Origin of the sequence: Pseudomonas lini (assembly GCF_001042905.1) — a bacterium.
Taxonomy (GTDB): domain Bacteria; phylum Pseudomonadota; class Gammaproteobacteria; order Pseudomonadales; family Pseudomonadaceae; genus Aquipseudomonas; species Aquipseudomonas lini.
In genome coordinates, this window is sequence record NZ_JYLB01000003.1 from 1 (window position 1) to 57,671 (window position 57,671).

At 60.0% G+C, this 57,671-nt stretch carries 50 protein-coding genes and 1 pseudogene (1 of these 51 running past the window's edge); 23 read left to right on the top strand and 28 right to left on the bottom strand.

Features of this window, described 5'->3' with window-relative positions; translation table 11 throughout:
• The 7 genes and pseudogenes from TU81_RS08695 to TU81_RS08725 form a co-directional block, all read left to right on the top strand.
• Positions 1–2,057, top strand: a pseudogene (locus TU81_RS08695) (toxin VasX); the annotation flags it as partial.
• Positions 2,041–3,171, top strand: coding sequence for a hypothetical protein (locus TU81_RS08700; RefSeq protein WP_053078282.1), 1,131 nt, complete (start codon positions 2,041–2,043; stop codon positions 3,169–3,171). The pseudogene TU81_RS08695 and the gene TU81_RS08700, both read left to right, overlap by 17 nt.
• Entirely contained in the window at positions 3,168–3,635 is a 468-nt protein-coding gene (locus TU81_RS08705; protein WP_048394505.1) for a hypothetical protein, read from the top strand. The genes TU81_RS08700 and TU81_RS08705 overlap by 4 nt, the downstream gene beginning before the upstream one ends.
• Positions 3,636–3,981: 346 nt before the next feature.
• Entirely contained in the window at positions 3,982–4,749 is a 768-nt protein-coding gene (locus TU81_RS08710; RefSeq protein WP_231983796.1) for a hypothetical protein, read from the top strand.
• Positions 4,750–4,939: 190 nt separating this feature from the next.
• Complete coding sequence (locus tag TU81_RS08715) at positions 4,940–6,184, top strand: exonuclease SbcCD subunit D C-terminal domain-containing protein (RefSeq protein WP_048394506.1); 1,245 nt, start codon at positions 4,940–4,942, stop codon at positions 6,182–6,184.
• A complete protein-coding gene (locus TU81_RS08720) occupies positions 6,181–9,822 on the top strand; it encodes an AAA family ATPase (protein WP_048394508.1) in 3,642 nt (1,213 codons plus the stop codon). The genes TU81_RS08715 and TU81_RS08720 overlap by 4 nt, the downstream gene beginning before the upstream one ends.
• Complete coding sequence (locus TU81_RS08725; protein ID WP_048394509.1) at positions 9,819–10,415, top strand: glutathione S-transferase; 597 nt, start codon at positions 9,819–9,821, stop codon at positions 10,413–10,415. Before TU81_RS08720 ends, TU81_RS08725 begins: the two co-directional genes overlap by 4 nt.
• A 99-nt stretch (positions 10,416–10,514) precedes the next feature.
• Here the strand turns inward: TU81_RS08725 and TU81_RS08730 are convergent, their stop codons facing one another.
• The 9 genes from TU81_RS08730 to TU81_RS08765 form a co-directional block, all read right to left on the bottom strand.
• On the bottom strand, positions 10,515–10,772 hold the full coding sequence (locus tag TU81_RS08730; RefSeq protein ID WP_048394511.1) for a hypothetical protein: 258 nt from the start codon (positions 10,770–10,772) through the stop codon (positions 10,515–10,517).
• Positions 10,769–10,981 (bottom strand): hypothetical protein, encoded by a 213-nt coding sequence (locus TU81_RS08735; protein ID WP_048394513.1) that lies wholly within the window; start codon positions 10,979–10,981, stop codon positions 10,769–10,771. Before TU81_RS08735 ends, TU81_RS08730 begins: the two co-directional genes overlap by 4 nt.
• A gap of 115 nt (positions 10,982–11,096) precedes the next feature.
• Positions 11,097–11,222, bottom strand: a complete 126-nt coding sequence (locus tag TU81_RS30930) for a hypothetical protein (protein WP_264082243.1) — start codon at positions 11,220–11,222, stop codon at positions 11,097–11,099.
• A gap of 206 nt (positions 11,223–11,428) precedes the next feature.
• The gene (locus tag TU81_RS08740; RefSeq protein ID WP_007901164.1) at positions 11,429–11,608 is read right to left on the bottom strand and encodes a hypothetical protein; all 180 of its coding nucleotides are present in this window, start codon (positions 11,606–11,608) and stop codon (positions 11,429–11,431) included.
• A 155-nt stretch (positions 11,609–11,763) separates the two neighbouring features.
• Entirely contained in the window at positions 11,764–12,933 is a 1,170-nt protein-coding gene (locus TU81_RS08745) for a lactonase family protein (protein ID WP_048394515.1), read from the bottom strand.
• Complete coding sequence (locus TU81_RS08750; RefSeq protein WP_038984082.1) at positions 12,926–13,222, bottom strand: DUF5629 family protein; 297 nt, start codon at positions 13,220–13,222, stop codon at positions 12,926–12,928. The genes TU81_RS08745 and TU81_RS08750 overlap by 8 nt, the downstream gene beginning before the upstream one ends.
• Before the next feature lie 200 nt (positions 13,223–13,422).
• Entirely contained in the window at positions 13,423–15,003 is a 1,581-nt protein-coding gene (locus TU81_RS08755; RefSeq protein WP_048394518.1) for an aldehyde dehydrogenase (NADP(+)), read from the bottom strand.
• A gap of 10 nt (positions 15,004–15,013) precedes the next feature.
• Positions 15,014–16,006: an AraD1 family protein gene (araD1, locus tag TU81_RS08760; RefSeq protein ID WP_048394521.1), complete on the bottom strand. Its 993-nt coding sequence runs from the start codon at positions 16,004–16,006 to the stop codon at positions 15,014–15,016.
• A 152-nt stretch (positions 16,007–16,158) separates the two neighbouring features.
• On the bottom strand, positions 16,159–17,481 hold the full coding sequence (locus TU81_RS08765) for an MFS transporter (RefSeq protein WP_048394523.1): 1,323 nt from the start codon (positions 17,479–17,481) through the stop codon (positions 16,159–16,161).
• A 193-nt stretch (positions 17,482–17,674) separates the two neighbouring features.
• Between TU81_RS08765 and TU81_RS08770 the strand changes: the two genes are divergently transcribed.
• Together TU81_RS08770 and TU81_RS08775 are read left to right on the top strand one after the other, a co-directional pair.
• Positions 17,675–19,411, top strand: coding sequence for an IlvD/Edd family dehydratase (locus TU81_RS08770; RefSeq protein WP_048394524.1), 1,737 nt, complete (start codon positions 17,675–17,677; stop codon positions 19,409–19,411).
• 207 nt (positions 19,412–19,618) lie between these two features.
• Positions 19,619–20,338 (top strand): FadR/GntR family transcriptional regulator, encoded by a 720-nt coding sequence (locus TU81_RS08775; RefSeq protein WP_038984087.1) that lies wholly within the window; start codon positions 19,619–19,621, stop codon positions 20,336–20,338.
• Between the two features lie 164 nt (positions 20,339–20,502).
• Here the strand turns inward: TU81_RS08775 and TU81_RS08780 are convergent, their stop codons facing one another.
• The 8 genes from TU81_RS08780 to TU81_RS08815 all read right to left on the bottom strand — a co-directional run bounded on the left by TU81_RS08780 (position 20,503) and on the right by TU81_RS08815 (position 31,618).
• On the bottom strand, positions 20,503–22,887 hold the full coding sequence (locus TU81_RS08780) for an efflux RND transporter permease subunit (protein WP_048394525.1): 2,385 nt from the start codon (positions 22,885–22,887) through the stop codon (positions 20,503–20,505).
• 28 nt (positions 22,888–22,915) lie between these two features.
• A complete protein-coding gene (locus TU81_RS08785; RefSeq protein ID WP_048394526.1) occupies positions 22,916–23,983 on the bottom strand; it encodes a WD40/YVTN/BNR-like repeat-containing protein in 1,068 nt (355 codons plus the stop codon).
• 1,118 nt (positions 23,984–25,101) lie between these two features.
• Positions 25,102–27,759 (bottom strand): aminopeptidase N, encoded by a 2,658-nt coding sequence (pepN, locus tag TU81_RS08790; protein WP_048394527.1) that lies wholly within the window; start codon positions 27,757–27,759, stop codon positions 25,102–25,104.
• A gap of 10 nt (positions 27,760–27,769) precedes the next feature.
• Positions 27,770–28,600, bottom strand: coding sequence for a DUF2797 domain-containing protein (locus tag TU81_RS08795; RefSeq protein ID WP_038984091.1), 831 nt, complete (start codon positions 28,598–28,600; stop codon positions 27,770–27,772).
• Positions 28,597–28,857, bottom strand: coding sequence for a YeaC family protein (locus tag TU81_RS08800; RefSeq protein ID WP_038984092.1), 261 nt, complete (start codon positions 28,855–28,857; stop codon positions 28,597–28,599). Before TU81_RS08800 ends, TU81_RS08795 begins: the two co-directional genes overlap by 4 nt.
• Positions 28,858–28,887: 30 nt before the next feature.
• Positions 28,888–29,760: a rhomboid family intramembrane serine protease gene (locus tag TU81_RS08805; protein ID WP_048394529.1), complete on the bottom strand. Its 873-nt coding sequence runs from the start codon at positions 29,758–29,760 to the stop codon at positions 28,888–28,890.
• The gene (locus TU81_RS08810) at positions 29,757–30,731 is read right to left on the bottom strand and encodes a metallophosphoesterase (protein WP_173667547.1); all 975 of its coding nucleotides are present in this window, start codon (positions 30,729–30,731) and stop codon (positions 29,757–29,759) included. Before TU81_RS08810 ends, TU81_RS08805 begins: the two co-directional genes overlap by 4 nt.
• Positions 30,728–31,618 carry an NAD(+) kinase gene (locus tag TU81_RS08815; protein WP_030130396.1) on the bottom strand — a complete coding sequence of 297 codons (891 nt, stop codon included), beginning with the start codon at positions 31,616–31,618 and terminating at the stop codon, positions 30,728–30,730. Before TU81_RS08815 ends, TU81_RS08810 begins: the two co-directional genes overlap by 4 nt.
• 124 nt (positions 31,619–31,742) lie before the next feature.
• Between TU81_RS08815 and TU81_RS08820 the strand changes: the two genes are divergently transcribed.
• On the top strand, positions 31,743–32,693 hold the full coding sequence (locus TU81_RS08820) for a DUF1853 family protein (protein WP_048394532.1): 951 nt from the start codon (positions 31,743–31,745) through the stop codon (positions 32,691–32,693).
• A 213-nt stretch (positions 32,694–32,906) separates the two neighbouring features.
• Here TU81_RS08820 and TU81_RS08825 read toward each other — a convergent pair whose 3' ends face one another.
• Positions 32,907–33,467, bottom strand: coding sequence for an NADPH-dependent FMN reductase (locus tag TU81_RS08825; RefSeq protein WP_038984096.1), 561 nt, complete (start codon positions 33,465–33,467; stop codon positions 32,907–32,909).
• A 184-nt stretch (positions 33,468–33,651) separates the two neighbouring features.
• Here TU81_RS08825 and TU81_RS08830 point away from each other — a divergent pair, with 184 nt between their 5' ends.
• Both TU81_RS08830 and TU81_RS08835 read left to right on the top strand, forming a co-directional pair.
• Positions 33,652–33,888: a hypothetical protein gene (locus TU81_RS08830; RefSeq protein ID WP_048394535.1), complete on the top strand. Its 237-nt coding sequence runs from the start codon at positions 33,652–33,654 to the stop codon at positions 33,886–33,888.
• Between the two features lie 88 nt (positions 33,889–33,976).
• Positions 33,977–34,870 (top strand): LysR family transcriptional regulator, encoded by an 894-nt coding sequence (locus tag TU81_RS08835; protein ID WP_038984098.1) that lies wholly within the window; start codon positions 33,977–33,979, stop codon positions 34,868–34,870.
• On the opposite strand, the gene TU81_RS08840 is transcribed toward TU81_RS08835, so the two are convergent.
• From TU81_RS08840 to TU81_RS08860, 5 genes are all read right to left on the bottom strand, one after another.
• The gene (locus tag TU81_RS08840) at positions 34,836–35,450 is read right to left on the bottom strand and encodes a GNAT family N-acetyltransferase (protein WP_038984099.1); all 615 of its coding nucleotides are present in this window, start codon (positions 35,448–35,450) and stop codon (positions 34,836–34,838) included. The two genes, TU81_RS08835 and TU81_RS08840, sit on opposite strands and share 35 nt — an antisense overlap.
• A 14-nt stretch (positions 35,451–35,464) precedes the next feature.
• Positions 35,465–37,720, bottom strand: coding sequence for an Orn/Lys/Arg family decarboxylase (locus TU81_RS08845; protein WP_038984100.1), 2,256 nt, complete (start codon positions 37,718–37,720; stop codon positions 35,465–35,467).
• Positions 37,721–37,947: 227 nt separating this feature from the next.
• Positions 37,948–38,706, bottom strand: coding sequence for a DNA polymerase III subunit epsilon (gene dnaQ / locus TU81_RS08850; protein WP_038984101.1), 759 nt, complete (start codon positions 38,704–38,706; stop codon positions 37,948–37,950).
• Positions 38,707–38,937: 231 nt separating this feature from the next.
• Positions 38,938–39,390: a ribonuclease HI gene (gene rnhA / locus TU81_RS08855; RefSeq protein ID WP_003180633.1), complete on the bottom strand. Its 453-nt coding sequence runs from the start codon at positions 39,388–39,390 to the stop codon at positions 38,938–38,940.
• Between the two features lie 92 nt (positions 39,391–39,482).
• A complete protein-coding gene (locus TU81_RS08860) occupies positions 39,483–40,241 on the bottom strand; it encodes a methyltransferase domain-containing protein (protein WP_008074391.1) in 759 nt (252 codons plus the stop codon).
• A 65-nt stretch (positions 40,242–40,306) separates the two neighbouring features.
• Here TU81_RS08860 and gloB point away from each other — a divergent pair, with 65 nt between their 5' ends.
• The 8 genes from gloB (at position 40,307) to fabI (ending at position 51,043) form a co-directional block, all read left to right on the top strand.
• The gene (gloB, locus tag TU81_RS08865; RefSeq protein ID WP_048394537.1) at positions 40,307–41,074 is read left to right on the top strand and encodes a hydroxyacylglutathione hydrolase; all 768 of its coding nucleotides are present in this window, start codon (positions 40,307–40,309) and stop codon (positions 41,072–41,074) included.
• A gap of 99 nt (positions 41,075–41,173) precedes the next feature.
• Positions 41,174–42,628: a transglycosylase SLT domain-containing protein gene (locus tag TU81_RS08870; RefSeq protein WP_038984103.1), complete on the top strand. Its 1,455-nt coding sequence runs from the start codon at positions 41,174–41,176 to the stop codon at positions 42,626–42,628.
• A 217-nt stretch (positions 42,629–42,845) separates the two neighbouring features.
• Positions 42,846–44,678, top strand: coding sequence for an extracellular solute-binding protein (locus TU81_RS08875; protein ID WP_048394540.1), 1,833 nt, complete (start codon positions 42,846–42,848; stop codon positions 44,676–44,678).
• Positions 44,675–46,516 carry an extracellular solute-binding protein gene (locus TU81_RS08880; RefSeq protein WP_048394542.1) on the top strand — a complete coding sequence of 614 codons (1,842 nt, stop codon included), beginning with the start codon at positions 44,675–44,677 and terminating at the stop codon, positions 46,514–46,516. The genes TU81_RS08875 and TU81_RS08880 overlap by 4 nt, the downstream gene beginning before the upstream one ends.
• 4 nt (positions 46,517–46,520) lie before the next feature.
• The gene (locus TU81_RS08885) at positions 46,521–47,594 is read left to right on the top strand and encodes a microcin C ABC transporter permease YejB (RefSeq protein ID WP_048394544.1); all 1,074 of its coding nucleotides are present in this window, start codon (positions 46,521–46,523) and stop codon (positions 47,592–47,594) included.
• A gap of 1 nt (position 47,595) precedes the next feature.
• A complete protein-coding gene (locus TU81_RS08890) occupies positions 47,596–48,615 on the top strand; it encodes an ABC transporter permease (protein WP_008074378.1) in 1,020 nt (339 codons plus the stop codon).
• Position 48,616: 1 nt separating this feature from the next.
• Complete coding sequence (locus tag TU81_RS08895) at positions 48,617–50,227, top strand: ABC transporter ATP-binding protein (protein WP_038984106.1); 1,611 nt, start codon at positions 48,617–48,619, stop codon at positions 50,225–50,227.
• A 21-nt stretch (positions 50,228–50,248) separates the two neighbouring features.
• Positions 50,249–51,043 carry an enoyl-ACP reductase FabI gene (gene fabI / locus TU81_RS08900; RefSeq protein ID WP_007906751.1) on the top strand — a complete coding sequence of 265 codons (795 nt, stop codon included), beginning with the start codon at positions 50,249–50,251 and terminating at the stop codon, positions 51,041–51,043.
• Between the two features lie 178 nt (positions 51,044–51,221).
• Here fabI and TU81_RS08905 read toward each other — a convergent pair whose 3' ends face one another.
• Entirely contained in the window at positions 51,222–52,088 is an 867-nt protein-coding gene (locus tag TU81_RS08905; RefSeq protein ID WP_048394547.1) for a LysR family transcriptional regulator, read from the bottom strand.
• 113 nt (positions 52,089–52,201) lie between these two features.
• On the opposite strand from TU81_RS08905, the gene TU81_RS08910 reads away from it, so the two are divergent.
• Positions 52,202–52,627, top strand: a complete 426-nt coding sequence (locus tag TU81_RS08910; protein ID WP_038984108.1) for a VOC family protein — start codon at positions 52,202–52,204, stop codon at positions 52,625–52,627.
• Between the two features lie 60 nt (positions 52,628–52,687).
• On the opposite strand, the gene TU81_RS08915 is transcribed toward TU81_RS08910, so the two are convergent.
• From TU81_RS08915 to TU81_RS08930, 4 genes are all read right to left on the bottom strand, one after another.
• Entirely contained in the window at positions 52,688–53,302 is a 615-nt protein-coding gene (locus TU81_RS08915; RefSeq protein ID WP_038984109.1) for a GGDEF domain-containing protein, read from the bottom strand.
• 73 nt (positions 53,303–53,375) lie between these two features.
• Positions 53,376–53,954: a hypothetical protein gene (locus TU81_RS08920; RefSeq protein WP_048394549.1), complete on the bottom strand. Its 579-nt coding sequence runs from the start codon at positions 53,952–53,954 to the stop codon at positions 53,376–53,378.
• Between the two features lies 1 nt (position 53,955).
• A complete protein-coding gene (locus tag TU81_RS08925; RefSeq protein WP_048394552.1) occupies positions 53,956–56,124 on the bottom strand; it encodes a xanthine dehydrogenase family protein molybdopterin-binding subunit in 2,169 nt (722 codons plus the stop codon).
• Positions 56,125–56,148: 24 nt separating this feature from the next.
• Positions 56,149–56,604, bottom strand: a complete 456-nt coding sequence (locus TU81_RS08930; protein WP_007906916.1) for a (2Fe-2S)-binding protein — start codon at positions 56,602–56,604, stop codon at positions 56,149–56,151.
• Between the two features lie 375 nt (positions 56,605–56,979).
• Here TU81_RS08930 and TU81_RS08935 point away from each other — a divergent pair, with 375 nt between their 5' ends.
• Together TU81_RS08935 and TU81_RS08940 are read left to right on the top strand one after the other, a co-directional pair.
• Positions 56,980–57,504 carry a sigma-70 family RNA polymerase sigma factor gene (locus TU81_RS08935; protein WP_048394553.1) on the top strand — a complete coding sequence of 175 codons (525 nt, stop codon included), beginning with the start codon at positions 56,980–56,982 and terminating at the stop codon, positions 57,502–57,504.
• Between the two features lie 4 nt (positions 57,505–57,508).
• Positions 57,509–57,671, top strand: the beginning of a protein-coding gene (locus TU81_RS08940; RefSeq protein ID WP_048394555.1) for a FecR domain-containing protein. 824 nt of this gene lie beyond the right edge of the window; 163 of the gene's 987 nt are visible here — the first part of the coding sequence; the start codon lies at positions 57,509–57,511; its stop codon lies off the right edge, out of view.

The window sequence follows — 57,671 nt, forward strand, 5'->3', positions numbered from 1 at the left end:
ACGCCAGCGAAGCCCTCCTCGATTATCTGGAGAAACACCCCGAGCTGACCCGGCCACTGTTCTACACCTTGCCCCTTCGCTTACAACCTGAACAAGCCGCGCAATACACGACGTTGTTCAACGCCGGCATGGGCGTGTTCAAAAACCTGCCGCACTGGTTGGGCGAGTTGCAGAAAATCGAACAACCGCACCTGCCGGCCCTCGACGACTTGCCCGAACACACCCGCGCCGTCGCGGACGCAGCCCAGCACAGCCTCAGCCCGGCGCTGAACCTGGGCCTGAGCCGGGCGCTGGAAGGGTTCGATCTGGCGGGAGAGAAAATCCCCGACCTCGACGAACTGTTCCGGCGCCTGCCCAAAGCCTTGTCGCCCCGGATCCTCGACGCCGCGAAAACCACCGGCGTGACCTTCACCATCGCCAGCCCGGCGGAACATACCGCGCTGCAAACCAACCTCAAGGAACTGCTCAGAGAACGCGACTATCTCAAGACACTGACCCGCGAACGCAACCAGCTCACCCACAACAAAAACCGCCAGGGGCACAAGACGCCACGGGCGGTGGAACTGCAGGGCGAGATCGTTCGGGTGCGCGGGCAGTTGACGCAACTTGAAGGCCGATTGGCCGGGGCGTTGAGCCCGATTGCGGAGTTGCCGGATCAGTCGGTTCGGCTGTATGGCGCAACGCAGGCTCGGGCGGGGGTGACGCTGGTGTTTCCACCGGCGCAACAGTTGGAGGTGCAGAGTTTGTTGAAGGATATTCGGCTGGGGGTTAGCTCGGTGCCGAATGGGAAGTTGATTCGGAGCGAGGGGATGGGGTTGTTGGTGTTTTTGGTGCAGGGGGTGAATTTGGTTTCGGTTATAAGGGAACTGACCAATCAATCCAGGAACAAGCGAGTCTGGATGCCCGTTTTTAATGCAGCGATGGTGACCGGGGCGGCGGGATTCACCGCTGCGCAAAGTCTGGCTGATACCGCATTGAAGGCACGAAGTACTGCACTCGTCGGGGGACTTCAACACCACGCGTTGCAGAATGTACATGTGCAGATGGGCAAGATGCATGTTGGGTTGGGTGGCTTTACCTACGTTTTAGGTTTTGCGTCTTCAATGGTCAGCCTGATCAACCACCACCAGAACTGGCAGCAGGCGACGCGTAGCGGGAATGCGGCAGCGCAGAACAGTGCAGCGCTCGCGACAGCGGGGGCGGCCGGCATGACGACCGTCAATGCCTATGGTTTGAATCACACCGGTCGTGCCGCGATTAACGTGTTGGTCGCAAAAAACAGCGCTGCAAGAACTGCCGCCTGGGCTGCCGCAGGGACCCGTCTCTCCACCGTGTTCTTCCGCTTCAACCTCGCCGGCGCCCTGTTCACCGTGCTGGAGCTGGGCGGCACCTGGCTGTACAACCGCTACAACCTCAGCGCCCACGACAAATGGCTGAAAACTACACCCTGGAGCCTGGATGCCGAGGAACGCGGCGATCATACGCTGGATGAATACCAACGCTATCTAACCTATTTGCTTCACGCTCCTTATGCGCAACTGGGTCCGAACAAGCATGACTCCTGGCTGAAAGACCTGCTGTTAAAGGCCAAGCCCAAAGACATCCATTTGGTGCTGCCAGGGCTCAAGCTCAACGATTTTCAGCCCCCCCTGAGCGGTCAACCGGCTTATCGTCTGGGGATCGGCGCCCACCGCCTTTCCGTTCCCCTCCACAGTCGTGGTGTACCGCGCGAGCGCAAGGACGTCATCAGCGATGAAGTCGCAAACAGCCTGCGCATCGTGCAAGCAGAGCCAGATCGGTTGGTGTTATGCCTGCTATATCCATCGGATCCTGATGCCGAATTTACCCCGGCCTCCGAAACGCTGGAGCTGGCGGTCTGTATCCAGACCCTGAACGCCAACGGCGCGTGGGTTTCCCACATTCGGGTCATCCGCCTGAACCCCCGTGCTGAGGGGCGTTTCCCTGCATCGTCCTCTCAATCCATCACCGAGCATCCACCGTTGTTGCTGGTTGAAACCCATCTGCTGGAGCTGGCCGACCATGCCCACCAAGATTGATATGCCTCTGCCTTCCCCACACCTTGAGCAATGCCGCAAAGCCGGCGATGTCGAACCGTTTCCCAGTGGGCAAATCACCTACCTTGCGCCGTTGCCCCTGCCGACAGTGATGCCAGCGCACGGTCCGCATATAGGGGATCTGAATGAGGTGTACATGGATTTTGGCTTGGGTTCACCGCAGGTGTTTTCATGGCAGGTCATTTTAGGATTACCGTTCAGTGGTGCTTTCTCGATCGCATTTTTGATATCTCTATTTATCGGCTTCATGTTCTTTGTGTTCGGCATGGGTTGGGACGATGTTTCTCATGCCATAAAAGGGGTTTTCAATGAGGCCTATGGAATAGCCCTAATAACCGGCTTCTCTGCCTTCGCCATCCTCCTCTGCACTTGGCTCCACACCCACAACAAGCGCGCCGCCATCATCCCCACCCGCTTCAACCGCCAACGCCGCGAAGTCTGCTTCATGCCCGAAGACGCCACCGAACCGCTCTTCGTCCCCTGGGAATCCCTATCCGCCTGGGTCATCGAAGCCCAGGGCGCGACCCAATACGGCATCCACCGTCAATACGGCATGGGCATCGGCTTCCAGCACGGCGAGACCCTGACCAGCGTCGAATTTCCCTGCTTCGGTCTTTCCCTGGCCATCAGCCACTGGGAAGCGATTCGCGGTTACATGGAATACGAAGTCAACGACCTCAAATCCATCCAGGACCCGCAAGACCTGCAAGGCCCGGATGACCCGCCCCACGAAGGCCTGCACACTTTCCACAACGCCCGCACGCGCCTGCACCAGCAGATTCGCGACGGCCAGCGCAGCCGGGTGTCCGGGTTCTTCTGGTACCTGTACCACGTGATGACGCTGTGGACGATTCCCAACCACCTGACTGAATGGGAAGTCCGCCGCCTCCAGAAAAAGGCCCCGCACGCCATGCCCGAAGTGATGCGCCAATGGTCCGAACCGCTGCCGAAAGAGCAATGGGCCAAGCCGAGCGAAGAACTGCTGCGCCTGAGCGAACAGGTCCGACAGCTGCACAAACGCCAACCTCGCCGACCGATTACCGAGATCTTTGCTGAAGTGCAGCGCTTGAGTCCGACGGACAAACGTCGGGCATGAGCTGTTACAGCCGTAAAACCCTGCTCGACTATCAGGAAAAACATCCGGAACTGATCCGGAGTGACAAAGCGGCTCATCGTCTGGGGATCGGCGCCCACCGCATTGCCATTCCTCTCCACAGCCGTGGCACGCTGCGAGAGCGCAAGGACGTTATCAGCGATGAAATCACGGCCAGCCTGCGCATCGTACAAACAGGACCTGACCGGCTGGTGCTGTGCCTGCAATATCCCGTGGATCCTGACAGCGAACTTACCCCCGCGTCCGAAACACTAGAGCTGGCGGTCTGTATCCAAACCTTGAACGCCAAGGGGGGGTGGGAATCGCTGACTGACGTCATTCGCCTTAACCCCCGTGCTGAGGGGCGTTTCCCGTCGTTGCCCCGTCAATCCGTTACCGAGCATCCACCGTCGTTGCTGGTTGAAACCCATCTGCTGGAGCTGGCCGACCATGCCCACCAAGATTGATATGCCTCTGCCTTCCACGCACCTTGAGCAATCCCGCAATGCCGGCGATGTCGAGCCGTTTCCCAGTGGGAGAATCACTTATCTCGCGCCGTTGCCATTACCGACACCGCTACCGCCGCATGGCCCGCATATCGGGGAGCTAAATGAGGTGTACATGGACTTTGGGTTGGGATCGCCTCAAGTCTTTATGTGGCAGATAACACTGGGCGGTCCATTCAGCGGTGCATTTATGATTGCATTTCTGTTCCCAATAATTGGCGGCTTCCTTGGACTAGTACTTGGATATGGCTGGGAAGATATTTCGGACTCCATACAAGGGATCTTCCATGCGTCCTACCCGCTAGCCATGCAAACTGGTTTTTGGACCCTGCTCATCGGCCTCGGCGTCTGGCACCACAACCACAAAAAACGCCTCCAAATCATCCCTACCCGCTTCAACCGCCAACGCCGCGAAGTCTGCTTCATGCCCGAAGACGCCACCGAACCCGTCTTCGTCCCCTGGGAATCCCTCTCCGCCTGGGTCATCGAAGCCCAGGGCGCCACCCAATACGGCATCCACCGCCAATACGGCATGGGCATCGGCTTCCAGCACGGCGAGACCCTGACCAGCGTCGAATTCCCCTGCTTCGGTCTTTCCCTGGCCATCAGCCACTGGGAAGCCATCCGCGGCTACATGGAATACGAAATCCACGACCTCAAAGCCATCCAGGACCCGCTAGACCTGCAAGGCCCCGACGACCCGCCCCACGAAGGCCTGCACACTTTCCACAACGCCCGTGCGCGCATGCATCAGCAAATCCGCGACGGCCAACGGGGTCGAGTGTCCGGCTTCTTCTGGTACCTGTACCACGTCATGACGCTGTGGACGATTCCCAACCACCTGACCGAATGGGAAGTCCGCCGCCTCCAGAAAATGGCCCCGCACGCCTTGCCCGAAGTGATGCGCCAATGGTCCGAACCGCTGCCGAAGGAACAATGGGCGAAACCGAGTGAAGAACTGCTGCGCCTGAGCGCACAGCTCCGCGCCCTGCACAAACGCCAACCGCGACGCCCGATTACCGAGATTTTTGCCGAGGTTCAGCGCTTGAGTCCGACCGACAAACGTCGCGCATGAAATGTTTTTACAGCGAACTGATGCTCATAACGTAGGAGACTTCCCTTCACAGCCCGCAGTTTCCGAGGCCGGTAAATGACAACGAGGTCCGCCGCGTGGCCACATTCAACCTGTTTGCCAGTAAACTCTCCTCCCTTTAGTCGCTGTCATTTTCCTCGCGACCATCACCTTATTTCCTACGGAGTACGCCTTGCGTCTGTTTCACACCTCCGACTGGCACCTTGGGCAGAACCTGCACGGCCAGGAGCGCGATTTCGAGCACGCCTGCTTTCTTGACTGGCTGCTGCGTCAGCTGAAGCTGGATCAGCCCGATGTGCTGCTGATCGCCGGCGATATCTTTGACACGGTCAACCCGCCGGTCAAAGCCCAGGAACGCCTCTACGATTTCATCGTCAGCGCCCATGAGCAGCAGCCGTTGCTGACCATCGTGATGATCGCCGGCAACCATGACTCCGGCTCGCGAATCGAACTGCCCGCGCCGTTGATGCGGCGCTTGCGCACTCACGCCCTCGGTCGCGTGCTGTGGCTCGATGACGGTCAACTGGATGCCGAGCGCCTGTTGTTGCCGTTGCCTGATGCCAGCGGCGAAGTTGCCGCCTGGTGCCTGGCGCTGCCGTTCCTGCGCCCCGCCGAAGTGACCGGCGCGCATTTAGGCGATAACTATTTGCGTGGCATCGGCCAGGTTCATGAATGGCTGATCGAAGCGGCCAACGCCAAGCGCAAGCCGGGCCAGGCGCTGATCGCCATCAGCCATGCGCACATGGCCGGCGGTTCGGTCTCGGAAGATTCCGAGCGCAGCCTGATCATCGGTAACGCCGAAGCCCTGCCCGCCAGTCTGTTCGGGCCGAGCATCAGCTATGTCGCCCTCGGGCATTTGCACAAGCCGCAGAAGGTCAACGGTGAAGAGCGCATCCGCTACTGCGGCTCGCCGATTCCGCTGTCGTTCTCCGAGATCAATTACCAGCATCAGATCCTCGACATTCAGCTCGATGGCGAAACATTGGTCAGCGTCGAACCGCGTCTGATTCCGCGTTCCGTCCACTTGCAACGACTCGGCTCCGCGCCGTTGGCGGAGATCCTGCTGCAACTGGCCGATCTGCCCAACATCGACCTGCTCGCCGATATCCAGCGTCAGCCGTGGCTGGAAGTGCGGGTCCGTCTCGACGAACCGCAACCGGACCTGCGCCATCAAGTGGAAACGGCGTTGCAAGGCAAAGCCGTGCGGCTGGTGCGGATTGCCGCCGAATACGCCGGCAATGGCAGCCGCGACGGCATCGATGACGGCACAACCTTGATCGAACTGGATCAGCTTTCGCCCCAGGAACTGTTCAGCCGCGCGTGGCAGGACAACTACGGCAGCGAGGTCGACGAGCAAACGCTCAAGGACTTCGCCGAGCTGTTGCAAGACGTGCAGATGGAGAGCGAACAGCCATGAAGATTCTCGCGATCCGCCTGAAAAACCTCGCCTCCCTGGCCGGGCCGTTTGAAATCGACTTCACCACGGAGCCCTTGGCCAGTGCCGGTCTGTTCGCGATCACCGGGCCGACCGGTGCCGGCAAAAGCACGCTGCTCGACGCCCTGTGCCTGGCGCTGTTTGGCGCCGTACCGCGCCTGAACAACACCGGCCGCGACGCCAAGGTCCCGGATGCCGATGGCGAAATCGGCACCGGCGACCCACGCACCCTGCTGCGTCGTGGCACCGGTGAAGGTTATGCGGAAGTGGATTTCGTCGGCATCGACGGTCGTCGCTATCGCGCTCGCTGGGAGGCCAACCGCGCCCGGGAAAAGGCCGGCGGCAAGCTGCAAGCCAGTCGCCAGAGCCTGCGCGACATCGATCAGGATCAACTGCTGGCCAGTCAGAAAGGCGAATACAAAGCTCAGCTTGAAGCCGCGCTGGGCCTGAACTTCGAACAGTTCACCCGCGCCGTCATGCTGGCTCAGAGCGAGTTCAGCGCCTTCCTCAAGGCGGACGACAACGACCGCAGCGAACTGCTGGAAAAGCTCACCGATACGGCGCTCTACACCCGCCTCGGTCGTCGGGCTTTCGACAAGACCAAAGAAGCTCGCGAAGCCCATAAGTTGCTGCAGGATCAGGCCACCGGAGTTACGCCGCTGTCGCCGGAAGCCCGGGCCGAACTCGATGAGCGTTTCAACGACGCTCAGCAGCAACTCAAGACCCAACAGGCGCAGCTCAAACAGTTGGAGTTGCAACACACCTGGCTCAAGGACCTGCGCCAGTTGCAGGACGCGCAACAGAGCGCCGCCGAGCAACTGCACTCCGCCCAGCAACACTGGAACAGCCTGGCCGGCGAGCGCTTGAAGCTGACCCGTCTGGAACAATTGGCGCCGCAACGGCATCAGTTTGCACGCAAGACCGAACTCACCGCCCAGCTCACCCCGCTGGCGGCGCAGATTCAGCAACACACGCAACAGCAAAGCGAGCTGACCGAGCGACAGACTCAACTTGAACAGAGCCTGAGCACCGCCCAAACGGCGCTGACCCACGCGCAAAGCCAACACACCTCCAGCGCGCCACTGCTGCGCCAGGCCTTCGAAGAGCAAAGCACCCTCGCCCGCCTGGTCAAGGATGCCAGCCTCAGTGCCGACCTCAAGCAGCAGGCGGAACAAGCCTGCACTCAGGGTCAGGGCACGATTCAGGGTTTGCTCGACCAACAGAAACAGGTCGCCGAACGGTTGCAGCGGATTGCCGGTGAGCTTGAGCAAAGCACTCATCTGGCGCCGTTGAGCGATGCCTGGAACGCCTACCGCGATCGTCTGCAACAACTGATGCTGATCGGTAATCGCCTGAACAAGGGCCAGGCCGAACTGGCCGCTCTGGAGCAAAGCGCCGCCCGCGCTGCCGAGGAACTGGCCACCCAGCGCCAGAGTCTTGAGGTGCTGTACAAAGAGGCCGGCGCCGAACCTGAAGCGGTGGCTGAGCAGATTCAGATTCTCGGCAGCCTGCTGCAGGACAACCGCAAGCAACTGCGGGCCTTTGAAGAGCTGACACGACTGTGGGCCAGCCAGCAGGAACTGGACAAACGCGGTGCCGAGCTTCAGCAGCGGCAACTCGCCGCTCAGCAAGACCGCGATCGTCTGACCCAGGACGGCGTGAAGACCAAGGCCGAACTGAGCGTCGCCGAACAGACCCTGACCGTCACCCGCGAACTGCTTGAGCGTCAGCGTCTGGCGCGCAGTGCCAGCGTCGAAGAACTGCGCGCGCAGTTGCAGGACGATCAGCCGTGCCCGGTTTGTGGCAGCCCGGACCATCCTTATCATCAGCCCGAAGCCTTGCTGCAAAGCCTCGGCCGGCATGATGAAAGCGAACAGGCCAACGCTCAGAAAGCCGTCGACCTGCTCAAGGAAAAACTCACCGATCTGCGCGCTGAAGTCGGCGGTTTGATTGCTCAGCAAAAGGAATTGCTGCAACAGCAAGAACAGCTCGCGGCTCAGCAACAAGGCCTGACGCCAAGCCTGGAAGCGCACCCACTGTCCGCGCAACTGTTGGTCCAGGACGCCAGCAAACGCGATGCCTGGCTAACGCAACAAAGCAGCCAGTTGAACCAGAGCATCACGCAGGACGAACAACGGCAAACCGCCCTGCTCACCCTGCAACAGGATGCCGCGCGCCTGGCGCAGCAACTGCGCAGCGCCGAAGCGGCGAACCAACAGGCAACACAACACCTGCTCAACCAGCAACGCGAGTTGAGCAGCGATAGTAAACGCCTGGACGATGAACTGGCGGCGTTCAGCACCCTGCTCCCGGCCGACACGCTCGAGTCCTTGCGCAATGAACCCGCCGCGACCTTCATACAGCTCGACCGGCAGATCGCCCAGCGCCTGCAACAACTTGACCAGCAGCGCGAAGAACTCGGCGAACAGCAACAACGCCAGCAGACGCTGGAGAAAGAACAGTACCAACAGCAGACCCGCACCCAGCAGTTGGACGCCGCGCAACAACAGTTCACGGCGTTGGCCGGGCAGCAACAGGCTTGCCAGGAAAAACTGACGCAACTGCTGGGCGAACATGCCAGCGCCGAACAGTGGCAGCAGCAACTGGATCAGGCCGTCGAGCAAGCGCGCACTGCCGAAGCGACGGCCAATCAGCAATTGCAAACCGTGCGCACGCGGTTGGTGCAACTGGCCGCTGAACTCAAAGCGCAGCAGGAACGTTCGCAGGCCCTGGAAACTGAAGATCGCGAGCTGAGCGGCAGGATCGCCGACTGGCGCGCGCAGCATCCAGAGCTGGACGACGGTGGACTGGAAGATCTGTTGAGCGTCGACGACCAACACGTCAGCGAACTACGTCAACGCTTGCAGCAGAGCGAAAAAGCCATCGAGCAAGCCAAGGTGCTTTTGCAGGAGCGCGATCAACGCTTGCTCGATCATCAGGCGCAGCACAACGGCAATCTCGATGCCGAACAACTGGCCTCGACGCTCGCCGAGCTGCAAAACCTGTTCGCCGCCAGCGAACATCGCTGCGCCGAATTGCGCGCCGAACAGGCCGAGGATCAGCGTCGACAGAATGCCAATCAGGCCCTGGCGCAGCAGATCGCCGACGCCTACACCGAGTATCAGCGCTGGGCGCGGCTTAATGCATTGATCGGTTCGGCCACCGGCGACACCTTCCGCAAAATCGCCCAGGCCTACAATCTCGATTTGCTGGTGCATCACGCCAACGTCCAGTTGCGGCAACTGGTGCGGCGCTATCGTTTGAAACGTGGCGGCAGCATGCTCGGGTTATTGGTGATGGACACCGAGATGGGCGATGAACTGCGCTCGGTGCATTCGCTGTCCGGCGGCGAGACGTTCCTGGTGTCGCTGGCCCTGGCGCTCGGTTTGGCGTCGATGGCGTCGAGCACGCTGAAAATCGAATCGCTGTTCATTGACGAAGGATTCGGCAGCCTCGACCCGGAATCCCTGCAACTGGCCATGGACGCCCTCGACGGTCTGCAAGCGCAGGGCCGCAAGGTCGCGGTGATTTCCCATGTGCAGGAAATGCATGAGCGGATTCCGGTGCAGATTCAGGTCCATCGCCAAGGCAACGGCCTGAGTACGCTGGAGGTGAAATGAATACGCTGTATTCGTTCCGCCGCTGCCCCTACGCCATGCGCGCACGCATGGCGCTGCGTTATTCAGGGGTTGAGGTGGATATCGTCGAGGTCAGCCTCAAGGCCAAACCGGCCGAAATGCTCGCACTGTCGAGCAAAGGCACAGTGCCGGTGCTGAGTGTGGATGGGCGGGTGATCGATGAAAGCCTGGAAATCATGCGCTGGGCGCTGGCGCAGAATGATCCGCAAGACTGGTTGCTCAAGGATGACCCGCAAGGACAACAACGCAGCGCCGCACTGATCGAAGAGAACGATCAGGTGTTCAAGGTGCACCTGAATCGCTACAAGTACGCCGAGCGTTATCCCGAGCAGCCGATGGCTGTTTATCGCGCCGAGGGCGAGGTGTTCTTGCGCAAGCTAGATGAATTGCTGGAGGGGCGCGACTACTTGCTGGCCGGGCATCCGAGCCTGGCGGATGTCGCCGTGATGCCGTTCGTACGGCAATTCGCCCACGTGGATCGCCAGTGGTTCGGGCAGACGCCTTATGTGCGGTTGCAGGCGTGGTTGCAGCGCTTCATCGAGTCAGACCTGTTCACATCAATAATGAAGAAATAACCGATCCCCGTAGGAGCTGCCGAAGGCTGCGATCTTTTGATCCTGTTTTTAAAAGCAACATCAAAAGATCGCAGCCTTCGGCAGCTTCTACGGGGGGATTCACGTCAACACCGAGCACATCCCCAACGCCGAGCAATCCACCTGGAATGTCCCGAAGAATTCGCCATTGGGCTTGATCGGCGGATTGCCCACCAGCAACCCCAAGGCCTTGGCCATCTGAATGTTGTGGGCGATGTTGTGGTTGCATTCGATGGCCCGCGCCACCGACCCCGCCGAGCCCTGCCCGATCCCCAACAAAGAAGCTCCATTGGTCATGAACGCCAGGAAGGCGATGACCCAGAGTTTGCGTCCTTTCATGCCCCCACCACTCCCGCGACGTCAACGTGATCGACCGTTACGTTTTGCGCGCGGTGTTCAAATTGAATGGCGGGATAAGCGACCTGGATCGGTGCTTGATGGCTTTGTTGCGATTGAGTCGAAAGGCTGACGACCAACACCATGGCCACGTAAAGACCGATGGCCAGGTAGGCGCCGTATTTGGCAGAAGTGATGATTGCGCTGGCCATGGTGTTCTCCGTGGGCATGTTTCAGTGCCCACAGAATCGATCAAAAAACAGAAGATAACTAGCGACCTTTATACATAGTAGCTATCAGTTTTATTGATCATGAACCCAGCGTGTTTCAGTCCTCGATAAAGCTCATCAAGCGCTCACGGGCCGCATCCGGCTCGTTGGGAACGGGCTCGGCGGCCGACAGAATCGGGGTGGAATAGAGAAACAGGAGAACCACTGCCAGACGCATCGCCATGCTGTCGATCCTTTTAGGGAAGGAGTCAAAAAATCAGCGTCAAATCTAAACTAATGGCTATGTGATATCAATCAATACATTGATAGCAATATGATACTGTCGTAAACGCGTTATGCAGGAGCGACATCACTTCGGCGCTTTTCGATACTTACAACTCGATCGGCAAGTGACTTCGCTCCTGCATAAAAGGTGCAGGGCTTTATATTTCAGTGTTGGGTTTTGTGATCCAGCGCGGCGTAGAAGTTGGCGCTCTGTTGCAGGTATTTCTGGGTATAGCTTTGGGCGTGGGATTTTTTGTCGCTGATTTCAACGTTGGCGCTGGCAGGCAGTGCAACAGTGGCGGAGATAGCGGAAGCGGCGATGACAGAGAAGAGATTGAAGTTCATGGCGGTATTCCTCGATTCAGTTGGCTTGCTTGCCCGGTGGGGCCGTGAAGCAAACTTAACTCCCAAGGGTCGGCGCCTTGAAATGCTTTGTAGCATTAGCCGATATCAGTCTCATTAATAGAAGGTTGCAGGCCCCATCAACCGGGGCCTGCGGTCTATTGACGCACCAGGAACTTGAGATCGCTCGGGGCATCCATCGGCAGTTTCTGCACGGTTTTACCCAACAGACCGGTCTTGGCATCGCGCTCGACGACGACAATCTGGTTGCTCTTCTGGTTGGCAATCAGCACGAACTTGCCACTCGGATCGAGGCTGAACTCGCGCGGGTGATCACCGTCCACGGAGCGACGCTGAAGCTCCTTGAGGTGCCCGGTCGCCGGGTCGATGGCGAACACCAGCAACTGATTGGCGGTGCCACGGTTGCTGACATAAAGGAACTTGCCATCGGCCGAGGCGTGAAGCGCAGCCGCAGCCTTGCCCGATGTCGGCAGGCCCGCCGCCAGATCGACCAACTGCGTTTGCTCAAGCTTGCCATCGCGGTATTCGAACACCGCGACCTGCGCGCTCATTTCCATGGTCAGCCAGGCGTGCTTGCCATCGGCGCTGAACAGCAAGTGTCGCGGCCCGCTACCGGGTGGCAACTGGACGGACGCAGGTTTGGCGGCGGTCAATGGCAGCTCCGGGTTGGCCTTGGGATCGAAGCGATAGACAAAGATCTTGTCCGCCCCCAGGTCGTTGGAAAACACGTATTGGCCATCCGGGGATGAAATCACCGAATGCACATGCGCCGACTTCTGTCGCTCGGGGTTGACCCGGCTGGCCTGATGACTGCTCATCTGCACCACCGGTTTGAGTGTGCCATCGGTGCCCACCGGCAACACCGCCAAGGTGCCGCCCGGGTCTTCAGCCACCGAGTAGTTGCTGACAAACACGTGACTGGCGTCGCCGCTGACGCTCGAGTGCGTCGGCTCGTTGCCCAGGGTTTGCGCCTGACTGATCAGGCTCAATTCATGGGTCTTTGGATCAATCGCATAACTGCTGACACGCCCTACCGGATCGGCCTGCCCCGGGCCGTTTTCGTTGACCGCGAACAGGCGCTGTTGGTCCTTGGACACGGCGAGCCAGGACGGGTTGGCGCTCTTCACCACTTGCAGGGGTTTGGCGTCGATCTGCCCGGTACGGCTGTCGAAGCTCAGGCGATAAATCCCCTGGCTCTGGCCGGCGGTGTAGGAGCCCACCAGCAACTCGTAACTGTCGGCCGGTGCCGCCTGCACGCCCATCGCACCGACGCTGCCGGCCATCAACAGTGGCCAGAAGTTACGCATCCTCATTCGTTTCGTCCTCGTCGTCACCACCGCCGAATGCTTCCATGGGCACCAACCGGTGCTCGCCGGAATCGCCGGTAATGATCCAGCTCTTCAAGTCGGGATCAAACGTTGCCGCCGCGATCTGCGCCACGCTGAACTCCCAGCGCTTGAGCGCCCGACCGTCCATGCATTCGATGTGCAGGTTATCGTCTTCATCGAGGGAGAAGTCGAACGCGTGCAGGCCGTCGATCTCCAGCATGTCGCAGTGTTCGAGGGCGTTGATCAAGGTGTCGTTTACGGCAGTCATGGCAGTCAATCTTTGAATGGGAAAGAGGCAATGATAGCTCAATGTGGAAGCGGACTCGTGTCGGTCACAACACTCGCACACGACACCGAACACATGTGGGAGCGAGCCTGCTCGCGAAGACGGTGGCACATCTAACATCGCAGTGACTGTCAGATTGCTATCGCGAGCAGGCTCGCTCCCACAGGGATGGTGATCAGCCGTTAGAGCGCGTCGCGCGATGACTTGCCATCGACCAGGCGCTGGATGCGCAGCGGATTGCCATTTTTCAGCACTTCCGGCAGCAGGCTGTCGGGGTAGTTCTGGAAGCACACCGGGCGCAGGAAACGGTCGATGGCCAGGGTGCCCACCGAGGTGCCGCGCGCATCGGATGTCGCCGGGTACGGCCCGCCATGGACCATTGAGTCGCAGACTTCCACGCCAGTCGGATAGCCATTGAGCAGAATCCGCCCGACCTTCTGCTCCAGCAACGCCGTCAGCTCGCCGAACTGTTCGAAGTCCGTTGGCTCACCGATGATCGTTGCCGTCAGCTGCCCATGCAGGCCGTTCAACGCGGCACTGAGTTGCGCCTGATCCGCCACTTCGACGAACACCGTGGTCGGGCCGAACACTTCCTCTTGCAGCACTTCATCGCCATCGAGCAACAGGCTCACCTCTGCCTTGAACAATTGCGGCTGCGCCTGATTGCCTTGTTGCGGGTTGCCGGCCAAATGCTCAATTTTCGGATGCGCAAGGAGCTTCTGCAGGCCTTTGCCATAGCTGCCCAACGTACCGGCATTGAGCATGGTTTGCGCCGGTTGATCGCCAATCAGCCCCGCCACCTGCTGCACGAACGCACTGAACTGCGGCGAACGAATGCCGATCACTAACCCCGGATTGGTACAGAACTGACCACAACCCTGCACCACCGAAGCCGTGAGGTCACGGGCAACGCTTTCAGCGCGAGTTTCCAACGCTTGAGGCAACACGATCACCGGGTTGATGCTCGACATCTCGGCAAACACCGGAATCGGCTGCGCACGTGCCGCGGCCATGTCGCACAGCGCACGACCACCCTTCAGTGAGCCGGTAAAACCGACCGCCTGAATCGCCGGGTGCTTGACCAGCGCTTCACCCACCCCGCCGCCGTAAATCATGTTGAACACACCGGCCGGCATCGACGTTGTCTCGGCGGCGCGGATCACCGCGTCGGCCACCCACTCGGCGGTTGCCATGTGGCCACTGTGGGCTTTGAACACTACCGGGCAACCGGCGGCCAATGCCGAAGCGGTGTCGCCGCCCGCCGTGGAAAACGCCAACGGAAAGTTACTCGCGCCAAACACAGCGACCGGCCCGAGGCCGATGCGGTACTGACGCAGATCCGGACGCGGCAATGGCGTACGTTCAGGCAGCGCGCGATCAATCCGCGCCCCATAGAAATCACCGCGACGAAGGACCTTGGCGAACAGACGCATCTGGCCGCTGGTGCGACCACGCTCACCTTGAATACGGCCCGCCGGCAACGCGGTTTCGCGGCAGACCACGGCGACAAAGTCATCGCCCAGCGCGTCCAGCTCATCGGCTATCGCATCGAGGAATTGCGCACGACGTTCAGCGCTCAGGCTGCGATAGGCCGGGTAAGCAGCGGCGGCAGCCTTCGCGGCGGCGTCGACTTCTTCAAGGGTGGCCTGATAGAAATCGTGAGGCAAAGCCTCGCCAGTGCTGGCGTCGACGCTCTGGAGTTTGACGGTGCCGGTAGCGCTGCGCTGACCGCCAATGTAGTTGTGACCAAAAATCCGGGTCATGGGTGTCTCCTTAAAGTGTGCCGACGGTGCCGGGTTCGAATGCCGCTTCAACGGGTTCAATGCCGTTGATCAAGGGCGCGCCGAACTCGGCCTGACTGATCTCGAACACATCACCCGGTTGGGTGCGGATGCCGTCAGCGAAAGACAGGGTCGCGGTGCCGAAGAAGTGAATGTGCACGTCACCGGGGCGCAGGAACTGGCTGTATTTGAAATGGTGGTACTCGAGGTTTTCCAGGCTGTGGCACATGTTCGCTTCGCCGCTGAGGAACTCGTTCTGCCACAGCACTTCACCATCGCGCAGGATGCGGCTGGTACCGGCCAGATGCTGGGGCAATTCGCCGACCCGAAGCTCCGGGCCATAGCTGCAACTGCGCAATTTCGAATGGGCCAGGTAGAGGTAATTCTTGCGCTCCATCACATGGTCGGAGAACTCGTTACCTACCGCGAAACCGAGGCGATACGGTTTGCCGTCGTGGCCGATTACATAGAGACCGCTGAGCTCGGGTTCCTCCCCGGCATCTTCGGCAAACGGCGGCAGCGGGAACGGCTTGCCCGGTCGCACGACGATACTGCCATCGCCCTTGTAGAACCACTCCGGTTGCACGCCGGCCTGGCCAGTCGCGGGTTTACCGCCCTCCACGCCCCACTTGAAGATGCGCATGGTGTCGGTCATCGCGGTTTCGTCACCGACCTGCTGATGCATTTTGTCCCGGGCCGAAGCGCTGCCCAAATGGGTCAGGCCGGTGCCGCTGACCAGCATGTGCGCCGGGTCCGGGTGATCCAGCGGCGGGAGGATTTGCAGATTGGCCAGCAGCGTTGAATAGTCGTGGCTGATGCCCAACCCCAGGGTTTGAACCTGTTGCTCAAGATTGCCCCCCGCCTCGATCGCCGCCAGCGCCAGATCCCGCACCGAGCGCGCATCCTGCACCTCGCGCACCAGGCCGTCCTCGACCACGCCGACACGGCGTTCGCCGTTACTCAATTCGAACTGAACTAAACGCATGATTTTCTCCTGTTGACGCAAAACTTCAAAACAACGCAGAACCCATGTGGGAGCGGGCTTGCTCGCGAAGAGGTCATCACATTCAACATCACTGGTGACTGACACGACGCCTTCGCGAGCAAGCCCGCTCCCACATTTGAATTGTGTTGACCTCAGATACGGGTAGCTCCACGCGCACTGGCCGCAAACTCATCGACCGGCAGCACGTGCTTACGCTCCAGCAGCCGATAAACCACACCCGTCAGCACCAGGCCGAACACCATCACGCAGGACAGGAAGTACAACCCCGACGCCAGATTGCCGGTGTATTCCTTCAACGCACCGATCACGAACGGACCGATGTAGCCGCCGAGGTTGCCCACCGAGTTGATCAACGCGATCCCCGCCGCCGCACTGGCGCCGGCGAAGAAGCGACCCGGCAAGGTCCAGAACACCGCGGTGCAGGAAAACAGCGCGAACGCCACCAGGCACAGTGCCGCCAATTGCAGCACCGGCACCGTCAGCCAGGCGCTGAGGAACAGACCGATGGCGCCCAACACATACAGCACCGCCAAATGACCGTAGCGATCATTCAAGCGATCAGAACTGCGCGGAATAATCAGCAAACCGATGATCCCGAAGATGTACGGCACCGATGACACGAAACCGGTCACCAGATCAGTGCCACCGAACTGCTTGATCAACGTCGGCAACCACAAACCGAGACCGTAGATGCTCAGGGTCACCGGCAGATAGAACAGCGCCAGCAGCAACACGCGTTTGTCCTTCAGCGCGTGCAGTGGATTGCCGTGGCGGGTCTGGCCGTACACCTCCAGGTCCTTTTTCAGCTCGCCGGTCAGCCAGTCTTTCTCGGACTGGTCCATCCATTTCACCTGTTGCGGGCCGTCCGGCAGGTAACGCAGCACTGGCCAGGTCAGCAGGATCGCGGGAGTACCGATGACGATGAACAGCCACTGCCAGCCGTGCAGCCCAAGAATGCCATCCATGCCAAGCAAGCCGCCGGACACCGGGCCGGTGATCATCATCGCGATGGGTTGGGAAAGGATGAACAACCCGAGGATCTTGCCGCGATGGCGGATCGGGAACCATTGGGTGATGTAGTACAGAACGCCCGGGAAGAACCCGGCTTCGGCCGCGCCGAGCAGAAAGCGCATCACATAGAAGCTGTTCGGTCCCTGGACGAACGCCATGCCGATGGTGATAGCGCCCCAGGTGACCATGATCCGCGCGAACCAGCGCCGGGCGCCGAAGCGGTCGAGCATCAGGTTGCTGGGGATTTCCAGCAGGAAATAACCAATGAAGAACAGCCCGGCACCCAGGCCATAAGCCGCGTCACCCAGGCCGATGTCGGCGCCCATGTGCAGCTTGGCGAAACCTACCGCGGAGCGATCCACATAGGCGATCAGGTACAGCAGGATCAGGAAGGGAATCAGTTTCAGCGTGATGCGACGAATAAGCCGCAGTTCCTGGCTCATGAGTTCGGTCTCCGATTGTTGTTGTTATTGAACCTCGGGGGACGCCTCTCGCAGAAAACCGCCAGGGCCATCCCTCCGTTGAAAACGACTATATAGTAATACTATTTAACCAACAACACTTCCAAACAGCCGAAATTGAGCTTATGTTACGCCGTAGCTCGAACAATATAGTCATACAATAAGAGAACCGATCATGTCTGATAAGAAACCCACCCTGCGCTCCGCCCAATGGTTTGGCACCGCCGACAAGAACGGCTTCATGTACCGCAGCTGGATGAAGAATCAGGGCATCGCCGACCATCAGTTCCACGGCAAGCCGATCATCGGCATTTGCAACACCTGGTCGGAACTGACCCCGTGCAACGCGCATTTCCGGCAAATCGCCGAGCACGTCAAGCGTGGGGTGATCGAAGCCGGCGGCTTCCCAGTGGAATTCCCGGTGTTCTCCAACGGCGAATCGAACCTGCGCCCCACCGCGATGCTCACCCGCAACCTGGCGAGCATGGACGTCGAGGAAGCTATTCGCGGTAACCCGATCGATGGCGTGGTGCTGCTCACCGGCTGCGACAAAACCACCCCGGCGCTGCTGATGGGCGCGGCCAGTTGCGACGTGCCAGCAATCGTCGTCACCGGTGGGCCGATGCTCAACGGCAAGCACAAGGGCAAGGATATCGGCTCGGGCACGGTGGTCTGGCAGCTCAGCGAACAGGTCAAGGCGGGCACCATCACCATTGACGATTTCCTCGCGGCCGAGGGCGGCATGTCACGCTCGGCCGGCACCTGCAACACCATGGGCACGGCCTCGACCATGGCCTGCATGGCCGAAGCCCTCGGCACTTCCCTGCCCCACAACGCGGCAATTCCAGCGGTCGATGCGCGCCGTTATGTATTGGCGCACATGTCCGGCATGCGCGCGGTGGAGATGGTGCGCGAAGATTTGAAACTGTCGAAGATCCTCACCAAGGAAGCCTTCGAGAACGCCATCCGGGTGAACGCCGCCATCGGCGGTTCGACCAACGCGGTGATCCACTTGAAAGCCATCGCCGGGCGCATCGGCGTCGAGCTGGACCTGGATGACTGGACCCGCATCGGTCGCGGCATGCCGACCATCGTCGACCTGCAACCCTCCGGGCGCTTCCTGATGGAAGAGTTCTACTACGCCGGCGGCTTGCCCGCAGTGCTGCGTCGCCTCGGCGAAGCCAACCTGATTCCGAACCCGAATGCCCTCACCGTCAATGGCAAAACCATCGGCGAAAACACCAAGGACGCGCCGATCTACGGCCAGGACGAAGTGATCCGCACCCTCGACAACCCGATCCGTGCCGACGGCGGCATCTGCGTGTTGCGCGGCAACCTGGCGCCACTCGGTGCGGTGCTCAAGCCCTCCGCCGCGAGTGCCGAATTGATGCAACATCGTGGCCGTGCGGTGGTGTTCGAGAACTTCGACATGTACAAGGCGCGGATCAACGATCCGGAACTGGACGTGGATGCCAATTCGATTCTGGTGATGAAAAACTGTGGTCCGAAGGGTTATCCGGGCATGGCCGAAGTCGGCAACATGGGATTACCGGCCAAGCTGCTGGCCCAGGGCGTGACCGACATGGTGCGGATTTCCGACGCACGCATGAGCGGCACCGCGTACGGCACGGTAGTTCTGCATGTGGCACCGGAAGCGGCGGCTGGCGGGCCTTTGGCGACAGTGAAGGAAGGCGACTGGATCGAGCTTGATTGCGCCAACGGGCGTTTGCACCTGGACATTCCGGATGCAGAGCTGGCGGCGCGCATGGCGGATTTGCAGCCACCACAGCAATTGATCGTGGGCGGTTATCGTCAGTTGTACATCGACCATGTGCTGCAAGCGGATCAGGGTTGCGACTTCGATTTCCTGGTCGGGTGCCGAGGATCCGAGGTACCGCGTCACTCTCACTGACATCATCAACCTAATGTGGGAGCGGGCTTGCTCGCGAAGAGGCCATCACATTCAACATTGATGTTGACTGATAGTCCGCCTTCGCGAGCAAGCCCGCTCCCACATTTAATCCCCATATGGTTCAGGACTGTGCTTGCTCTGGCGACCGTCCTCGCCGCGCCTGCTATCATGCGCGGCACCCCATTGCACAGGATCGCGCCGTTCCCCATGGATTACCGCAAACCCTCCGACCGCAAAAGCATGCACTCGCGCATCGTCCAGGAACTGGGCATGCAGATCGTCTCGGGACGTTTCAAACCGGACGACAAACTGCCCGCCGAAGCCCTGCTGTGCGAGGAATACGCGGTCAGCCGGCCGGTGCTGCGCGAAGCCACTCGCGTATTGGTCGCCAAGGGCCTGGTGTATTCCCGTCCGCGGGTCGGCACGGTGGTCAAGCAGCGCAAGGAATGGCACATGCTCGACCCGGACGTGCTGCACTGGCTGATGCAAAGCAGCCCGCAAAATGAATTCTTTGATCTGCTGACCAGCGTGCGCAGCATCATCGAGCCGGCCGCCGCCGCGTTGGCCGCGCAGTTCGCCACAGATGAAGACATCGCCTCCATCGGTGAAGCCTACCAGCGCATGGAAGCGGCACCGACGCCTGAAGCCTTGTTGCAACCGGACCTTGATTTCCACAGCCGCATCGCCGACGCGACTCATAACGACTTGCTGGCGAACCTGTGCAACATGCTGTCGGTGGCGATTGCCGAAGCCTTGAAGCATTCAAATCAACGGCCGAATCTGCATGAATTGGCGATGCCACGGCACAAGGCGATCCTGACCGCTATCGAGAATCGTGATGCGCTGGGCGCGCGGCACGCGACGCTGGTGCAGCTGGATGATGCGCGTAGTGCGCTGAATGTGGTGTTGGGAACTGATTTGTCGTAAAGCAAAAGTCAAAAGATCGCAGCCTTCGGCAGCTCCTACATTGACCGAGTATATCCAACAGTGCACGCGGTCCTGTAGGAGCTGCCGAAGGCTGCGATCTTTTGATCTTCATGCACATAAAAAAGCCGCAACCTTGGTTGCGGCTTTTTAGTTTCAGCAACCGGTCAGTGAGCAAACAGCGAGTTGCCCTTCTGCCCTGCCAGTTTCTCCGGCTTGATCAGGAACCGTGCCAGCGCTGGCAGCAGCCACAAGGCGCCGAACATGTTCCAGAGCAGCATGAAGGTCAGCATCAGGCCCATGTCAGCCTGGAACTTGATCGCCGAGAAGATCCAGGTGCACACGCCGATCGCCAGGCACAGACCGGTGAACAACACGGCTTTACCGGTGGACTTCAGCGTCTGGTAGTACGCCTCTTGCAGCGGCAGACCGGCACGCAGGAAGCTTTCCAGACGGCTGTAGATGTAGATCCCGTAATCCACGCCAATCCCCACTCCGAGCGCTACCACCGGCAAGGTCGCCACTTTCACGCCGATGCCCATGAATGCCATCAATGCGTTGCCGAGGACCGAGGTCAGCACCAGCGGCAGCACGATGCACAAGGTCGCCGCCCAGGAACGGAAGGTGATCATGCACATGGTCGCGACACAGATGTACACCAGAATCAGAATGGTCAGTTCGGAGCGTTTGATCACCTCGTTGGTGGCCGCTTCGATCCCGGCATTACCGGCGGCAAGGATGAATTCCAGGCCTTCCTTGTTGTTCTCTTTGGCGAAGTCCTGCACCGCATGCACGGCGCGATCCAGGGTTTCGGCCTTGTGGTCATTGAGGAACACCAACACCGGTGCCAGAGAGCAATTGTTGTTGTACAGGCCATCGGCACGGGCGATGGAGTTGTTCAGCACGTCCGGGTTGCGCGACAGGGTTTCCCATTTCAGGTTGCCCTCGTTCATGCCCTTGATCATCTGCTTGGACACGGTCACCAGCGAGATCGCCGACTGCACGCCCTCGGTGTTCTGCATTTTCCACATCAGCTCGTCGATCGGCGCCATGGCTTCATAGCGCGAGCAACCTTCGGACTTGGTCTTGACCATCACCACCAATACATCGGAACTGGTGGAGTAGTTATTGATGATGAAGCTGTTGTCCTTGTTGTATCGCGAGTCCGGACGCAGCTCTGGCGCGCCTTGGTCGAGGTCGCCGATTTTCAGGTTCTGGCTGTACCAGAGACCGCCACCGAAAGCGATCAGCGCCAGGGCAATGGAAATCGGGGCGACTTTGGGGCTGGCAAAGTTCGACAGCAGGCGCCAGAACGGATGTTCGCGGTGCGCATCTTTCTTGCTGCGTTCGACCGCGCGTTTGCTGATACCGACGTAGGAAATCGCCACCGGCAGCAGGATCAGGTTGGTGAACACGATCACCGCCACGCCGATGGAGGCGCCAATGGCCAGTTCACGGATCACGCCAATGTCGATGATCAACAGCGTGATGAAGCCCACCGCATCCGCGAGGATCGCGATCATCCCCGGCAGAAACAGCTGACGGAATGTGCGGCGTGCCGCGGTCAGCGCGTTCTCCGCCTCGCTGGACTGCAAGGCGATACCGTTGATTTTCTGCACGCCGTGGGAAATCCCGATGGCGAAGATCAGAAACGGCACCAGCATCGAATACGGATCAAGCCCGAAGCCGAAGAAGTGCATCAGGCCGAGCTGCCAGACCACCGCCACCAGTGTCGTGCTCAATACCGCCACGGTACTGCGCATGCAGTTAGTGAACCAGTACAGCAGGATCAGGGTAATGACGAAGGCGACACCGAAGAACATCACCACCATGACCAGCCCATCGATCAGGTCGCCGACTTTCTTGGCGAACCCGACAATGTGGATCTTCACGTTGGGGTTCTGGGCTTCGAACTTGTTGCGGATCTTGTCTTCGAGTTCGTGAGAGAACTTGCGGTAGTCCAGCGCCAGCAACTTGCCCTGGTCCTGCGGGTCCGGGTAGGACTCCAGCAGCGGGATGTCGACGATGCTCGACTTGAAATCGTTGGCCACCAGCCGCCCGACTTGCCCGGACTTGAGCACGTTGTTGCGCAGCAGGTCGAGGCTTTGCTGGGAGCCGTTATAGCTCTGGGGGATCACTTCACCGCCGGCGAAGCCCTCCTCCGTCACCTCGGTCCAGCGCACGCTCGGGCTCCACAGCGACTTGAGACCGGAACGGTCGACGCCGGAAATGTAGAACACCTCGTCGTTGATCTGACGCAGGGTCTCCATGTATTCCTTGGAGAAGATGTCGCCGTCGGTGGCTTCCACGGAAATCCGCACCGTGTTGCCCAGGTTCGCCAGATCGTTGCGGTGCTCCATCATTTTTTCAATGAACGGATGCTCGAGCGGGATCATTTTTTCGAAACTGGTGGACGGCCGGATCAGCGTTGCCTGCCAGAACAGGAAAACACTGACCAGCAGGCAGATGACGATGACTGCCGGGCGGTTATTGAAAATCAGGCGTTCAAGAAACGTCGCCTTGTCCTGATGAGGAGTGCTTAAGGATGTCATAGACCCGCCTTCTTATTATTTGCCCGGCTCATTTGGACGACCCGTTTTTTCCATTCTCTGCACCGGTGGGCGAAGTGACGCGAACGCCACCCTGTCCAGCCAGAATCAGATTGCCGTTGCCTGCCGCAGTCACCGCCGAGACGGAGATGCGATCCGGACGGTTGAACACGCTGAAGGTTTCGCCGTCGTCTGTGCTGCGAATAATGCTGCCGCCGTTGCCGACGATCACGATGGAACCGTCATCGAGCAATGTCGCGCCGGACAGACCGAACTCCAGTGCGCCGCGTGCAGCCTTGAGCTCGACCTGCTCCCAAGTACTGCCGAAATCCGTGGAACGGTAGAGATTGCCGCGCAACCCGTAGGCCAGCAGCGTGGCCGGTTGAGCAGTGCCAATCACGCCGAACAGCGAGCCTTCGTAGGGGCCCTCAAGCCTTTCCCAGGTCTGCCCATCATCGGCGGAGCGGAACATGCTGCCCTGCTCGCCGACGATGAAAATGCCGGATTCCTTGACCGCTGCGATGGCGTTGAGGTGGTACTGGTCTTCGTTGTCGAGGCGATCGCTGACGTCTTCCCAGTTTTTTCCGCCGTCGGTGGTTTCCAGCAACGCACCGTAAGCACCCACGGCAAAGCCGCTGTTAACGTCCTTGAACCAGACGTCGAGCAGCGGCGATTCGCGTTTCAGGTCTTCGAATTGTTTGGTCCAGGTAATGCCGCCGTCTTCGCTGGCGAGGATCTGCGCGTCATGGCCAACGGCCCAGCCGTGTTTGTCATCGACAAAAAACACTGCCGTCAGCAGTTGCCGGGTCGGCACCTTGGCCTGGGTCCAGGTCGCGCCCTGGTCATCGGAATACAGAATGTGCCCGCGATCGCCGACCGCCACCAGGCGTTTGCCGGCGTGTACGACATCGAGCATCAGGCCTTTGCTGGCCTTGGCGGATTCAACGGAATAAACCACATCGGTGGCCGACGCGGCAGCGGCCAGCACAGGCGCCGACAGCACGGTACAGCCCAACAGCGAGAGCGCTGTAGCCAGCAACGCGAACCTGCGTAACGCCGGCGGGCGGCCAATACTCACACCCATGACAGGCTCACTCATAGACCTTCCCTCACATTATTATTGTTAGGTCGTTCAACCCTTCAGGGCGCCGTAAGGGATGCTCATCGGGATTGACCTATTCAGGAGCATAGTCCTGAAACCCGCAATCCAGAGCCCCTTCGGAAGCTGGCTTATCCTATCGGGGTTTGGAAAGGTCTGACAATCGACAGCACGTTATGTTTTGTTAACCTGAGGGGTATGGGGTGGGGGTGAATGATTGGGTATCAGGTGGGGTGATTGGTTTTTTTGTGTACATATCCGTTTCTGCGGTTACGGCGGCTATTGGTTCCGCTCTTACAGCGGGTCACTTTGGAAAAGCGCCAAAGTAACCAAAGCGCTTTTGCCCCTTTCGTTCGGTGCCTCGCCCAGGCTCGGCATGCCCTCGCTCCGGTCCTGCTCCGTGGGCCCGCCGCCATCGGCCATCCATGGCCGGGGGCGGCTAACCCGGCATCCATGCCGGGTTGCCCACTGCGCAGAACCTCCTCTCGGCCTCTCGAGGGGGCGGTGCGTCAACATCAAAAGCTGCAGGCGAGCTAACGCTCGGCCTGTTGAGTGGTGAAAAGCAGAGCGGATATGCTCTGATTTTGGATGTGCTCTGATTTTTTGTGGGAGCTGGCTTGTCGGGTCGCCGCATCGCTGCGATGGCGCCTGTCAGCCGACCAATTTTCCCCGGATGTACCCAGTCCAACTGTGGGAGCGGGCTTGCTCGCGAAGCTGTTGATCTTGCCGTTGCCGTTGCTGTTGCTGTGGCTTTTGATCTTGATCTGCCTGCCCCTTTCCCAGAGGCCGAACGCAGGTATTGCGCAGGGGGCACCGCGGCAAGGATGCCGCGGTAGCCGCCCCCGGCCATGGATGGCCGATGGCGGCGGGCCCCCGGAGCAATGCCTTCGTTATGGCATGCCGAGCCTAAGCGAGGCACCGAATGGAGGGGCAAAGCCTTTTGGTTCCTTTTCGGCGTTTGGAAAAGGGACTCGCTGTAAGAGCGAAACCGCCAGCCGCCGTGACCGCAGAAACGGATATGTACACCATCAAAAATCCCGGTCGGCTATCAGGCCGCCTTCGCGAGCAAGCCCGCTCCCACAGGGGTCCGAGTGAACCCTGCGGGAGCAAGGCCAAACTCAGGCCAGGCTTTTGCTGACCACTTCAAACACATCGCTGGACAGCTGCCCCGAAGCGCGAATCCGCTCCAGCTCACCTTTCATCAACGCCTGACGAGCGCTGTCGTATTTGCGCCAGCGAGTCAGCGGCGCCAGTTGGCGAGAGGCGATCTGCGGGTTAAACCCGTTCAACTCGATCACCAGATCCGCCAGGAACCGATACCCGGAACCGTCGGCCGCGTGGAAGTTGATCAGGTTCTGCCCGGCAAACGCGCCGATCAGTGCCCGCACCTTGTTCGGATTCTTGATCGTGAACGCCGGGTGTTGCATCAAGGCTTTGACCCGCTCCAGACCGCCTGGCAATGTGCTGCCGGCCTGAACGCTGAACCACTGATCCATGACCAGCGGATTGTCCTTGAAGTGTTCGGCGAAGGTCGCCAACGCCGTGGCTTTCTGTTCTTCGAACGGCGAATTCACCACCACCGCCAACGCCGTCAGACGCTCCGTCATGTTGTCGCTGGTGTCGAACTGTTCAAGGGTCGCCGCCAACACTTCCGGCTTGCCGCTGAGCATCAGGTACGACAGCGCAATGTTTTGCAGCGCGCGGCGGGCGAAATGCTCGGCCTCGGCCACATACGGCGTTTTCTTCGAAAGATCGCGATTGGCCTGATAACGCAGCCACAATGCCTCGAACAAGCCTTCAGCCAATTGCTTACGGGCAAACTCGCGGGCCGTGTGAATGGCGTCTACGTCAGCCACTTCACTGATCTCGGTCAGATACGCCTCGCCCGGCAGCGAAAGCATCTCGGCGACCATCGCCTGATCAAGCGTATCGTCAGACAGCACAGTACGCAGCGCAGAAACCAAACGCTGATCCAGCACCAGCGTTTCACCCTTCTGTTGCTGTTCGATCAACTCTTGCAGCACCTGCACCGACAATTGCTGACCGGCATCCCAGCGGTTGAAACCATCACTGTCGTGCTGCATCAGGAACATCAGCTGATCGCGGTCGTACGGGAAGCTCAGTTTCACAGGCGCCGAGAAGCCACGCAGCAACGAAGGCAGCGGCTTTTCAGCAATGTCGATGAAGGTGAAGGTCTGCTCGGCTTCAGTCACCGAAATAACCCGCGAAGTGCCTTGAGCACTGGCTTCACCGACAAGACGCAGGGCAATTTCGCCACCCTTGCTGTCCAGCAGGCCCAGTTCCACTGGAATCACGAACGGCAGTTTTTCCACCTTGTCCGGGGTTTCCGGGCAGCTCTGACGGAAGGTCAGGCTGTAGGTTTTCGCTGCGGCGTCGTAGGACTCGCTCACCGCCAAACGTGGTGTGCCGGCCTGGCTGTACCAGCGTTTGAATTGGGTCAGGTCGACGCCGTTGGCGTCTTCCATGGCCTTGATGAAGTCGTCGCAGGTCACGGCCTGGCCGTCATGGCGTTCGAAGTACAGGTCGCTGCCTTTGCGGAAACCGTCAGCGCCAAGCAAGGTGTGGATCATGCCGACCACTTCCGAGCCCTTTTCGTACACGGTCAGGGTGTAGAAGTTGGAAATCTCGATGAAGCTGTCCGGGCGCACGGCATGAGCCATCGGGCCGGCGTCTTCGGCGAACTGGTGGGTACGCAGGTAAGCCACGTCCTGGATGCGCTTGACCGTGGCCGAGTTCATGTCGGCGGAGAAGCCGGAATCGCGGAACACGGTGAAGCCTTCCTTCAGCGACAACTGGAACCAGTCGCGGCAGGTCACGCGGTTGCCCGACCAGTTGTGGAAGTATTCGTGGGCAACGATCGCTTCCACCCGTTGGTGCGCGGCGTCGGTAGCGGTTTCGGCGCGGGCCAGTACGGCGCTGGAGTTGAAGATGTTGAGGCCCTTGTTCTCCATGGCGCCCATGTTGAAGTCGTTGACCGCGACGATCATGAAGATGTCCAGGTCGTACTCGCGACCGTAAACCTCTTCGTCCCAGCGCATCGACTTCTTCAGGCTGTTCATGGCGTGCTGGCACTTGTCGATGTTTTCCGGCTCGACATAGATGCGCAGCGCCACGGAGCGCTCGGTCATGGTGGTGAAGGTGTCTTCGACGCACCACAGGTCACCGGCCACCAGCGCAAACAGGTAGGCCGGTTTCTTGAACGGGTCTTCCCAGGTCGCCCAGTGCCGGCCGTCTTCGCCCGGACCTGAGGCAATCGGGTTGCCGTTGGACAGCAGCACCGGATAGCTGTGCTGCTCGGCGACCACCGTGGTGGTGAACGTGCTCATCACGTCCGGGCGGTCGAGGTAATAGGTGATCTTGCGGAAACCTTCGGCCTCGCACTGGGTGCAGAACATGGTGCCGGATTTGTACAGGCCTTCCAGGGCGGTGTTGGTTTCCGGGTGGATTTTGACGCTGGTGTCGACCGTAAAGCTTGTTTCGGTCGGTTGCAGGGTCAAATGGTTCTCGGTCAGTTGGTAGTCGGCGGCGCTCAGTTCGCGATCGGCCAATGTCACCGACAGCAGCTCGAGTTGCTGACCGTCCAGCACCAGCGGCGGCAGGCCCGGGCCACGTTCAGGATTGCGGCGCATCACCAGTTGCGCATGGACCAGGCTGTGGTCCTCGAACAACTCGAAGGTCAGGTGCGTCTCGTCGATCAGGTACTCAGGCGCCTGATAGTCCTTCAGGTAGATCATCTTCGGTTGTTCGGTGCGCATACTGGAATCCTTACTGATGCACGGCGAGCTGGTAGGCCGTGTATTTACGAATATTGATCACGCCGGTGTCGAAAATCAGGTACTGGCCCTTGATCCCCAGCAGCGTGCCTTCGGCAATCGGGTTCTTGTCCAGGTTGAAGCTGACAATTTTGGCCGGGTATTGCTCGACCGGATAGCGGATCTCGAGCGGCTCGACATCGGTAATGGTCTGGATTGCTTGCAGGCCAAATCGTTCCTGCAATGTTTGCAGGCCTTCGGCGCAGCTCTCGAACAGCTGATCGCGAACCTGCGACAGATCCACCGACACCGCATCGCCCTTGAGTAAAGCACGCCAGTTGGTCTTGTCAGCTACCTGGCTGCGGAACAGGTCTTCGACGAAGCCCGACTGCTGGCGGGTCGCGACGCGCATGATCGGCAAGGCCTGGCTGGCGCCCTGATCGAGCCAACGAGTGGGCAGCTGCGTGGCGCGGGTTATACCGACCTTCACCCCTGACGAATTGGCCAGATACACCACGTGATCGGTCATGCAGAACTTTTCGCCCCACGCAGGCTCACGGCAGGTGCCGGCATCGTAGTGGCAACGTTCCGGGCTCATGATGCAAATGTCGCACTGGGCCAGTTTGGTCATGCACGGGTAGCAGTAACCCTGGCTGAAACTGGTTTTGGTCTTGCGTCCGCAATGGGTGCAGTGGATCGCCCCCAGGTATTCCAGGCGCACCGTGCTGCCGATCAACGGATTGACCGGTACCTCGGCGTCGCCCAGACGAAAAGCGTACTGAACGTTCGGCCCGTCAAGGCGCGCCGACATTTTGCTGATTGCACCACGGCCAATCTCGATCAATGGATGGCATCCGATTTGAACAGAATGTTTGGCACTTCGATCGACTTCGACTCGCATTCCTGCGGGCCCATGTAGCCGGTGCGCTCTTCCTCGGGCAGGTTCTGGATTTCCCAGGCGATCATCGCTTGCAGAGACAGTTCACGCTGCTCGGCGGTGAGTTTGCCACCGTCGGACCATTTGCCGATTTCCACCGCCAGTTTCAGGCTCTGGTAGATATCCGGGGTGATGTTTTTGATCATTTCGTTAAAAGAGGACATCAAGGGCTCCGCGCTCTTTAATCACATAGCTTATTTGGAGGTCAGTTTACGGCGGTTGTACAAACCGCCCAACAAACCGGTGAAGCATCCGATGAGTAACCCGCTGACGTGGGCCGCGTTGGCAATCTGGCCGAAGCCGATCATCGAGACCAGCCCCGACAGACACACCAGCAACCACACCAGCATCATCACCAACACCCCTCGAGGCAGGCGATACGCCGGGTTCGGCGACAGGATCTGAAAGATCCAGCAATGCCCGAGCAGGCCGTACAGCACCCCGGACAACCCGCCAAACAGGCTCGGGCCGCTGAAAAGGTATTGGGTATAGTTGGACACCAGGCTGAACAGCAGCGTCAGGCCGATCAGGTTGATGCTGCCCTGACGCGACTCGATACGCCGCCCCAGTTCCCAGTACCACATGCCGTTCATGGCCAGGTGCAGGATGCCGAAGTGGATCAGCATCGGCGTCACCAGACGCCACCACTGCCCCGCCGCCAAGCTGTCGACCAATGGCGTGAAATGGATGTACTCGCCGACCACGCGGAAATCGAGGAACGTCAGCCAGCGTATCGTTTCGAGATTCTCGCCAAGCAGCGTCACCATCGCGACGATCAGGGTCAACAGCAGCACCAACGCCGTAGCCTTGCTGTGGCGCAATTGCTCGACGAAGCCTGGACGCTGCCGCGTCTGCGTGATCGGGATATCCAGTTGCTGATCGGGGTCGCCCGCCGGAAAGCGTTCGTACAATGAGCGCACATCTTCGCTGATGTTGGCCGGCACCCACAGCACTTGCTCGCCCGCCTCTTCGCTGACCCGATGGGGCACTTGCATGCGCTGCAGCAGTTTGACGAACCCGCTCAAATCCACCGCCAGAGGCAGACGCAATACCGCCACCGCCGTCATCGCAACACCTCCGGGCGCTCGACATCGACCCAGACAAATTTATGCGGGTCGAGACGGGTTTCCTGATCCAGACGATAAGCGACCAGTTTGCCGTAGAGCACCGCACTGTAATCCAGACACGCCAGGTTCGGGCGGATCGGCGCCGGTTTGCCGCTGCGCCAGTAGTGACCGACGAACAACAGCGGCTCATCGACGCCGTAGCGCAGCAAGTTGTCTTTTTCGCTGGACGACAGCGGCGTGCGGGCCACCGGCTCAGGCAGGGCGTCGGGCTGGAACACGATGTCTCCGTAGGTTTGCGGGTCGTCTTCCCAGAACTTGGTGCGGAAAAACGAGCGCGTCAGGCCGTCGCCGCTGGTCATGGTCAACCCGTGGGGCAAGCGCATGTCGGTGCCGCGCAACAGGCGATCGAACACGGTGCAGGCAAAACTGCCTGGCACCGCGGAGGCCTGGAGGAAGTGCTCATCGATGCAACCGTCGGGGAACAATCCGCGCAACGGCTCGATCAGGCCGGCGTCCCAACAGGCATGCACCACGCGGAAACGCCCGGCATCGACGAACAATGGCAGCTTATAGAACCATTGCAGGAAGTCATGCCATTCCGCGGGATGATCTTCGAACTGGGTCAGGGTTTCCTGAAGCAGGCGCGCGTGGCGTGGCGTATGTTCACGCACGAACTGCTGGCCACTGCCCGGCGGCGCCGGCGTGCTCCAGCCGAGGGCGTTGAATTCATGGTTGCCCATGATGCACAGCGCCTGGCCGGCCTCGACCATGTCGTGGACGATGTGCAGCGCCTCGCGAATCCGCGGGCCGCGGTCGATGATGTCGCCGAGGAACACCGCCATGCGCGACGGATGCCGCCAGACGCCAGCCTGTTTGTGGTAACCGAGCCGGTCGAGCAAGTGCTCAAGGGTCAGAGCGCAACCGTGCACGTCACCGATCAGGTCGTAGCTACGCGCGGGATCGAGCATCAGTCGCCTCCACCACCCAACTTGCTGCCCCAGCCAAGTTTGGTCCGGCAGACTTCATAGTAGTTGTGGTCCAGCGGATGAATCAGCCGCAGCTTCTGCGCTTTCTTGCTGATGGTGATGGTGTCACCGGGCGCGCAGGTGAAGTGATTCTGCCCGTCACAGGAGACTTGCGGGTAAATCTGCATATCTTTGGACACGACGATTTTCAGCTCACTATTGCCATCGACCACGATCGGCCTGCCTGACAAGGTATGGGGGTACATCGGCACAATCACAATAGCGTCGAGCTTGGGATGCATGATCGGGCCGCCCGCAGACAGTGCATAAGCGGTCGAACCGGTCGGCGTGGCGACGATCAGGCCGTCGGCCTTCTGGCTGCAGACGAACTGGCCGTCGATGTACAACTCGAACTCGATCATCCGCGTCGATTTGCCGGGGTGCAGCACCACGTCGTTCAGCGCATCGCCCTGGCCGATGGCCTCGGCATGGCGACGGACTTCAGCTTGCAGCAGGAAGCGGTTTTCCACCAGGTAGTGGCCGTCGAGCACTTCGGCGACCTTGACTTCCAGTTCATCGGGACGAATATCGGTCAGGAATCCCAGGCTGCCCCGGTTGATGCCGAGCACCGGAATATTGTGCTTGGCCAAGGCACGGGCGGCGCCCAGCAGGCTGCCGTCACCACCGACCACAATCACCATGTCACACACTTCACCGAGCATCTTGCGCGACGAAGTTTGCAGGCCATGACCCGGCAGGACTTCGGCGATGGTGTCTTCGAGGATCACGTGCAGGTGACGATCGAGCAGAAACCGTTTCAGTCGGCGGACGGTATCCAGCACCTGAGAACTGCCCAGGCGACCGATGATGCCGATATTACGAAATTGCTCCATGGGGCTCCTATTGGGACGCAGAGGGCCTGCGACGGCGAAAAACACGATTATGGGCGAAAGCGCGGCGTAGACAAAACCCTTTCAGCCACGACGGTGCGCTCGCGTTTCGGGCTATGCTCGCAAGATGATCCTATTTCCAGATTTGCTCCAGTTACCTCACCAGTTGCGCCACCCTGAAGTGCGCGACCTGGCTTGGGTCATCCTCGCACCGCCGATGCTCAGCGTCACCCCGTGGCCACAGCGTCATCCGCTGGCGGGCAGCGACTGGGTGCAGGCACCGGAGCGCCTGGAACACTGGCTCAGGCAACTGGATCGCGACAGCTACGACTTGCTGCACTGGCTGGCCCAGGCCAGAACCCGGCGCCTGGGTCTGTACTACGAGCGGCTGTGGCAATACGCCGTGCGACACGCGCCGGGTATCGAACTGATTGCCGCCAACATGCCGATCCGCCGTGAAGGCCACACCTTGGGTGAACTGGACATGCTGCTGCGTGATCGCGATGGCGTGCATCACCTGGAACTGGCGATCAAGCTCTACCTTGGGCCACAGAACGGTGACGGCCACGACACCGCGCAGTGGCTCGGACCGGGTTGTCATGATCGGCTCGACCGTAAACTGAAGCACCTGAGCCAGCATCAATTACCGATTTCCGCGCGGGCGGAGAGCCGTGCAGTGCTGGCGTCGCTGGATATCCAGCAGTTCAGCGCGCATCTGTGGCTGGGCGGCTATCTGCTCTATCCGTGGCCGGGGCAGGCCGAATCACCCAGCGGCGCGCACCCTCAGCATTTGCGTGGTAGCTGGCTGCATCAGAAGGATTGGGCGGACTTTGTCCTGCAGCGCCCATTCGGTCGCTGGCAACCCCTGCCCCGCCATGCCTGGCTGGCGCCGGCGCACTATCCCGAAGAGCAGACCTGGAACGCTGAACAACTGAGTGCATGGCTGAGCGATCTGGACCCGCTGGCACCGGCGCAATTGATGGTGCGGCTGACAGAGAACGGCGAAGGCGATTGGGAAGAAGCCGAGCGGCTGTTTCTGGTGTCTGATCTTTGGCCGAATGTGCCGGGTAATGGTTGAGTTTTTGTGGTGAATGGATGGGCGTCTTCGCGGGCAAGCCTCGCTCCTACAAGGACCTTCGCCATAAGGAGATCCAATGTGGGAGCGGGCTTGCTCGCGAAAGCGGTGGGTCAGTCGATATCAATGTTGACTGTGCTGCCGTCTTCGCGAGCAAGCCCGCTCCCACAAGGATTGTGGCTGGCCACAAGAATTAATCAGCGCCACGTAAACGGGTCACTGCTTTTTATGCTGCTCAACCCACAGCGCATACGCATCGATGAATTTCTGCAAGAACGGCCTCACCGACTCAGACAACTTGCCCGCCTCGTCGAATGCTGAACCGGCGCCGCCCAGATAGGCTTCAGGCTGTTGCATACACGGCACATTGAGAAACACCATGGACTGGCGAATATTGTGGTTGGCCCCAAATCCGCCGACGGCGCCTGGTGAAACGCTGATCACCGCACCCGGCTTACCGTTCCAGGCGCTCTTGCCGTAGGGGCGCGAACCCACGTCGATCGCATTCTTCAACGGCGCCGGCACCGAACGGTTATATTCCGGGGTTACGAACAGCACCGCGTCGGATGAGCTCACCTGTTGTCGGAAAGTGCTGTAGGCTGCCGGCGGTGACTCGCCATCGATGTCTTCGTTGTAGAGCGGCAAATCGCCGATTTCGACGATATTCAGCTTCAGATTGGCAGGCGCCAGCTCGGCCAGCGCCAGTGCGACCTTACGGTTGATCGACGCTTTTCTCAGGCTGCCGACCAGAACGGCGATCTCGTAGACGTTGCTCATGGAAGATTCTCGACTGTCCGATGGGAAGAGCTTCTAGTTATAGATGATCAAATGACGATTCAACCAGTGGGCGACGGAAAAACGCCGCCCCTGACTATTTTTTTCCTGTAGGAAAACTTACCTCGCCCAACCACGGTCTACAGAACCGCAAATTGAGTGATTTATCTCCAGAGGTTCTAAGCAGATGGCAGCAGTACTCGTCGGTCAGTTCCATGCAAGAGACGCGGAAGGCCGCGTTTATTCCGTGCATGAGTTCCAGGAATCCACCCCGTCGCACGACGGCCTCGCCGGCTCGGAGCCTGTCACCACCTATAAGCTGGCCATTGGCGACCGGGTCAACAAACTCGACGATAACGAATTTGTGCTGGTGCAATCAGGCGTCACCCTCACTCGCGAACCTGAAACGAACGTGGCCTCATAACCCGCTGTTATGAGCAGAAGTCATATGCGCGCACTTGAGTTAGGATTCAGTGACTGACTCCCTCACCTGCTGAACATGGACTTCACGCATGCGTTTACGTCATATCGAAGTGATCCAGGCGCTCCTGCAGACCGGTCACCTGGGCACCGCCGCCGAATGGCTGCAGTTGCCGGTGGCCGAGGTTGAACGCACCCTGCGTGATGCCGAGGATCAGTTGGGTTTCATGCTGTTTGCCAGCGTGCGTGGTCGCCTGCAAGCCACGCGCGAGGCGCGGGAGTTGCAGGTCGAGATCGCCCACGTCTACGAAGCCCTCGAGCCGGTCCAGCGACTGGCCAGCAGCCTCAAGCAATATTTGGCCCCGCCCCTGCGAATCATCTGCACCCCGCCGTTGGCACAACACCTGTTGCCACACAGCATCGCGGCCCTGCGCCGACGCCTCCCCGACGCACCTTGCACCCTCCTGAGCCAGCCGACCCGCGAGATTGTCAGAAGCCTGCTGCTGCGTGAAAGCGATTTGGGCCTGAGCCTGCATGACCCGGACCACGCCGATATCCATTGCCAGGTCATCGCTCAAGGCAAGCTCCAGCTGCTGGCGCCCCATGGCTGGCTGCAACCGAAACAGAAGTACATCTCGCTGCAGGACCTGGCCGGCCAGTCGATGGTCGGCCTGGAAGGTCACGATCCGTTAAGCCCGGCGCTGGACAACAAGCTGCATGCGCTGCGCCCTGCCCCGGTCATCCAGACCCGGGTCCAGACTCATCAAATGATGCGCAGCATGGTCGAGGCCGGTGAAGGCCTGGCAATCGTCGACCCATTCACCGCCCTCGGCGCCAAATCGGCTGGGCTCGATACCTGCCCCCTGGCGCCTGCCGTGCCGATCAGCGTGTATGCCTTGAGCCTCAAGACCGCCGAGCCCTCTTCGGCGGTTCAGGCGTTGCTGGACATCGTCACGGAACAAGCCGTGGCGATGTTGGCGAGCTGAGCGGGTTTTCCAGCGGATTATCGAACAGGCGATACCAGAACAGCGCCACCTCAGCGGTGTTCGGATCGATCCCGCGGTAGCGCAGATGATCGATCCCGCCGACCGTGTAACCGCAACGCTCATAAAGTCGGCAGGCCCCCAGGTTGTTGTTCTGGGTTTCCAGCATAATGCCCGGCAGTTTTTTCTTGCGGCTCCAGAACTGCGCCACGTCCAGCAGCGCCTTGGCCACGCCATGACGGCGCGCCGGCGCATGCACCGCCAATTCATCGATATGGGCGAAGCCGTTCCAGTTGGTACTGACCACTAAATGACCCACCGGCTCGTCATCCAGATAGGCCATGAAAATCTCGCTGTCAGCGGCATCGCGAAAACTGCTGAATTCCTCGGGATCGATGCCATAACACTTGCGATACGGGGTGATTGGTGTCACCGGCCACTGCAGCACCGGCTTACCGATTTGCGCGGCACCATAGGCGGCGACTTCAAAACTGAAATCACTGCCCCAGATATAAGCCGCAAACCCCTCATCGGCGACACGCACCGAGAGGCCTGGGTATTTGGGATTCATGACTGGTTGCATACTCGGAAAGGTCCTCATTCCTTGATGCAATCGACGGTGTAGTGCCGTCCATTGCCCTCGTCTTCGTGTTGCAAGCCATGCACATCGGCGACAAATCCGGGGAAGCTGCTGTCGAACGTACGGGCAAACTTCAGGTAATCGATGATCGAACGGGTCGACTCGGTGAAACGCTCGCCGGGCATGATCAACGGAATCCCCGGCGGGTATGGCACCAGCATTACCGCTGCGATCCGCCCGTCCAGAGCATCGATCGAAACAGCCTCAACCTCCCCGCGTACCAATTGATCATAGGCGTCCGCCGGCTTCATCGCGACTTCCGGCAGTACGGTGTACATGCGTTTGAGGTGTTTGGCCGTGGCGTTGCTGCGATAACAGGCGTGCAATTGATCACACAGATCACGCAAACCCATGCCTTGATAACGGGCAATATTGTGTTGCGCCACGCACGGCAAACAACTTGCCAGGCTGACGTTGGCGTCGTAACTGCGCTTGAACTCCAGTAATTCGGTCAGCAGCGTGCTCCACTTGCCCTTGGTGATGCCCATGGAGAACAGCACCAGGAACGAATACAGCCCGGTCTTTTCCACGACCAGCCCACGCTCCCAGAGGAATTTGCTGACCACCGCCGCCGGAATCCCCCGCGCACTCAGGGCACCGCCTGCCGTCAAACCCGGCATCACCAGCGTGACCTTGATCGGATCGAGCAGCACATAGTCGTCGGTCACGCCGCCAAAGCCATGCCAATCGGCGTCGGGTTGCAGCAGCCAGTCTTCGGTGACCACCTGCTCGATACCTTCGGCCGAGGGTGGTTGCCAGATGGAAAACCACCAATCATCAGCGGCGATGTGCTGACGCAGATTGGCCAGGGCCCGGCGAAAACTCAGGGCCTCGTCGAACATTTCCTGCAACAGCGAACGCCCGGCCGGCCCTTCCATCATCGCCGAGGCCACGTCCAGCGAAGCAATGATGCTGTACTGCGGCGAGGTCGAGATATGCATCATGAATGCTTCGTTGAAACGGTCGCGATCCAGCTGCCGCGCACCGCCGTCCTGAACGTGAATCATCGACGCCTGACTGAACGCCGCCAGTAACTTGTGCGTAGAGTGCGTAGTGAACACCAGCGGGCTGTCTTCGCTGCGAGAGGTGCCCATACCGTAACGGCCGGCGAAGAACTCGTGGAATGCCGCGTAGGCGTACCAGGCCTCATCGAAATGCAACACCTCGACGCTGTTGCCCAGGCTCTGCTTGATCAGCTCGGCGTTGTAGCACAAGCCGTCGTAAGTCGAGTTGGTCACCACCGCCAACTTGACCTTGGGTTCGCGGCCCTGGGTCAGCGGGCTGGCGTCGATCTTGGCCTGGATCGATTCGCGGCTGAATTCGCTCAACGGAATCGGGCCGATAATCCCCAGCTCATTGCGCTCCGGGCACAGGTACAGCGGAATCGCGCCGGTCATGATGATCGAGTGCAACACCGACTTGTGGCAGTTGCGATCCACCAGCACCAGGTCATCGCGGGCCACCATGGAATGCCAGACGATCTTGTTGGCGGTCGAGGTGCCATTGATCACGAAAAAGGTGTGATCGGCGCCGAAATTGCGCGCGGCTCTCGCTTCCGCCTCGGCCAGAGGGCCGGTGTGATCGAGCAGCGAACCGAGCTCGGGCACCGATACCGACAAATCCGAACGCAGGGTGTTTTCCCCGAAGAATTGGTGAAACGCCTGCCCCACCGGGCTCTTGTGATACGCCACGCCGCCGCCATGGCCGGGGGTATGCCAGGAATAATTGGAGTCAGCGGTGTGCTGCACCAGCGCCTTGAAGAACGGTGGCAACAGACCGTCCAGATATTTGCGCGCCGCGCGAGCGACCTGACGGGCGAGGAAGGGCACGGTGTCTTCGAACAAATAAAGAATGCCGCGCAACTGATTGAGCTCGGCCATGGCGTCGGCCGGGGCATTTTCCAGGGTGACCTGTTCGCCCAGGGCAAAGATCGGCAGGTCCGGCGCCCGAACCCGTGCCAGGCGGATCAGCTCGGCCATGTTATGCAGAAGATGAGCATTGGTGCTGGCGTCTTCGGCGGCAATCAACATGCAGGAGAGGCCGTGATGAGTCGAGGCGACCAGACGCCCTTCGTTGTAATCGACCGCCGAGACGATGCTGAAGCCTTCCTGCTCCAGCTCCCGGGCGATGCCACGCACACGATCACCGGCAACGGTGTCGGCTTTGATGTCGCGGTGGACGATCAGGACCGGGAATTTCAAATCTTTATACATGGGGCTCGGTGTCCTGAGGCGGCAGACCGTGGCCTGCCAATAACCTCAGGGTAGAGGGTTGGAGCGCATGTGGCGAGCGGGATGCCCTGAAGTGGGGCATTGGTTGCGTTTGCGAAGATCAAAAGATCGCAGCCTGCGGCAGCTCCTACAGGATCGGGGCCACCGTTGATTTGATGCTCGACACGGTTGGCGTAGGAGCTGCCGAAGGCTGCGATCTTTTAAGGCCTTTAGGCCTGGGCCTTGGCCTCAGCCAATTGCTGCCACAGCGACGGAGCGCCGGCGGATTTGGCGATGGCTTCAAGGCGCGCAATGTGCTGGGCCAGATCTTCTTCACTGGCACGGATGATCCGGATCGGCTGACGATCGGCCGGCAGACGACGGATTTCGGTGGCGGAGTTGTCCGCGCCTTCACCTGAACCATTGCCATCGGACGCATTACCGGCCAGCGACAGGCTGGTCTGGCCGCCGGTCATTGTCAGGTAAACGTCGGCGAGAATCTCGGAGTCGAGCAACGCGCCGTGCAGCTCACGACCGGAGTTGTCGACGCCATAGCGTTTGCACAAGGCGTCGAGGCTGTTGCGCTGCCCCGGGTGACGTTCCCGGGCCATCATCAGGGTGTCGAGGATCGAGCAGTGTTGCGTGATGTCCGCGCGTTCGTGGTGGCCCATCAGGGCGAATTCGTTGTTGATGAAGCCAACGTCGAACGCCGCGTTATGGATGATCAGCTGCGCGCCCTTGATGAACTCGAAGAACTCATCGGCCACTTCAGTGAAACGCGGCTTGCCCACCAGGAATTCGTTAGTGATGCCGTGGACGCCGATGGCGCCTTCGTCACTTTCGCGATCCGGTTGCAGGTAAACGTGGAAATGCCGGCCGGTCAGGCGCCGACCGATCAACTCGACACAACCGATTTCGATAATCCGGTGGCCGTCGGTCACCGGCATGCCGGTGGTTTCGGTATCGAGTACAACGGATCTGGTGGCCATCAGTGCTCAGCTCTCAACGGGTCAATCGTGCAAAAGCGGCGATGTTAACACGCTCGCGGGATCCAGCGCGCCGCCAGACAACCGGCTACCACGACCTTGGTACTGTGAACACGGTCCCTGTAGGAGCTGCCGAAGGCTGCGATCTTTTGATCTTGTTTTTTTCGGAGCCGCTGAAGATCAAGATCAAAAGATCGCAGCCTCCGGCAGCTCCTACGGGGGGATCGCGCGGCTTTAGGCCTGCTTGTACCCACGCACTTCATCAACGCCACGGTTGGCCAGTTGGTCAGCCCGTTCGTTGCCGTGATGGCCGATGTGCCCGCGTACCCATTTCCAGGTGACGTTGTGGCGGTTGACCTGTTCGTCGAGCAGCTTCCACAGATCGGCGTTTTTTACCGGTTCCTTGGCCGCGGTTTTCCAGCCGCGTTTCTTCCAGTTGGCCATCCACTCGTTGATGCCTTTCATCACGTACTGGGAGTCGGTCACCAGCAGCACATCGCAGGAGCGTTTGAGTTCTTCCAGGCCACGGATCGCGCCCATCAACTCCATGCGGTTGTTGGTGGTGTTGGCTTCGCCGCCCCAGAGTTCTTTTTCAACGCCCTTGCATACCAGCAACGCACCCCAGCCGCCCGGGCCAGGGTTGCCCTTACAGGCGCCATCGGTGAAGAGTTCTACGCTATCGCTCATGCCAATCTATCCAGAAAATGCGGTGGCTCGCCGATCGGTGACCGACGATGCCCAAGGCCGGGGCGAACCCGGCCGGGAAAATAAAATGTGTACTACGGTTCGAGGTGACGACGGTTGACCTTGGCCATCGGCAATGGAATCAGCTTGCCCATCGGTTCGCGCCGTTCCTGACGCACCGGCCGCAGGCCTACCACGATCTTGCGCGCGACCAATAAATAGAAGCCACCACCCGACAATTGCCAGTCACCGGCCTTGCGCTCCCAACCGGCCAGACGGGCTTGCCAGGCAGGCGACGCAAGCGGCGGACGATAGCACCCGAAGCGGCGTTTCTCCAGCGCGAAGCCCAGCAGGTTCAGCCAGTCAGCAACCCGCGACGGCGAAATGCAGCGGGCCTTGCGCAAGGCGTCATGGGCGAACACATGACGCAGGCCCCAGCTGCTCCAGGGGTTGATTCCGACAATCAGCAGATGCCCGCCAGGCCGAACACTGCTCGCCGCTTCGCGCAGCAAACCGTGGGGCGACAGGCAGAAATCCAGCCCGTGCTGCAACACCACCACATCGGCGGCGTGCTCGCTCAAAGGCCAGGCCTGCTCTTCGCAGACGATCTCGACCCCCGGCAACGGCGCACCGAGCCGCACATTGCGCTGGACCTGCGGCGCCGACGGCGGTGTCTGCGCCGAAGGGCCGTAATGCACCAGGTAGCCGCCGAAGAAGCGCCCCAACTCGTCTTCGAGCATGCGTCGTTCTTCGTCCAGCAGAAATTGCCCGATGGGCCCGGACAGCCATTCACGGGCCGCGCTGATCAATGTCAGCCACTCAGGATCGGCCTGAGCGAACGCTTTATCGGTCATTGCATTCTCCAACGCGCCAGGAAGTTCTAAGATGCGCCAATGTTTTCCGCTTGGCGAATCCGACGATGATACAGATCAGTGCCCTGCCCGCCTTCACCGACAACTACATCTGGTTGTTACAAGACCACAGCACCCAGCGCTGCGCCGTGGTCGACCCGGGCGATGCCGCGCCAGTACAAGCCTGGCTCGCGGCGCACCCGGGTTGGGTGTTAAGCGATATTTTGATCACTCATCACCATCATGACCATGTCGGCGGCGTCGAGCGGCTGAAAAAAGCGACAGACGCGACAGTCTACGGCCCGGCCAGCGAAAGCATCCCGGCGCGGGACGTGGCGCTCAAGGATAATGACCGCATCAGCGTGCTGGGCTGGGACTTCGACGTCATCCAGGTACCGGGCCATACCCTTGGGCACATTGCCTTTTATCATCAGGGCCATTTGTTTTGCGGCGACACCCTGTTCGCCGCCGGTTGCGGACGGTTATTCGAAGGCACGCCCGAGCAAATGCATCACTCGCTGAGCCGCCTCGCAGCGCTGCCCGAAGACACGCTGGTCTACTGCACTCACGAGTACACCCTGAGCAATCTGAAGTTCGCCGCAGCAGTCGAACCGAACAACCCCGATACCCTCGAACGACTGGCCAAAGTCACCCGGCAACGCGACGCCGAAATAATGACGTTGCCTTCGACGCTGGCACTGGAAAAGCTCACTAATCCGTTTTTGCGTACCGGAGAAACATCCGTTAAAGAAAAAGTGGACGAACGGAATGGTACTGATAACCGGGCTCCGAGTGCGGTTTTTGCTGCTCTTCGAGCGTGGAAAGATACGTTCTAGGGAGGCTGCTTGATGATACAAAAATTCTGAATGGTTGACCGCAGGGGGTGCGCTTTCTAGAATCGCCCGACATTTTTGCCCGGAACTTACTTCCAGCCAATGTCGTCACCTATTCGTAAAGCCATCAATTCAGACGCATTGACCCGCTTGGCTCAAGCCATCGCGGTGGCTGTGTCCGCCACTTTGGCGGGCTGTTCCAGCCATGTGCCGCAGACCGAAGCGACACACACTCCGAATATCGCCGCTCGAGCCAAGCAAAAACCCATCTGGCTCAGCGAGAAACCAACACCGCAAATTCCACAGGACGTCTGGGAGCGCATGCGCCAAGGCTTCCAGTTGCAGGACAACCTGGGGGTCAACCCGCGCATCGAGCAACAGCGCCTGTGGTTCGCCAGTAATCCGTCCTTCCTCGAAAACGCCGGCGAACGCGGCAGCCTCTACATTCACTACATCGTCGAACGCCTTGAAGAACGCAACATGCCGCTGGAACTGGCGCTGTTGCCGGTGATTGAAAGCGCCTACAACCCAATGGCCTATTCCCGGGCCAACGCGGTGGGTCTTTGGCAATTCATTCCTTCCACCGGGCGTTACTTCAACCTGCGTCAGACCCGCTTCTACGATGGCCGTCGCGACATCACCGCCTCGACCACCGCGGCGATGGATTACCTGACCCGCCTGCACGACATGTTCAACGGCGACTGGCTGCTGGCCCTGGCGGCCTACAACGCTGGCGAAGGTACGGTCAGCCGGGCCATCGAGCGCAACGAACGACTCGGCCTGCCGACCGACTACTGGAACCTGCCGCTACCCGCAGAAACCCAGGCCTATGTGCCGAAGCTTCTGGCGTTGTCGCAAGTGGTCCTGGCGCCCGAAGCCTATGGCGTGAACCTCAACCCGATTGCCAACGAACCGTACTTCCAGGTCGTCGAAATCAACCAGCGCATGGACCTGTCCAAGGTTGCCGCGGTGGCCAACATCGACGAAGACGAACTGTTCCAGCTCAACCCGGCCTTCAAGCAGCGCACCACCATTGACGGCCCCCAGCATCTGCTGGTGCCAACGTCCAAGGCGCAACTGCTGACCGCCAGCCTGTCGACCATGCGTCCTGACGAGCTGATCAGCCAGCGATCGCTCAAGCCAGTGTTCGAAGGGGCAGACGAGAGCGAAATCGCCAGCCTCAAGCGCGCCTATCGAGTCAAACGCGGCGACAATCTGGGCACCATTGCCAAGGCCAACAAGGTCGACATCAAGGACCTGCAACGCTGGAACAAACTGACTGGCAAGAACCTCAAGGTCGGCCAGACTTTGGTGATGCAGGACACCACCAAGCGCAAATCCGGGCGCGTCAACACCGTGGTCGCGGCGAACAGCAAGGCGAACGGCAAGGTTACAAACAAGACGCAACAGACCCAATACAAGGTCAAGCAAGGCGATTCGCTGTACATGGTCGCCAAACGTTTCAACGTTGAAATGCAGCACCTCAAGCGCTGGAACCCTCGAGTTGGCCAGGCGCTGAAGCCGGGGCAGATGCTGACGGTTGCTTCGCCGAATTAAAATTGTGTGCTGCTGAAAAGATCGCAGCCTTCGGCAGCTCCTACAGAATGCGTACATCCAATCAATCGCGGGTGTACATGATCGATGTAGGAGCTGCCGCAGGCTGCGATCTTTTTTTATGCCTGGACATCGCTTTCAGCCCCCGTCTTTTTCCTGTCGATACAAGCTGTTACTGTACGGCCCACAAAGCCCAAGCCGCCTGGATCGGATCTCTGACTTGAAGCGTCCCCTCCTCCTGCTCCTGATCAGCCTGGCCTTGAGCTCCCCCGCAAGCGCGACGATCAGCGAAAGCCATGGTTATGCGCAGTTCGGCACGCTCAAGTACCCGGCCAGATTTACCCACTTCGACTGGGTCAACCCGCAAGCGCCCAAGGGCGGTACGTTGCGGGTGATGGCGTTTGGCACCTTCGATACGCTCAACCCTTACACATTCAAGGGCTCGAGCCCGGTTTCCACCGGCAACTTCCTGCAATACGGCATCAACGAACTCAATGAACCGCTGATGGTCGGCACCGGCCAATACGCGCCGTCCGGCGATGAGCCGACCTCCAGTTATGGCCTGATTGCCCAATCGGTGGAATACAGCGAAGACCGCAGCTGGGTGGTGTTCAACCTGCGCCCCGAAGCGCGTTTCCACGATGGCACGCCGATCACCGCTTACGACGTGGCGTTCTCTTACCGTCTGCTGCTCAAGGAAGGTCATCCGCAATACCGCACCAATCTTCAGGAAGTGTCGCGGGTGGATATCCTCAACCCGCGGCGCATCCGTTTCGTCTTCAAACGCTCCGGTAATCCGCTGCTGATCCTGCGCCTGGGCGAGTTGCCGGTGTTGCCCCAGCATTACTGGGAAGGTCGCGACTTCAAGGCCACCACCTTCGAGCCGCCATTGGGCAGCGGGCCATATCGCATCACCTCGGTAGCGCCCGGGCGGCAGATCGTCTTCGAACGGGTCAAGGATTACTGGGGCAAAGACCTGCCGGTCAATCGCGGCAAGTACAACGTCGATCGCATGGAAGTCGAGTTCTACCGTGACAGTGACGTGGCTTTCGAAGCGTTCAAGGCCGGTGAGTTCGACATCTACATCGAACACCAGGCGAAGAACTGGGCCAACGGTTACAACTTCCCGGCCGTGCGCCGTGGCGAGGTGATCAAGGCGCAAATCGCGCATCAGATCCCGACCCAGAGCCAAGGCCTGTTCATGAACACCCGGCGACCGGCCTTCGCCGAGGCCAAGGTCCGCGAAGCGCTGGGGCTGATGTTCGACTTCGAGTGGACCAACCGCACGCTGTTCAGCGGTGCCTACAAGCGCGCCATGAGTTATTACCCCAACAGCGAGTTCTCCGCCACCGGGCTACCGGTCGGTCACGAATGGCTGTTGCTCAAGCCCTATCGCGATCAGTTGCCCGCCAAGCTGCTCACCGAGCCGTTCAGCCTGCCGCAGACCGAAGGCCGCGGCATTCCGCGGGAAACCATGCGCAAGGCCCTGGAGCTGCTCGCCGAGGCCGGCTGGAAGCTCAGCGGTCAGCGGCTACAGAACACCATCGGCCAACCGTTGCGCTTCGAGATCCTGCTGGTCAACCCGAACCTGGAACGCATCCTTCAGCCCTACGTCGAGAACCTCGCCAGCATCGGCATCGATGCACGGCTGCGCACGGTCGATCGCGCCCAGTACAAACAGCGCCTCGATCAGTTCGATTTCGACATGATCCTGATGACCCTCAACCAGACCCTCAGCCCGGGCCTGGAGCAATGGCAGTACTTCCACTCCAGCCAGGTCGGGGTCAAGGGCAGCAAGAATTACGCAGGTATCGCCAACCTGGTGGTCGACCATTTGCTCGAACAACTGCTCGCTGCCCAAACCCGCGATGCACAAGTCGCCGCCGGCAAGGCACTCGACCGTGTGCTGCTGTGGCAGCACTACATCATTCCCAACTGGTACCTCAATTATCACCGCCTGGCCTACCGCAACCGGTTCGCCTTCGTCACCACGCCGCCCTACACCCTGGGCCTGAGCGCGTGGTGGCTGAAATCTTCGGAGAAAGATCGATGAAACCCGTACGCGCCCTGCTCTTGCAGGCCAGCGGTCTGTTGTTCGCCGGGCTGGCCTGCGCCGCCCCGCAACATGCCCTGACCCTGTACAACGAGCCGCCGAAATACCCGGCCAATTTCAAACATTTCGATTACGTGAACCCTGACGCGCCCAAGGGCGGGATCTTCCGCCAGGCCGGCTTCGGTGGCTTCGACAGCCTCAACCCGTTCATCAACAAAGGCGTGCCGGCCGACGACATCAGCATGATCTACGACACCCTGGCCAAACAGGGTCTGGATGAGCCGTTTACCGAATACGGCCTGATCGCCGGCAAAATCGAAAAAGCCCCGGACAACAGCTGGGTGCGCTTCTACCTGCGTCCCGAAGCACGCTTCCACGACGGTCACCCGATACGTGCCGAAGACGTGGTGTTCAGCTTCCAGACCCTGACCAAGGACGGCGCCCCGCTCTACCGCGTCTATTACAGTGACGTGGAAGAAGTGGTCGTCGAAGACCCGCTTAAAGTGCTGTTCAAGTTCAAGCACAAAAACAACCGTGAATTGCCGCTGATCCTCGGGCAACTGCCGGTACTGCCCAAGCATTGGTGGGCCACTCGCGACTTCACCAAGGGCAACCTGGAACTGCCGCTGGGCAGCGGCCCGTACAAAGTCAGCGAAGTGAAGGCCGGGCGTTCGGTGCGCTATGAGCGGGTCAAGGATTACTGGGGCAAGGACCTGCCGGTCAATCGCGGCTTCTACAACTTCGACGTACTGACCACCGACTATTACCGCGACAACACCGTCGCGCTGGAAGCGCTCAAGGCCGGTCAGTTCGACTACTGGCTGGAATCGGCCGCAAAAAACTGGGCCAAGGCCTACAACATTCCGGCGGTGACCGAAGGTCGGCTGATCAAGGAAGAGATCGCCAACGGCAACCCCACCGGCATGCAAGGCTTCGTGTTCAACCTGCGCCGCCCGGTGTTTCAGGATGTGCGCGTGCGTCAGGCACTGACCCTGTTGCTGGACTTCGAATGGACCAACAAGCAACTGTTCAACGGCGCCTACGCGCGCACCCGCAGTTACTTCGAAAACTCGGAAATGGCCGCCACCGGCCTGCCGGATGCCGATCAACTGGCAATCCTCGATCCATTCCGTGGCAAGCTTCCCGAGCAAGTGTTCAGCGAAGCGTTCCAGAACCCGGTAACCGACGCCAGCGGCATGATCCGCACCCAGCAGCGCAAGGCCTATCAACTGCTGCAAGAGGCCGGCTGGCGGATCGTCGACGACAAAATGGTCGACGCCACCGGCAAACCGGTGACCATCGAGTTCCTGCTGGCCCAGACCGAGTTCGAGCGGATACTGCTGCCGTTCAAGCGCAACCTCAGTGATTTGGGCATTGATCTGGTGATCCGTCGGGTCGACGTCTCGCAATACATCAACCGCGTGCGCTCCCGGGACTTTGACATGATTGTCGGCAGCTTCCCGCAGTCCAACTCGCCGGGTAACGAGCAGCGTGAGTTCTGGATGACCGACGCAGCCGACAAACCGGGCAGCCGCAACTCCATGGGCCTGAAAGACCCGGTGGTGGACCAACTGGTCGAGCAACTGATCAACGCCGATTCGCGCCAAAGCCTGGTGGCCCATGCCCGGGCGCTGGACCGGGTGCTGCAATGGGGCTATTACGTGATCCCCAACTGGCACATCAAGACCTGGCGCGTGGCGTACTGGAACCACATCGGCCACCCGAAGGTTTCGCCCAAATATGACATTGGCATCAATACCTGGTGGGTCAAGCCCAACGCGACAGTGCCGATAGAAGTCGAAACCAAACTGCAAGCCGACCCTGCGGGCACGGAGTAATCAGATGCTGGCGTATATTTTTCGGCGACTGCTGCTGATCATCCCGACCCTGCTCGGCATTTTGCTGATCAACTTCGTGATCATCCAGGCCGCCCCCGGTGGGCCGGTGGAACAGATGATTGCCAAGCTCGAAGGCTTCGAAGGCGCCACCAGTCGCATCGCCGGCGGCGGTGCCGAAGTGTCGGTGGCCGGTTCCGCCTATCGCGGCGCCCAAGGCCTGGACCCGGCGCTGGTCAAGGAAATCGAGCACATGTACGGCTTCGACAAATCGGCGCCGGAACGCTTGTGGATCATGATCAAGAACTACGCCACCCTGGATTTCGGCGACAGCTTCTTCCGTGACGCCAAGGTCATCGACCTGATCAAGGAAAAGATGCCGGTGTCGATCTCCCTCGGGCTGTGGAGCACGCTGATCATGTACCTGGTGTCGATCCCGCTGGGGATCGCCAAGGCGACGCGACACGGCAGCCACTTCGACGTCTGGACCAGTTCGGCGATCATCGTTGGTTACGCGATCCCGGCATTCCTGTTCGCCATCCTGCTGATTGTGGTGTTCGCCGGCGGCAGCTATTTTGACTGGTTCCCGCTACGGGGCCTGACTTCGAACAACTTCGACGAACTGAGCACCAGCGGCAAGATCCTCGATTATTTCTGGCACCTGGCACTGCCGGTGACCGCACTGGTAATCGGCAACTTCGCGACCATGACGCTGCTGACCAAGAACAGCTTCCTCGATGAAATCAACAAGCAATACGTAGTCACCGCCAAGGCCAAGGGCCTGACCCGCCACCGCGTGTTGTACGGCCATGTGTTTCGCAACGCCATGCTGCTGGTGATCGCCGGTTTCCCTTCGGCATTCATCGGGATCTTCTTCACCGGCTCGTTGCTGGTGGAGGTGATTTTCTCCCTCGACGGCCTCGGCCTGATGAGTTTTGAAGCAGCGATCAACCGCGATTACCCGGTGGTTTTCGGCACGCTGTTCATCTTTACCCTGCTGGGGCTGGTGGTGAAGCTGATTGGCGATCTCACTTACACCTTTGTCGATCCGCGCATCGACTTCGAAAGCCGGGAGCATTGAGATGAACCTGTCCCCTCTCAATCGCCGACGTTTCGAACTGTTCAAGGCCAACAAGCGTGGCTGGTGGTCGCTGTGGCTATTCCTGATTTTGTTCGGCGCAAGCCTCGGTGCCGAACTGATCGCCAACGACAAACCGCTGGTGGTGCATTACGACAACGCCTGGTACTTCCCGGCCCTCAAGCGCTACCCGGAAACCGCGTTCGGCGGCGAATTCCCGCTGGAAGCCAACTACAAGAGCCCGTACATCCGCGAACTGCTCAAGGCCAAAGACGCTTGGGTTTTGTGGGCGCCGATTCCCTATAGCTACCAAAGCATCAACTACGACCTGAAAGTCCCGGCCCCCGCGCCGCCCTCGGCCGATAACCTGCTGGGCACCGACGATCAGGGCCGCGATGTGCTGGCCCGAGTGATTTATGGCTTCCGGATTTCGGTGCTGTTCGCTTTGACGCTGACCATTCTCAGCTCGATCATCGGCGTGATCGCCGGGGCCTTGCAGGGCTTTTATGGCGGCTGGGTCGATCTGGCCGGGCAGCGTTTTCTGGAGATCTGGTCCGGGTTGCCGGTGCTGTATTTGCTGATCATTCTGGCCAGTTTCGTGCAGCCGAATTTCTGGTGGCTGCTGGGGATCATGCTGCTGTTCTCGTGGATGAGCCTGGTGGATGTGGTGCGCGCCGAGTTCCTGCGCGGTCGCAATCTGGAATACGTGCGCGCGGCCCGGGCGCTCGGCATGCAGAATGGTGCGATCATGTTCCGCCATATCCTGCCCAACGCCATGGTCTCGACCATGACCTTCATGCCGTTCATCCTGACCGGCGCCATCGGCACGCTGACCGCCCTGGACTTCCTTGGCTTCGGCCTGCCGCCGGGCGCGCCGTCCCTGGGGGAACTGGTGGCCCAGGGCAAATCCAATCTGCAAGCGCCGTGGCTCGGTATGAGTGCGTTTGCGGTGCTGGCGCTGATGTTGAGTTTGCTGGTGTTCATCGGCGAGTCCGCTCGCGATGCCTTCGACCCGAGGAAGTGAAATGAATCAGGACAATCTGATCGAAGTGCGCGACCTGGCCGTCGAATTTATCGTCGGCGAACGCGTGCAGCGGGTGGTCGAAGGCGTCAGCTTCGACATCAAGCGCGGCGAAACCCTGGCGCTGGTGGGCGAAAGCGGCTCCGGCAAATCGGTGACCGCCCACTCGATCCTGCGGCTGCTGCCCTACCCGCTGGCCCGGCACCCGTCCGGAACCATCACTTATTCCGACCGGAATCTGCTGGACCTGAAAGAGAAAACCATCCGCCACATCCGCGGCAACCGGATTGCGATGATCTTTCAAGAGCCGATGACCTCGCTCAATCCGCTGCATTCGATCGAGAAGCAGATCAACGAAGTGTTGGGCATCCACAAAGGCCTGACCGGCAAAGTCGCGACCAAACGCACGCTGGAACTGCTGGAAATGGTCGGCATCCCCGAACCGGAGAAGCGTCTCAAAGCCCTGCCCCACGAATTGTCCGGCGGCCAGCGCCAGCGGGTAATGATCGCGATGGCCTTGGCCAATGAGCCGGAACTGCTGATCGCCGACGAACCGACCACGGCGCTGGACGTGACCGTTCAACTGAAAATTCTCGAACTGCTCAAGGAATTGCAGGCCCGCCTGGGCATGGCGTTGTTACTGATCAGTCATGATTTGAACCTTGTACGAAGAATTGCGCATCGCGTATGTGTCATGCAGCGCGGTTGCATCGTCGAACAGGCATCGTGCGAAGAATTGTTCCGCGCGCCGCAGCATCCGTACACGCGGGAACTGCTGGCAGCGGAGCCCAGCGGCAAGCCGGCGACCAATGTGATTGGCCCGCCATTGCTGCAGGTCGAGGACCTGAAAGTCTGGTTCCCGATCAAGAAAGGCTTTCTGAAAAAGACCGTGGACCATATCAAAGCGGTCGATGGCATCAATTTCAGCCTGCCCCAAGGCCAGACCCTGGGGATTGTGGGAGAAAGCGGTTCCGGCAAATCGACGCTCGGCCTGGCAATATTGCGGCTGATCGGTAGCAAAGGCACCATCCGTTTTGAAGGCAAGCAGCTAGACTGCCTGACGCAGAGTGAAGTTCGACCGCTGCGGCGGGAGATGCAGGTGGTGTTCCAGGACCCTTTCGGCAGCCTGAGCCCACGGATGTGCGTGAGTCAGATCGTCGGCGAAGGCCTGCGAATCCACAAGATGGGCACTGAGGCAGCACAGGAACAAGCGATTATTGCGGCACTCAAGGAGGTAGGCCTGGACCCGGAAACCCGGCACCGCTACCCCCACGAATTTTCCGGTGGGCAACGGCAGAGAATCGCCATTGCCCGGGCATTAGTGCTAAAACCGGCGTTGATTCTGCTGGACGAGCCGACTTCGGCCCTCGACCGGACCGTGCAACGCCAAGTGGTGGAGCTGCTACGTTCACTGCAAACCAAGTACAACCTGACGTATTTGTTCATCAGCCATGACCTGGCTGTCGTCAAAGCGCTGAGCCACCAGCTGATGGTGGTCAAGCATGGCCAAGTGGTCGAACAGGGAGACGCGCAAAGTATCTTTGCCGCCCCCAAACATCCGTATACACAGCAGTTGCTGGAAGCCGCTTTTCTGGCACCAGCCACTGCGCAATAAACCTGAAAAGAGGAGCAACACATGGGTTTTCTCGCCGGTAAGCGCGTACTGATCGTCGGTGTCGCCAGCAAGCTGTCCATCGCATCCGGCATCGCTGCCGCCATGCATCGCGAGGGCGCTGAGCTTGCCTTCACTTATCAGAACGACAAACTCAAGGGTCGTGTCGAAGAATTCGCACAAGGCTGGGGCTCGAGCCCTGAGCTGTGCTTCCCGTGCGACGTGGCCAGCGATGAAGAAATCGCCAAGGTCTTCGAAGCACTGAGCAAGAAGTGGGACGGCCTGGACTGCATCGTGCACTCCGTCGGCTTCGCCCCGGGCGACCAACTGGACGGCGACTTCACCGAAGCCACCACCCGTGAAGGTTTCCGCATCGCTCACGACATCAGCGCCTACAGCTTCGTGGCCCTGGCCAAGGCTGGCCGCGAAATGATGAAAGGCCGCAATGGCAGCCTGCTGACCCTGTCGTACCTGGGCGCCGAGCGCACCATGCCGAACTACAACGTAATGGGCATGGCCAAGGCTTCTTTGGAAGCTGGCGTGCGTTACCTGGCTGGCTCCCTGGGCCCGGATGGCACCCGCGTGAACTGCGTATCGGCTGGCCCGATCCGCACCCTCGCCGCTTCCGGCATCAAGAACTTCCGCAAAATGCTGGCCGCCAACGAAGCGCAAACCCCGCTGCGTCGTAACGTCACCATCGACGAAGTCGGCAACGCCGGCGCCTTCCTGTGCTCGGACCTGGCGTCCGGCATCAGCGGCGAAATCATGTACGTAGACGGCGGCTTCAACACCACCGCCATGGGCAACATCGAAGAGTGATCTTCGGTTAGCCATGAAAAAACCCGCCGATTGGCGGGTTTTTTTATGCCCTCAATTCCAGGCTTGATGCGGTCAAATGTGGGAGCGGGCTTGCTCGCGAAAGCGGTGTGCCAGTCGACACTTTCTGTATGCCGAACACCGCCTTCGCGAGCAAGCCCGCTCCCACAGGGATTAGTGTTCAGTCGTCGATCTGCGTCAAACACCGGGCAAACAACTGCTGGATCGGTTGTGTGCGCTGGCTATAACGCTGCAACAGCACGATCTCCCGGTAGAACGTCAGCTCACCCAACGGAATGATCCGCACCTTCGCCCCATGCTCAAGCCACAGCCCCGCCTCGGGCAATAGCGAAACACCCAGCCCGCATTCGACCATTTTGACGATAGCTTCCAGCTCATCCAGTTCCAGTGCCACCTGCACATCAATCTGCTGCTCACGTAAAAAGCGAGTCACCAAGCGCCCACCGAAAGAATTGCGGTCGTAGCGCACGTGGGGGTGGTTGGCGAGCAACTGCAGCGGGTCGTCGCCCTCAAGATCTGCCGGCACGATCAGCACAAACGGCTCCCGGCGAATGACTTGCACCGATAATTCCTTGGGTAATTCAAACGGCGGCCTGATCAGAATCGCCAGGTCCACTTCGCCGGTGTCCACCTGACTCAACAGGCTCAGGGATACCCCCGGCACCAGTTTCGCCTCCAGCAATGGCGCCTGTTGCCGGAGTCGCAACAGCGCTCGCGGCAACAGCCCGGTCTGGACGGTGGCCACCGCGCCGATCTTCAATTCACCACGAAACTCGCCGACGCCATCACTGACAGCCATACGGCTGAAGGTCTCAAGAATTTCCCGGGCCATTGGTAACGCCCGCTGCCCCGCCGCGTTGAGAATCGCCTGACGTCCGGTGCGATCGAACAGGCGTATGCCCAACGCCTGCTCAAGGTTACGGATCTGCGCGCTGACCGCCGACTGGGTCAGACCAATGTGCATGCCTGCCGCAGCGAACGTGCCATAACGCGTCACGGCAATGAAGGTTTTCAGTTCCCGCAGCATAGGCCCTCCAATTGATCGAAATAATTTGAGCTCGCCGCAAAAACTATCGTCTTTCAATCAAAAAGCACAGGGCTAAACTCGGTATCAACTCCCAACCTGTCGAGGCACGTCCGATGCAACTGTCCCCTTTTCATTTGGCCATCCCGGTTTACGACTTGGCCGCCGCCCGGCGCTTCTACGGTGAAGCGTTCGGCCTGGAGGAAGGTCGCTCCAGCGATCACTGGGTCGATTTCAACTTTTTCGGCCATCAACTGGTGATTCATCTGGCACCGAAAAACGCTTCTCAGGAAGCCGCCCATACCAACGCCGTCGATGGTCACGATGTACCAGTACCGCATTTCGGTGTGGTATTGGGGATGGAGGAATGGGAGACCCTGGCCGAGCGCTTGAAAGCCATTGGTACACGCTTCGTGATCGAACCGGGTATCCGCTTTCAGGGATTGGTGGGCGAACAAGCCACGATGTTTCTCTTCGACCCCTGCGGCAACGCTCTGGAATTCAAGGCGTTCAAGAATATCGATCAGTTGTTCGCCAAATGATCGGCCCGACCGGCTGTTGTGGACAGCCGAGCACATTGCAACGGTCTTGCAAGACGCCATTCAACAATGACGGGCGTCGAACTGTCGGTCGCGCATCGCCTTATCGACCAAGGCCAACAAGTCTTGCGCTGTCTGGTGTAGCCGAGGATCAAACTCGATCTGCCCGATACTGAAGCGAATGTCATAGCCACGATGTGCCGTGGCATTGCGTTCATCGAGTATTTCTTCGAGGCGCGCCCTGATCGCGGCGATTTCCACGGCGTCGGCGCCGGTCAACAAGGCAGCAAACTCATCGCTGCCGAGCCGGCCGATCACATCGCTTTCACGAAAGGCGATGCGTAGCACATCGGCGAAGGTTTTCAGGGCATCGTCGCCCTCGGCGCGACCGTACAGCTGGTTGATGCGTTTGAAGTCGTCGAGGTCGAAAAACAGCAGCGTCGCGGGTTTGCCCAACTGCTGACAGGCCTCCAGCCCTAACTGAGCCAAAGCCTCGAAGCCGTGACGATTGGAGAGCAGGGTCAATTCATCCATGCTCGCCATCTGCACGCCCATCAGCGCTTGCTCGGCCCTTCGCGCCAGATCGCGCAGTACATCGCGGTCTGCGCTGTCGAGTGCATTCGGCGCACGCATGTCTGCGCCAGCGCCGGGTTTGAGCGGTTTGCCTGGGGTTAACATCTCTCACTCCTTGATGGATATGAACGTTAGAGTCGTTCACACCCGGTATGACTCCCTATAAACGCGCCGCTGGTCAGCTACCCGCCAGCGGACACGGCCCTCCTGCATCGGCCCAGAGCTTGAACTGGGTGACGAATATGTCATGGGGCACCGGCACCGGCGCCCGTCCCTCACCCGGACGCCAGCCCCAAAGCACCAGTTTGTCCTCGCTGACATGTTTGATCAGCGCCGCAAAATCACGATCACCATTACTGGATCGGTCCTTGATCATCGCGCACAACTTGTCGGGCGGCAGGCCGATCCAGGCCATTTTGTGCGCCGCTGGCGGCAGGCTCCAATGTGGCGCTCCGGGTGGCGAGTTGGGGCCATAACTGGCCGGCGGATTTCTTTCGGCATGACAACTGGCACACGGCAAACCGGCTGCGCCCTTGCCGTCCAGGCCGCGAACCACATTCATTGCGTGAGGAACACCGGCGTCGAACTGCAACGGCGAATCGCCGGGGATATGACAGTTCTGACAACGCGGGCTCTGGAACACTTTCTGCACCGTGTCGAACGCCTTCACTGCCTCTTTATCATCAGCGAACAGGTCAGAGGCATAGCCACTCAGACCGATCAGCACCACCGCGCCCAGAATCAGATGTCGTCTCATCTCACACCCCCGACAGTTGCAGCGGCAGTTCCCGCAGACGCTGCCCGGTCAGGGCAAACACCGCGTTCGCCACGGCCGGCGCCACGGGCGGTACACCGACCTCGCCGATGCCGCCGGGCTTGTCGCTGCTGGGGACGATATGCACCTCGACCACCGGCATCTCGTTCAGGCGCAGGACCTGATAGTCGTGATAATTGGATTGCTGCACCTGACCGTTCTTGAACGTCAGCTTGCTGTGCAAGGTAAATCCAAGACCAAAGGTAATACCTGATTCCATCTGCGCGGCGATGCCCTGCGGGTTGACCGCAATGCCGCAATCCACCGCACACACCACCCGGTGTACGCGAATAGCCAGATTGTCCTGCGATACCTCGGCCACTTGGGCGACATAACTGCCGAAAGACTCATGCACCGCCACGCCCAATGCGTGGCCGTCCGGCAAGGGTGCTTTCCAGTTGGCTTTTTCCACCGCCAGATTCAACACACCCAGATGCCTCGGATGCGCCTTGAGCAAGGCGCGTCGGTACTCCACCGGATCCTTGCCGGCGGCGTCTGCCAGCTCATCGATCAACGACTCCATGACGAATGCAGTGTGGGTGTGTCCCACCGAACGCAACCACAGCACGCTGATGCCGGTTTGCGGTGAATGCAGTTCGACCTGGTGGTTGGCCAGCCCCTCAAGGTAAGGACTGTCGGCCACGCCTTCGACGGAGGTTTTGTCGACGCCATCCTTGACCATGGTCGCCGCAAACGAGGTGCCCGTCAGAATCGACTGCCCGACCAGCACATGCTTCCAGGCCATTGGCATCCCGTCGGCACCCAGCCCGATGCGCGCCTGATGCAAGAACGCCGAGCGGTAGTAACCGCCGCGAATGTCATCCTCTCGGGCCCAGACGGTTTTCACCGGCCCGCCCGCTGCCTTGGCGACGTACACGGCTTCACTGACAAAATCCGAGGTCGGGTTGGCCCGACGCCCGAAGCCGCCGCCGAGGAATTGGGTGTGGATCTCGACCTGTTCGGGTTTGAGCCCGGTGATCTTCCCCGCGATCATCTGATCCAGCGTTTGAAACTGCGTGCCGGTCCAGATTTCGCATTTATCCTTGGAAATTTTCACCGTGCAGTTGAGCGGCTCCATCGGCGCGTGAGCCAGGTACGGCACGCTGTATTCAGCCTCAATGGTCTTTGCCGCTTTGCCCAGCGTCGCCATCGCATCCCCGGCCTTACTGGCAGAAGTGCCGGGGGTGGCGGCGAGTTTACGAAAGCTCTCCAGCAGCTGTTGGCTGTCGAGCCCGGCGTTTGGCCCCAGGTCCCATTCGACCTTCAGCGCATCACGTCCCAGCTTCGCCGCCCAATAATGATCGGCAATCACTGCGACACCCGTGGGCACCTGCACCACTTTGTGCACGCCCGGCACCGCCAGGGCCTCGGCGCCTTCGAAGGATTTGACGCTGCCATCGAACACCGGTGGGCGAGCGACCATCGCCGTCATCAGCCCATCGAATTGCACGTCCATGCCGAACTTCGCCTGCCCGGTGATTTTCTCCGGGGTGTCGAGGCGCTTGGTGGGTTTGCCGATGACTTTCCAGTCCTTGGCTTCCTTGAACTTGATCGAGGCCGGATCCGGCACCGGCAGCTTGGCGGCGTCATCCGCGAGTTCGCCGTAAGTGGCGCGCTTGTCGCCGGCAATGACCACGCCCGATTCGGTGCGGATCTGCGAAGGCGCCACGTCGAATCGCTTGGCCGCCGCCTCGATCAGCATCAAGCGTGCCGCCGCTCCGGCCTGGCGATAGCGGTCGAACTCCATCCAGGTCGACGTCGAACCGCCGGTGATCTGCATTCCGCCAAACGCCGGCAGGCCATAATCGGCCGCCGAGGCCGGCGCATGTTCGACACGGATTTTCGACCAGTCGGCGTCCAGCTCTTCGGCGATCAACATGGTCAGGCCGGTCCAGATGCCCTGGCCCATTTCCGAATGGCCGAGCAGCACGGTGATGCTGTTGTCGTTGCCAATGCGTAAAAAGGCATTGGGGGCGAAGACATTTCCTTGATTCTCGGCGCCGAGGGCAAAGCGATTGGCACCTGGGATGACAAACGCCACCACCAGACCGCCGCCCAACACCGCACTGCCCTTGAGAAAACCGCGACGCGAGACAGGGTTGATTCTGTTCATGGGTCAGCTCCCTTCGACGTGGTATCAACCGATCTCGGCGGCGCGTTTAACTGCGGCGCGGATTCTTGGGTAGGTGCCGCAGCGGCAGATGTTGCCGGACAGCGCCTGGTCGATGTCGCTATCGGTGGGCTTAGGGATCTTTGCCAGCAACGCGGCCGCCGACATGATCTGCCCCGACTGGCAATAACCGCACTGGACCACGTCGAGCTCCGCCCAGGCTTGCTGGACCGGGTGCGAGCCATCGGCGGACAAGCCTTCGATGGTGAGAATTTTCTGCCCGTGGGCCACCGCCGTGGCGGGCGTGATGCAAGAGCGCAGCGGCGCGCCGTCGACGTGTACGGTGCAAGCGCCGCACTGGGCCATGCCGCAACCGAATTTGGTGCCCGTCAGGTGCGCGACGTCGCGCAGCACCCAGAGCAACGGCATGTCCGCGGGGACATCCAGTTCCTGGTCCTTGCCATTGATATTAAGGGTCAGCATTGCGGGTTTCCTCAGACTCACGGTGTTCTGAAGGGGCGCCTCTGCCTCGACGCCATCATTTTTTTCTGTAGGAGCGAGGCTTGCCCGCGAAGAACGATAACGCGGTGTGACAGCAATGACGCCTTCGCGAGCAAGCTTCGCTCCTACAAGGTCGGCGTTACGCGCGCCTTGGGTTATCCCTACAGCTAAGCGCAATTTGCCCCACTAGCCATGTTCATCGACCACCGGTCGCTCTACGCGGGTTGATCGGAAAGCTGGGCCAAGCCCACCTAAAAGCAAACCAATATCATTTGCGAGACTTCCGGTCATTTGCTTTAATCGCGACCAATTCTTATTTGCACCCGCGACGCCAGTCGCTACGGACGTGTGCTCTCAATGACAGTCGCCGACTTTTCTTCGGTTCAAAACCTCTATACCTGCCATCACCGATGGCTGTATGAGTTGTTGCGTCGACGCCTCAGTAATGCAATGGATGCCGCTGACTTGGCTCATGACACCTTCATGCGGGTGCTTAAGCGGCCGCAGACGTTCGACTGCGAGGTTCGCGAGCGCTCCTATCTGGCGACCATTGCTCGCGGTTTGTGCATTGATCACTGGCGTCGTCGGCAGTTGGAGCAAGCTTGGCTGGCAACGCTCGCCGCACGACCTCCCGCCTTGCAGCCTTCACCGGAACAACGGGCGATCATTGTCGAGACTCTGCACGAAGTGGACGCCCTGCTGCAGCGCTTGCCAAAGCGGGTCAGCGATGCATTTATCCTGGCTCAGTTGCACGGCATGCCCTACCGACTCATCGCCGACGAGATCGGCGTGAGCGAGCGCATGGTCAAGAAGTACCTGGCCCAGGCCATGATGCATTGCGCGATCCTCGAGGCCGAGCTCGATGGGTTGCTGATTGAATAACCCCATGCCCGCCGTCCCCCTGAAAAAACTCAGCCATGCCAGCCTCGAGCAAGCGGCCCAGTGGTATGTGCAACTCCACGACCCACAAGTGGCCGATCACGAACGCCTGCGCTGGCAGGATTGGCTGGCGCAAAGTGCCGACCATCAGGACGCCTGGCGCTACATCG

Excerpts from the sequence above, each read along its gene's own strand:
- fabI (WP_007906751.1), top strand. The coding sequence starts at position 50,249 with ATGGGTTTTCTCGCCGGTAAGCGCGTACTGATCGTCGGTGTCGCCAGC.
- TU81_RS08880 (WP_048394542.1), top strand. The coding sequence starts at position 44,675 with ATGAAACCCGTACGCGCCCTGCTCTTGCAGGCCAGCGGTCTGTTGTTC.
- TU81_RS08780 (WP_048394525.1), bottom strand. The coding sequence starts at position 22,887 with ATGACATCCTTAAGCACTCCTCATCAGGACAAGGCGACGTTTCTTGAA.
- rnhA (WP_003180633.1), bottom strand. The coding sequence starts at position 39,390 with ATGAGCGATAGCGTAGAACTCTTCACCGATGGCGCCTGTAAGGGCAAC.
- TU81_RS08765 (WP_048394523.1), bottom strand. The coding sequence starts at position 17,481 with ATGAGCCAGGAACTGCGGCTTATTCGTCGCATCACGCTGAAACTGATT.
- TU81_RS08820 (WP_048394532.1), top strand. The coding sequence starts at position 31,743 with ATGATCCTATTTCCAGATTTGCTCCAGTTACCTCACCAGTTGCGCCAC.
- TU81_RS08800 (WP_038984092.1), bottom strand. The coding sequence starts at position 28,857 with ATGTCCTCTTTTAACGAAATGATCAAAAACATCACCCCGGATATCTAC.
- TU81_RS08870 (WP_038984103.1), top strand. The coding sequence starts at position 41,174 with ATGTCGTCACCTATTCGTAAAGCCATCAATTCAGACGCATTGACCCGC.
- TU81_RS08915 (WP_038984109.1), bottom strand. The coding sequence starts at position 53,302 with ATGTTAACCCCAGGCAAACCGCTCAAACCCGGCGCTGGCGCAGACATG.
- TU81_RS08840 (WP_038984099.1), bottom strand. The coding sequence starts at position 35,450 with ATGCAACCAGTCATGAATCCCAAATACCCAGGCCTCTCGGTGCGTGTC.
- TU81_RS08805 (WP_048394529.1), bottom strand. The coding sequence starts at position 29,760 with ATGACGGCGGTGGCGGTATTGCGTCTGCCTCTGGCGGTGGATTTGAGC.
- TU81_RS08720 (WP_048394508.1), top strand. The coding sequence starts at position 6,181 with ATGAAGATTCTCGCGATCCGCCTGAAAAACCTCGCCTCCCTGGCCGGG.
- dnaQ (WP_038984101.1), bottom strand. The coding sequence starts at position 38,706 with ATGGCCACCAGATCCGTTGTACTCGATACCGAAACCACCGGCATGCCG.
- araD1 (WP_048394521.1), bottom strand. The coding sequence starts at position 16,006 with ATGCGTTTAGTTCAGTTCGAATTGAGTAACGGCGAACGCCGTGTCGGC.
- TU81_RS08825 (WP_038984096.1), bottom strand. The coding sequence starts at position 33,467 with ATGAGCAACGTCTACGAGATCGCCGTTCTGGTCGGCAGCCTGAGAAAA.
- TU81_RS08930 (WP_007906916.1), bottom strand. The coding sequence starts at position 56,604 with ATGCTGACCCTTAATATCAATGGCAAGGACCAGGAACTGGATGTCCCC.
- gloB (WP_048394537.1), top strand. The coding sequence starts at position 40,307 with ATGATACAGATCAGTGCCCTGCCCGCCTTCACCGACAACTACATCTGG.
- TU81_RS08700 (WP_053078282.1), top strand. The coding sequence starts at position 2,041 with ATGCCCACCAAGATTGATATGCCTCTGCCTTCCCCACACCTTGAGCAA.
- TU81_RS08890 (WP_008074378.1), top strand. The coding sequence starts at position 47,596 with ATGAACCTGTCCCCTCTCAATCGCCGACGTTTCGAACTGTTCAAGGCC.
- TU81_RS08885 (WP_048394544.1), top strand. The coding sequence starts at position 46,521 with ATGCTGGCGTATATTTTTCGGCGACTGCTGCTGATCATCCCGACCCTG.
- TU81_RS08745 (WP_048394515.1), bottom strand. The coding sequence starts at position 12,933 with ATGCGTAACTTCTGGCCACTGTTGATGGCCGGCAGCGTCGGTGCGATG.
- TU81_RS08925 (WP_048394552.1), bottom strand. The coding sequence starts at position 56,124 with ATGAACAGAATCAACCCTGTCTCGCGTCGCGGTTTTCTCAAGGGCAGT.
- TU81_RS08835 (WP_038984098.1), top strand. The coding sequence starts at position 33,977 with ATGCGTTTACGTCATATCGAAGTGATCCAGGCGCTCCTGCAGACCGGT.
- TU81_RS08845 (WP_038984100.1), bottom strand. The coding sequence starts at position 37,720 with ATGTATAAAGATTTGAAATTCCCGGTCCTGATCGTCCACCGCGACATC.
- TU81_RS08755 (WP_048394518.1), bottom strand. The coding sequence starts at position 15,003 with ATGACCCGGATTTTTGGTCACAACTACATTGGCGGTCAGCGCAGCGCT.
- TU81_RS08935 (WP_048394553.1), top strand. The coding sequence starts at position 56,980 with ATGACAGTCGCCGACTTTTCTTCGGTTCAAAACCTCTATACCTGCCAT.
- TU81_RS30930 (WP_264082243.1), bottom strand. The coding sequence starts at position 11,222 with ATGGCGATGCGTCTGGCAGTGGTTCTCCTGTTTCTCTATTCCACCCCG.
- TU81_RS08770 (WP_048394524.1), top strand. The coding sequence starts at position 17,675 with ATGTCTGATAAGAAACCCACCCTGCGCTCCGCCCAATGGTTTGGCACC.
- TU81_RS08785 (WP_048394526.1), bottom strand. The coding sequence starts at position 23,983 with ATGAGTGAGCCTGTCATGGGTGTGAGTATTGGCCGCCCGCCGGCGTTA.
- TU81_RS08830 (WP_048394535.1), top strand. The coding sequence starts at position 33,652 with ATGGCAGCAGTACTCGTCGGTCAGTTCCATGCAAGAGACGCGGAAGGC.
- TU81_RS08730 (WP_048394511.1), bottom strand. The coding sequence starts at position 10,772 with ATGAAAGGACGCAAACTCTGGGTCATCGCCTTCCTGGCGTTCATGACC.
- TU81_RS08905 (WP_048394547.1), bottom strand. The coding sequence starts at position 52,088 with ATGCTGCGGGAACTGAAAACCTTCATTGCCGTGACGCGTTATGGCACG.
- TU81_RS08735 (WP_048394513.1), bottom strand. The coding sequence starts at position 10,981 with ATGGCCAGCGCAATCATCACTTCTGCCAAATACGGCGCCTACCTGGCC.
- TU81_RS08860 (WP_008074391.1), bottom strand. The coding sequence starts at position 40,241 with ATGACCGATAAAGCGTTCGCTCAGGCCGATCCTGAGTGGCTGACATTG.
- TU81_RS08815 (WP_030130396.1), bottom strand. The coding sequence starts at position 31,618 with ATGGAGCAATTTCGTAATATCGGCATCATCGGTCGCCTGGGCAGTTCT.
- pepN (WP_048394527.1), bottom strand. The coding sequence starts at position 27,759 with ATGCGCACCGAACAACCGAAGATGATCTACCTGAAGGACTATCAGGCG.
- TU81_RS08710 (WP_231983796.1), top strand. The coding sequence starts at position 3,982 with ATGCAAACTGGTTTTTGGACCCTGCTCATCGGCCTCGGCGTCTGGCAC.
- TU81_RS08895 (WP_038984106.1), top strand. The coding sequence starts at position 48,617 with ATGAATCAGGACAATCTGATCGAAGTGCGCGACCTGGCCGTCGAATTT.
- TU81_RS08705 (WP_048394505.1), top strand. The coding sequence starts at position 3,168 with ATGAGCTGTTACAGCCGTAAAACCCTGCTCGACTATCAGGAAAAACAT.
- TU81_RS08775 (WP_038984087.1), top strand. The coding sequence starts at position 19,619 with ATGGATTACCGCAAACCCTCCGACCGCAAAAGCATGCACTCGCGCATC.
- TU81_RS08750 (WP_038984082.1), bottom strand. The coding sequence starts at position 13,222 with ATGACTGCCGTAAACGACACCTTGATCAACGCCCTCGAACACTGCGAC.
- TU81_RS08725 (WP_048394509.1), top strand. The coding sequence starts at position 9,819 with ATGAATACGCTGTATTCGTTCCGCCGCTGCCCCTACGCCATGCGCGCA.
- TU81_RS08920 (WP_048394549.1), bottom strand. The coding sequence starts at position 53,954 with ATGAGACGACATCTGATTCTGGGCGCGGTGGTGCTGATCGGTCTGAGT.
- TU81_RS08740 (WP_007901164.1), bottom strand. The coding sequence starts at position 11,608 with ATGAACTTCAATCTCTTCTCTGTCATCGCCGCTTCCGCTATCTCCGCC.
- TU81_RS08910 (WP_038984108.1), top strand. The coding sequence starts at position 52,202 with ATGCAACTGTCCCCTTTTCATTTGGCCATCCCGGTTTACGACTTGGCC.